General features: G+C 36.2%; 60 protein-coding genes and 1 tRNA gene (1 of these 61 running past the window's edge). 49 read left to right on the forward strand and 12 right to left on the reverse strand.

Annotation, left to right across the window (positions count from 1 at the left end):
• Window positions 1-22: 22 nt before the first annotated feature.
• Window positions 23-277 (reverse strand): hypothetical protein, encoded by a 255-nt coding sequence (locus MYP_RS05010; protein ID WP_156140332.1) that lies wholly within the window; start codon window positions 275-277, stop codon window positions 23-25.
• Between the two features lie 206 nt (window positions 278-483).
• On the opposite strand from MYP_RS05010, the gene MYP_RS05015 reads away from it, so the two are divergent.
• From MYP_RS05015 to MYP_RS05020, 3 genes are all read left to right on the forward strand, one after another.
• On the forward strand, window positions 484-693 hold the full coding sequence (locus tag MYP_RS05015; protein WP_045459483.1) for a helix-turn-helix transcriptional regulator: 210 nt from the start codon (window positions 484-486) through the stop codon (window positions 691-693).
• A gap of 408 nt (window positions 694-1,101) precedes the next feature.
• The gene (locus MYP_RS26005) at window positions 1,102-1,278 is read left to right on the forward strand and encodes a hypothetical protein (protein WP_156140335.1); all 177 of its coding nucleotides are present in this window, start codon (window positions 1,102-1,104) and stop codon (window positions 1,276-1,278) included.
• 540 nt (window positions 1,279-1,818) lie between these two features.
• Window positions 1,819-3,210, forward strand: a complete 1,392-nt coding sequence (locus MYP_RS05020) for a PQQ-dependent sugar dehydrogenase (RefSeq protein ID WP_081990403.1) — start codon at window positions 1,819-1,821, stop codon at window positions 3,208-3,210.
• 189 nt (window positions 3,211-3,399) lie between these two features.
• Here the strand turns inward: MYP_RS05020 and MYP_RS05025 are convergent, their stop codons facing one another.
• Window positions 3,400-5,433 carry a glycosyltransferase gene (locus tag MYP_RS05025; RefSeq protein WP_052429960.1) on the reverse strand — a complete coding sequence of 678 codons (2,034 nt, stop codon included), beginning with the start codon at window positions 5,431-5,433 and terminating at the stop codon, window positions 3,400-3,402.
• Window positions 5,434-5,805: 372 nt separating this feature from the next.
• Between MYP_RS05025 and MYP_RS05030 the strand changes: the two genes are divergently transcribed.
• The 13 genes from MYP_RS05030 to MYP_RS05085 all read left to right on the forward strand — a co-directional run bounded on the left by MYP_RS05030 (window position 5,806) and on the right by MYP_RS05085 (window position 17,404).
• Window positions 5,806-6,786 carry a glycosyltransferase family 2 protein gene (locus tag MYP_RS05030; protein WP_045459486.1) on the forward strand — a complete coding sequence of 327 codons (981 nt, stop codon included), beginning with the start codon at window positions 5,806-5,808 and terminating at the stop codon, window positions 6,784-6,786.
• Window positions 6,758-7,576, forward strand: coding sequence for a hypothetical protein (locus tag MYP_RS05035; RefSeq protein ID WP_052429961.1), 819 nt, complete (start codon window positions 6,758-6,760; stop codon window positions 7,574-7,576). Before MYP_RS05030 ends, MYP_RS05035 begins: the two co-directional genes overlap by 29 nt.
• 548 nt (window positions 7,577-8,124) lie before the next feature.
• Window positions 8,125-8,697 (forward strand): Crp/Fnr family transcriptional regulator, encoded by a 573-nt coding sequence (locus MYP_RS05040; protein ID WP_081990404.1) that lies wholly within the window; start codon window positions 8,125-8,127, stop codon window positions 8,695-8,697.
• A gap of 114 nt (window positions 8,698-8,811) precedes the next feature.
• Entirely contained in the window at window positions 8,812-9,237 is a 426-nt protein-coding gene (locus tag MYP_RS05045; protein WP_045459488.1) for an SRPBCC domain-containing protein, read from the forward strand.
• 483 nt (window positions 9,238-9,720) lie between these two features.
• Window positions 9,721-11,328, forward strand: a complete 1,608-nt coding sequence (locus MYP_RS05050; RefSeq protein WP_045459491.1) for a hypothetical protein — start codon at window positions 9,721-9,723, stop codon at window positions 11,326-11,328.
• Between the two features lie 172 nt (window positions 11,329-11,500).
• Complete coding sequence (locus MYP_RS05055; protein WP_045459493.1) at window positions 11,501-11,968, forward strand: hypothetical protein; 468 nt, start codon at window positions 11,501-11,503, stop codon at window positions 11,966-11,968.
• Window positions 11,961-12,395, forward strand: coding sequence for a hypothetical protein (locus MYP_RS05060; RefSeq protein WP_045459496.1), 435 nt, complete (start codon window positions 11,961-11,963; stop codon window positions 12,393-12,395). The genes MYP_RS05055 and MYP_RS05060 overlap by 8 nt, the downstream gene beginning before the upstream one ends.
• Before the next feature lie 6 nt (window positions 12,396-12,401).
• Window positions 12,402-12,557 carry a hypothetical protein gene (locus tag MYP_RS26010; protein ID WP_156140337.1) on the forward strand — a complete coding sequence of 52 codons (156 nt, stop codon included), beginning with the start codon at window positions 12,402-12,404 and terminating at the stop codon, window positions 12,555-12,557.
• 32 nt (window positions 12,558-12,589) lie between these two features.
• On the forward strand, window positions 12,590-13,348 hold the full coding sequence (locus tag MYP_RS05065) for a hypothetical protein (protein WP_045459499.1): 759 nt from the start codon (window positions 12,590-12,592) through the stop codon (window positions 13,346-13,348).
• A 191-nt stretch (window positions 13,349-13,539) separates the two neighbouring features.
• Window positions 13,540-14,106: a YdeI/OmpD-associated family protein gene (locus MYP_RS05070; RefSeq protein WP_052429962.1), complete on the forward strand. Its 567-nt coding sequence runs from the start codon at window positions 13,540-13,542 to the stop codon at window positions 14,104-14,106.
• Window positions 14,107-14,186: 80 nt separating this feature from the next.
• Window positions 14,187-15,065 (forward strand): DUF72 domain-containing protein, encoded by an 879-nt coding sequence (locus MYP_RS05075; RefSeq protein WP_045459502.1) that lies wholly within the window; start codon window positions 14,187-14,189, stop codon window positions 15,063-15,065.
• A 205-nt stretch (window positions 15,066-15,270) separates the two neighbouring features.
• Entirely contained in the window at window positions 15,271-16,185 is a 915-nt protein-coding gene (locus MYP_RS05080) for an ABC transporter ATP-binding protein (protein ID WP_045459506.1), read from the forward strand.
• A complete protein-coding gene (locus MYP_RS05085; RefSeq protein ID WP_045459509.1) occupies window positions 16,178-17,404 on the forward strand; it encodes an ABC transporter permease in 1,227 nt (408 codons plus the stop codon). Before MYP_RS05080 ends, MYP_RS05085 begins: the two co-directional genes overlap by 8 nt.
• Window positions 17,405-17,498: 94 nt before the next feature.
• On the opposite strand, the gene MYP_RS05090 is transcribed toward MYP_RS05085, so the two are convergent.
• Window positions 17,499-18,005: a phosphoribosyltransferase family protein gene (locus MYP_RS05090; protein ID WP_045459511.1), complete on the reverse strand. Its 507-nt coding sequence runs from the start codon at window positions 18,003-18,005 to the stop codon at window positions 17,499-17,501.
• A 166-nt stretch (window positions 18,006-18,171) separates the two neighbouring features.
• On the opposite strand from MYP_RS05090, the gene MYP_RS05095 reads away from it, so the two are divergent.
• From MYP_RS05095 to MYP_RS05160, 14 genes are all read left to right on the forward strand, one after another.
• Window positions 18,172-18,414, forward strand: coding sequence for a type B 50S ribosomal protein L31 (locus MYP_RS05095; RefSeq protein WP_045459513.1), 243 nt, complete (start codon window positions 18,172-18,174; stop codon window positions 18,412-18,414).
• Between the two features lie 79 nt (window positions 18,415-18,493).
• Window positions 18,494-19,654, forward strand: a complete 1,161-nt coding sequence (locus MYP_RS05100) for a GlmU family protein (protein WP_045459515.1) — start codon at window positions 18,494-18,496, stop codon at window positions 19,652-19,654.
• Window positions 19,655-19,734: 80 nt separating this feature from the next.
• Entirely contained in the window at window positions 19,735-20,859 is a 1,125-nt protein-coding gene (locus MYP_RS05105) for a DNA polymerase III subunit (protein WP_045459518.1), read from the forward strand.
• A gap of 11 nt (window positions 20,860-20,870) precedes the next feature.
• Entirely contained in the window at window positions 20,871-21,320 is a 450-nt protein-coding gene (locus MYP_RS05110; protein ID WP_045461000.1) for an ATP-dependent zinc protease family protein, read from the forward strand.
• A gap of 4 nt (window positions 21,321-21,324) precedes the next feature.
• A complete protein-coding gene (gene rimK / locus MYP_RS05115) occupies window positions 21,325-22,230 on the forward strand; it encodes a 30S ribosomal protein S6--L-glutamate ligase (protein WP_045461003.1) in 906 nt (301 codons plus the stop codon).
• Window positions 22,231-22,274: 44 nt separating this feature from the next.
• The gene (gene hemC, locus MYP_RS05120; RefSeq protein WP_045459520.1) at window positions 22,275-23,198 is read left to right on the forward strand and encodes a hydroxymethylbilane synthase; all 924 of its coding nucleotides are present in this window, start codon (window positions 22,275-22,277) and stop codon (window positions 23,196-23,198) included.
• A gap of 47 nt (window positions 23,199-23,245) precedes the next feature.
• Window positions 23,246-23,878 carry a peptidylprolyl isomerase gene (locus MYP_RS05125; RefSeq protein WP_045459522.1) on the forward strand — a complete coding sequence of 211 codons (633 nt, stop codon included), beginning with the start codon at window positions 23,246-23,248 and terminating at the stop codon, window positions 23,876-23,878.
• Window positions 23,875-24,786: an SDR family oxidoreductase gene (locus MYP_RS05130; protein WP_045459524.1), complete on the forward strand. Its 912-nt coding sequence runs from the start codon at window positions 23,875-23,877 to the stop codon at window positions 24,784-24,786. Before MYP_RS05125 ends, MYP_RS05130 begins: the two co-directional genes overlap by 4 nt.
• 344 nt (window positions 24,787-25,130) lie before the next feature.
• Window positions 25,131-26,024 carry a helix-hairpin-helix domain-containing protein gene (locus tag MYP_RS05135; protein ID WP_045459526.1) on the forward strand — a complete coding sequence of 298 codons (894 nt, stop codon included), beginning with the start codon at window positions 25,131-25,133 and terminating at the stop codon, window positions 26,022-26,024.
• 88 nt (window positions 26,025-26,112) lie between these two features.
• Window positions 26,113-27,414: a polysaccharide deacetylase family protein gene (locus MYP_RS05140; RefSeq protein ID WP_045459529.1), complete on the forward strand. Its 1,302-nt coding sequence runs from the start codon at window positions 26,113-26,115 to the stop codon at window positions 27,412-27,414.
• 49 nt (window positions 27,415-27,463) lie between these two features.
• Window positions 27,464-28,405 carry a GNAT family N-acetyltransferase gene (locus MYP_RS05145; protein ID WP_052429963.1) on the forward strand — a complete coding sequence of 314 codons (942 nt, stop codon included), beginning with the start codon at window positions 27,464-27,466 and terminating at the stop codon, window positions 28,403-28,405.
• Window positions 28,402-29,418, forward strand: a complete 1,017-nt coding sequence (locus MYP_RS05150; RefSeq protein ID WP_052429964.1) for a polysaccharide deacetylase family protein — start codon at window positions 28,402-28,404, stop codon at window positions 29,416-29,418. Before MYP_RS05145 ends, MYP_RS05150 begins: the two co-directional genes overlap by 4 nt.
• Window position 29,419: 1 nt before the next feature.
• Window positions 29,420-30,067: a uracil phosphoribosyltransferase gene (upp, locus tag MYP_RS05155; protein WP_045459532.1), complete on the forward strand. Its 648-nt coding sequence runs from the start codon at window positions 29,420-29,422 to the stop codon at window positions 30,065-30,067.
• Between the two features lie 130 nt (window positions 30,068-30,197).
• The gene (locus MYP_RS05160) at window positions 30,198-30,599 is read left to right on the forward strand and encodes a small multi-drug export protein (protein WP_231570009.1); all 402 of its coding nucleotides are present in this window, start codon (window positions 30,198-30,200) and stop codon (window positions 30,597-30,599) included.
• A gap of 71 nt (window positions 30,600-30,670) precedes the next feature.
• Here MYP_RS05160 and map read toward each other — a convergent pair whose 3' ends face one another.
• Together map and MYP_RS05170 are read right to left on the reverse strand one after the other, a co-directional pair.
• Window positions 30,671-31,435, reverse strand: coding sequence for a type I methionyl aminopeptidase (gene map, locus MYP_RS05165; protein ID WP_045459537.1), 765 nt, complete (start codon window positions 31,433-31,435; stop codon window positions 30,671-30,673).
• A 382-nt stretch (window positions 31,436-31,817) separates the two neighbouring features.
• Complete coding sequence (locus MYP_RS05170; protein WP_037576439.1) at window positions 31,818-32,201, reverse strand: VOC family protein; 384 nt, start codon at window positions 32,199-32,201, stop codon at window positions 31,818-31,820.
• A 444-nt stretch (window positions 32,202-32,645) separates the two neighbouring features.
• On the opposite strand from MYP_RS05170, the gene MYP_RS05175 reads away from it, so the two are divergent.
• The 5 genes from MYP_RS05175 (at window position 32,646) to MYP_RS05195 (ending at window position 37,245) form a co-directional block, all read left to right on the forward strand.
• Window positions 32,646-33,152, forward strand: coding sequence for an NADH-quinone oxidoreductase subunit A (locus MYP_RS05175; RefSeq protein ID WP_045459542.1), 507 nt, complete (start codon window positions 32,646-32,648; stop codon window positions 33,150-33,152).
• 4 nt (window positions 33,153-33,156) lie between these two features.
• On the forward strand, window positions 33,157-33,684 hold the full coding sequence (gene nuoB / locus MYP_RS05180; protein ID WP_045459545.1) for an NADH-quinone oxidoreductase subunit NuoB: 528 nt from the start codon (window positions 33,157-33,159) through the stop codon (window positions 33,682-33,684).
• Window positions 33,685-33,798: 114 nt separating this feature from the next.
• Complete coding sequence (locus MYP_RS05185; protein ID WP_045459547.1) at window positions 33,799-34,293, forward strand: NADH-quinone oxidoreductase subunit C; 495 nt, start codon at window positions 33,799-33,801, stop codon at window positions 34,291-34,293.
• A 2-nt stretch (window positions 34,294-34,295) separates the two neighbouring features.
• Window positions 34,296-35,516: an NADH-quinone oxidoreductase subunit D gene (locus tag MYP_RS05190; RefSeq protein ID WP_045459549.1), complete on the forward strand. Its 1,221-nt coding sequence runs from the start codon at window positions 34,296-34,298 to the stop codon at window positions 35,514-35,516.
• 196 nt (window positions 35,517-35,712) lie between these two features.
• Window positions 35,713-37,245, forward strand: a complete 1,533-nt coding sequence (locus MYP_RS05195; protein WP_231570010.1) for an NAD(P)H-hydrate dehydratase — start codon at window positions 35,713-35,715, stop codon at window positions 37,243-37,245.
• Here the strand turns inward: MYP_RS05195 and MYP_RS05200 are convergent.
• Window positions 37,240-37,479, reverse strand: a complete 240-nt coding sequence (locus MYP_RS05200) for a hypothetical protein (RefSeq protein WP_045459554.1) — start codon at window positions 37,477-37,479, stop codon at window positions 37,240-37,242. The genes MYP_RS05195 and MYP_RS05200 overlap by 6 nt on opposite strands.
• 294 nt (window positions 37,480-37,773) lie before the next feature.
• Here MYP_RS05200 and MYP_RS05205 point away from each other — a divergent pair, with 294 nt between their 5' ends.
• Complete coding sequence (locus MYP_RS05205) at window positions 37,774-38,217, forward strand: rhodanese-like domain-containing protein (RefSeq protein ID WP_045459556.1); 444 nt, start codon at window positions 37,774-37,776, stop codon at window positions 38,215-38,217.
• 315 nt (window positions 38,218-38,532) lie between these two features.
• Window positions 38,533-38,892, forward strand: a complete 360-nt coding sequence (locus tag MYP_RS05210; protein ID WP_045461012.1) for a DUF1622 domain-containing protein — start codon at window positions 38,533-38,535, stop codon at window positions 38,890-38,892.
• Between the two features lie 96 nt (window positions 38,893-38,988).
• On the opposite strand, the gene MYP_RS05215 is transcribed toward MYP_RS05210, so the two are convergent.
• Window positions 38,989-39,471 carry a lipocalin family protein gene (locus tag MYP_RS05215; protein WP_045459558.1) on the reverse strand — a complete coding sequence of 161 codons (483 nt, stop codon included), beginning with the start codon at window positions 39,469-39,471 and terminating at the stop codon, window positions 38,989-38,991.
• Window positions 39,472-39,841: 370 nt separating this feature from the next.
• On the opposite strand from MYP_RS05215, the gene MYP_RS05220 reads away from it, so the two are divergent.
• Together MYP_RS05220 and MYP_RS26015 are read left to right on the forward strand one after the other, a co-directional pair.
• Window positions 39,842-40,024, forward strand: coding sequence for a hypothetical protein (locus tag MYP_RS05220; RefSeq protein ID WP_045459561.1), 183 nt, complete (start codon window positions 39,842-39,844; stop codon window positions 40,022-40,024).
• 38 nt (window positions 40,025-40,062) lie between these two features.
• The gene (locus MYP_RS26015; RefSeq protein ID WP_156140339.1) at window positions 40,063-40,239 is read left to right on the forward strand and encodes a hypothetical protein; all 177 of its coding nucleotides are present in this window, start codon (window positions 40,063-40,065) and stop codon (window positions 40,237-40,239) included.
• A 16-nt stretch (window positions 40,240-40,255) separates the two neighbouring features.
• Here the strand turns inward: MYP_RS26015 and asnS are convergent, their stop codons facing one another.
• Window positions 40,256-41,644 (reverse strand): asparagine--tRNA ligase, encoded by a 1,389-nt coding sequence (gene asnS / locus MYP_RS05225; protein WP_045461015.1) that lies wholly within the window; start codon window positions 41,642-41,644, stop codon window positions 40,256-40,258.
• A gap of 170 nt (window positions 41,645-41,814) precedes the next feature.
• On the opposite strand from asnS, the gene rpoN reads away from it, so the two are divergent.
• From rpoN to MYP_RS05240, 3 genes are read left to right on the forward strand one after another with little or no spacing between them, the layout of a single operon-like run.
• The gene (rpoN, locus tag MYP_RS05230; RefSeq protein WP_045459563.1) at window positions 41,815-43,278 is read left to right on the forward strand and encodes an RNA polymerase factor sigma-54; all 1,464 of its coding nucleotides are present in this window, start codon (window positions 41,815-41,817) and stop codon (window positions 43,276-43,278) included.
• A gap of 3 nt (window positions 43,279-43,281) precedes the next feature.
• On the forward strand, window positions 43,282-43,959 hold the full coding sequence (locus MYP_RS05235; RefSeq protein ID WP_045459566.1) for a hypothetical protein: 678 nt from the start codon (window positions 43,282-43,284) through the stop codon (window positions 43,957-43,959).
• A gap of 7 nt (window positions 43,960-43,966) precedes the next feature.
• Entirely contained in the window at window positions 43,967-44,743 is a 777-nt protein-coding gene (locus tag MYP_RS05240; protein ID WP_045459568.1) for an enoyl-CoA hydratase/isomerase family protein, read from the forward strand.
• Between the two features lie 19 nt (window positions 44,744-44,762).
• Here MYP_RS05240 and MYP_RS24755 read toward each other — a convergent pair whose 3' ends face one another.
• Window positions 44,763-45,470 carry an outer membrane beta-barrel protein gene (locus tag MYP_RS24755; RefSeq protein ID WP_052429965.1) on the reverse strand — a complete coding sequence of 236 codons (708 nt, stop codon included), beginning with the start codon at window positions 45,468-45,470 and terminating at the stop codon, window positions 44,763-44,765.
• Between the two features lie 129 nt (window positions 45,471-45,599).
• Here MYP_RS24755 and MYP_RS05250 point away from each other — a divergent pair.
• The 7 genes from MYP_RS05250 to MYP_RS05280 all read left to right on the forward strand — a co-directional run bounded on the left by MYP_RS05250 (window position 45,600) and on the right by MYP_RS05280 (window position 56,055).
• Window positions 45,600-45,673, forward strand: a tRNA-Arg gene (locus MYP_RS05250).
• Window positions 45,674-45,921: 248 nt separating this feature from the next.
• A complete protein-coding gene (locus tag MYP_RS05255; RefSeq protein ID WP_045459570.1) occupies window positions 45,922-46,884 on the forward strand; it encodes an acyltransferase domain-containing protein in 963 nt (320 codons plus the stop codon).
• Between the two features lie 200 nt (window positions 46,885-47,084).
• Window positions 47,085-50,711 carry a gliding motility-associated C-terminal domain-containing protein gene (locus MYP_RS05260; protein ID WP_045459572.1) on the forward strand — a complete coding sequence of 1,209 codons (3,627 nt, stop codon included), beginning with the start codon at window positions 47,085-47,087 and terminating at the stop codon, window positions 50,709-50,711.
• Window positions 50,711-51,763, forward strand: coding sequence for a PorP/SprF family type IX secretion system membrane protein (locus tag MYP_RS05265; RefSeq protein ID WP_231570011.1), 1,053 nt, complete (start codon window positions 50,711-50,713; stop codon window positions 51,761-51,763). The genes MYP_RS05260 and MYP_RS05265 overlap by 1 nt, the downstream gene beginning before the upstream one ends.
• 258 nt (window positions 51,764-52,021) lie before the next feature.
• Entirely contained in the window at window positions 52,022-54,154 is a 2,133-nt protein-coding gene (locus tag MYP_RS05270; protein ID WP_045459575.1) for a cation:proton antiporter, read from the forward strand.
• Window positions 54,155-54,156: 2 nt separating this feature from the next.
• Window positions 54,157-54,564 (forward strand): ribosomal maturation YjgA family protein, encoded by a 408-nt coding sequence (locus MYP_RS05275; RefSeq protein WP_197060014.1) that lies wholly within the window; start codon window positions 54,157-54,159, stop codon window positions 54,562-54,564.
• 135 nt (window positions 54,565-54,699) lie between these two features.
• Complete coding sequence (locus MYP_RS05280) at window positions 54,700-56,055, forward strand: MATE family efflux transporter (RefSeq protein ID WP_045459579.1); 1,356 nt, start codon at window positions 54,700-54,702, stop codon at window positions 56,053-56,055.
• A 143-nt stretch (window positions 56,056-56,198) separates the two neighbouring features.
• On the opposite strand, the gene MYP_RS05285 is transcribed toward MYP_RS05280, so the two are convergent.
• From MYP_RS05285 to ileS, 3 genes are all read right to left on the reverse strand, one after another.
• Window positions 56,199-56,630: a hypothetical protein gene (locus tag MYP_RS05285; protein WP_045459582.1), complete on the reverse strand. Its 432-nt coding sequence runs from the start codon at window positions 56,628-56,630 to the stop codon at window positions 56,199-56,201.
• A 204-nt stretch (window positions 56,631-56,834) separates the two neighbouring features.
• Entirely contained in the window at window positions 56,835-57,464 is a 630-nt protein-coding gene (locus tag MYP_RS05290; protein WP_045459584.1) for a lipoprotein signal peptidase, read from the reverse strand.
• Window positions 57,465-57,479: 15 nt separating this feature from the next.
• On the reverse strand, window positions 57,480-57,671 hold the final stretch of the coding sequence (gene ileS, locus MYP_RS05295; RefSeq protein WP_045459587.1) for an isoleucine--tRNA ligase. 3,237 nt of this gene lie beyond the right edge of the window; 192 of the gene's 3,429 nt are visible here — the last part of the coding sequence; its start codon lies beyond the right edge, outside the window; its stop codon occupies window positions 57,480-57,482.

Genomic DNA, 57,671 nt, shown 5'->3' on the forward strand with positions numbered 1-57,671 from the left:
ATTTAAAGAAGCCTGGCCCCATTCATACTTTCTGCATACACTTCTTCAGATACATATAACAGGCCTCAGCAAGAGGTATTAGATTTTTACCATTGCCAGTTATTTCATATTGGTCTGCCATGCTTAAAAAATTCATGTAGCCGTCGAACCATTCTGAGTTTGATTTTAATTCGGGAGCACCCATTAATTCTGCCACAACACTTACTAGTTCCAGTCCATGAAGATCACTTTCAAAGCCCAAGTCCTTCAGGCCATTGAGGAGTTGTTCATGTTTCATGTCTTGGACAAGGATTTTGATAATAAGGCTTTTGTGTTTTTCCATAGCTGGTGAATTTTGACTGCCAATGTACTAGTAAATTGCATTATATGCAAATTAATATCTATACTGTATAATTTAAATTAGTTTTGTGCTCGTTTTTTAACTCTTTTTATGTCAGTTGATTTATTTACATTGCCAATTAAATTGCGTTTTGAAGAATTAAAATGACTGAAAGGCCTACTTTTAATAGAATAAAAGCTGTATTGGCAGAAAAGGGTAAAACAAATATCTGGCTGGCAGAAGCATTAGGAATGAATAGAAGTACTGTTTCAAAATGGTGTACAAATGATGTACAGCCTACAGTGGAGACATTATTTGCTATTGCAAAAGCACTGGATGTAAATGTGCGGGAGCTGCTGGTTTCCTCCAAATAGATTTCCGGGATAGGTATTTTATATCTCTCAAAGGCTACCCCGCTATGGGTATTATATAAAATCTTTGATAGTGGAAATATTAGATAGTTAAAACATATATCAGAGATAGCGCATTCGCATTTGTAATATGAATGATTGAGGATAGATTAAAGAAATAGCAGCTTAAATGCATCAGCCCACCTACCACTTTTCCTCCGCAACCACAGCCGCAATTTTACCCGCAATTATTCCTCAAAATAGGACTTTGAATTGTTATTTTACAAGTTTATTATTTGTTTAATGTGTTGTAAAATAGATGTTTAAATGTTGGTTTTTAAATGTTTGCGATTTTTTGTTTCTCCGTAAAATGACCCGCAAAAGTGAACCGCAAATTATTAGCTTGAAGTCATAATTTCAATCCAAATGCTAATGAGACTTTATACTCATGCTTATATGATGCGGGAACAACTTGATGGGGAAGGCTTGTGGTCTATTTCCCATGGATTTTCAAAAAGACAAGAAAGCTATAGAGGCGCTTTACATAATGCGGATCTGCATAGATATAATGATTATGATGGTAGAGGAAATCTATCTAATAAAGGATGACAAAATTCAAGATAGCCTCTTATCTTAACGACATTGAACGCGCGCCAGCCAGGGCAGTCAGGGCGTTCTAGAGTATAAAACAGTGGGCGTTTCAAAACGTTCGCCAACACGGGGTTCTGGCCAGGTGATGGAGTTTTGCCACTGAAAGATTGATGCCATCGCTTCAAGCGATGGCATCAATTGAATGTTTAGATGGTCCTTATCTAAATCGAATATTAGTTTCACAGGTCAATCAGATGTTTACCTTTTTGACGTTCTGTGTATATAATAAATAGTTGATAATTGAGGGATTATCATCTAGTTTAACAATGAATCGCAGGATGTTCAGAGTTCCCTGGCCTCCATTTAATACTCATAAGACCCAGCATCTCTTTATAATGTAAATGATTTTAGTCTAAAAGCTAAGACACTAAAATCATATGTCCGAGTGAGTAATCTCTTTTAAATCAGAGTTATATGCCATTGGGTTTTGTCAATATCCTCAAATTAACTTAATTTATACCAACTCTTAGTTTAATTAAACCTATTATTTAACTAACTATGAAAAAACAGTTCTACTTTACATTAGCCATTTTAATGTCTATTTCGGCATTAAAATCTTTGGCACAGGCTCCTACTCTTGAGCTGGATAAAGTTCTTCTGTCCTCTAATGAAATGTCACAACCCTGGGGTATGTGTTTTATTTCAGCAGATGAACTACTGTTTACAGAGAAAAGCGGTAAACTCTTCAGATATGTTGTCTCTACGGATACCAAGACTCAGATCAGTGGGACTCCTGCGGTTTCAACTGCTGGCCAGGGAGGCTTACTGGATGTTGCCATTCATCCAAATTTCACCACAAATAAGTACGTTTACCTTTCGTATTCCATTTCAGGACCTGGAGGTTCCACGCTTGCGATCGGAAGAGGTGTGCTAAACAATAATCAGCTAACAGGCTTTACTGAAATATTCAGAGCTTTGCCTTTTAAGAGTGGTACAAATCACTATGGTAGCCGCATCGCTTTTGACAAAGATAATCACCTTATTTTTTCCTCAAGTGAAAGGCAGGAACAGGATAATGCACAATTACTCGAAAATCATTTGGGAAAAATTATACGTCTGAATGATGATGGTTCCGTTCCAAGTGACAATCCATTTGTAGGAGTTAATGGTGCAAAGCCTGAAATATACAGCTATGGCCACAGGAATGTTCAAGGGCTGGTTATTCATCCGGAAACAAATAAGATCTATGCACATGAACATGGCCCGATGGGAGGAGATGAACTCAACTTGGTTGAGGCTGCTAACAACTATGGTTGGCCTAAAATAACATTTGGTAAGAACTATAACGGAACTACTATTACCACTGATACGGCAAAAGAAGGAATGGAACAACCCATCAGATATTGGGTTCCTTCAATAGCCCCTTGCGGTTTGGCCATTGTTAATCTGCAGAATCAGCAAGCCAATGAGGTGAATTTTGTTTTAGGAGCTCTTGCAGGAATGCAAATACAATGGGTGAAGATCAAGGATGATAAACATGTAGCTACTTATTCATTCATGAAGAATTATGCAAGATTCAGAGATGTTGAGGTATCTCCTGATGGCAAAATTTATGCACTGACAGAAAATCCGAACAGTCTGATTCTTTTAAAAACCAATCAGGTAGTAACAGGCCTGTTTGAAAGATCATCAGGTAATAGTGGCACCGTAAGTTTATATCCTAATCCTGTCACTGATATTTTTACAATTGATGCCAATGATATAAAAGGAAAGGATGAAATCGCCATTTGCAATCAGCAAGGTAAAGTGCTTCGTTCATTGAATGTGTCAGATAATTTATTTGATGAAGGTAAGATGAAAATAGATATCAGTGATCTGCCTTCAGGTATGTATCTTATCATACTAAGATCAAAAGAAAGTAGCACCACGTTAAAATGCCGTAAATTATAATAAATCCATATGTTGAAATAATAAGACTTTTGATTTCGATGGGTATTGAAGTCAAGAGTTTTTTTAGTATGTAGAATATTAAACACATCAGAAGCGAAATAAAACAGGCCGGCTAGTAATAGTCGGCCTGTCTTATTATACTTATGGCATGAAATAAATTTTCATTTAGAATTATGGCTTTTACCTGAGTTAAACAAGTTTTGAAAAGAACCTTTTAATCTTACTCTTGATTTTCTTAAGTCTTTTCTTCTTGGCTGAGCTATTAGTGACGGGTGATTCCAGCATTATAGCTAAAGATGTCAACTCTTTCCATCGTTTATTAAGTTTTTCAATCTGGATGGGTGTATTCAGAATTTGTTCTAAGAATTCTCCTGTTTCCTGAGCAACATCATTCCATGTTCTGAATTTGAAATCTCCACTATCCCATTTAGGGTCTGGCCTTGCTGATAGCAATTCCTTGAGATGTTTGAAGTCAGAGAAGAAGTGAAGGTATTGTTTGTATTCTTTTAGCAATCCATTTGAAAGCTCACGATTTACGCTGGTATCATTGATGAAAATATTTTTCCGTTCTTGTAATGCCTCTATAAGAGGCAAGCCGAATCCTTCATAGAAGCTTGGATAAATAATGTAATTACAGTTTTTATATAAAGATTTAAATTTTTCTTCACTTAGAGTTCCGCTCTTATATTCCGTAATAAAATTTCCATGCTGTTTATTGGCTCCTCCGATTGCGACAGCCTTGAAACCTTCCAGTTCTGACAATACTTTGATTGTTTCATTTACTGCTTTATGTTTAAAACTGTTCCCAACAATCAAGGCGTAGCTTTCACCAGCATTATTCTTCACCTCAGCAGATTGGTCAGATTTGTTTTTGGTCCCATGATATATAATTTTATTGGTGGGTAGCACAAAATTGTAAGGTGTACCAAAGAAAGCTTCTGTATCTGACTTTGTCGTTTCACTGATGAAAATTATTCCATCTGAATGTTTAAGGGATAATTCAAAAACGTTCTTGCTGAAAAAATCCTTATGCACTATATAGTTACAACGTGTAGCTATTATATCCTGAAAGGTAATTACCATTCGTAATGCTACCTTGTTAATCAGATTTAAAAGGTGAAAATTGAAAATCTGTGAAGGCATTATTGCCAGGTCATATTTGTCCTGAACAGTGTCTGGAAATACAACATCCGGATATTTCTTACCCAATCCATATATCTCGGAAAGCTGAGGTAAAGTAAGAACGTGTATTTCAAATTTGTGAGAGAAGAGATTATAAAAATTTTCCAGCAGGTTCAATGCATAGTTGACCGTCCCGTTAACACTTTTGTTTAGGTGGGGTACACAGAATAAGATTTTTGACTTGTTGTGCAATTTACTGCTGAATAATGCAGAAAAATTATCAGCCACATGAATTTCGTGTTTAAAGTATTGATCAACGATACTGGAGTAGTAAGGGTATCTATTCTTTAGTATTTTATAGTTTGTTTTGTCAAGGCTCTCTCTCTGTGATTTCCCAAAGCTTTTGGATTCGTGATGGTAAACGAATGCATGGTTCGCCATTACCGTAGTAAATCCATATTCGTTAATTCTCATGCAGAAGTCATTTTCCTCATTGTAGCCTTTGCCATAGATCTCGTCAAAAAGGCCGAAGTTATTGATGATACTTCGCTTGATAAGCATGCAGAAGCCAACACCGGTTGGAATAATAGAGAATTTTGGAAGCATTGTTTTAAGTTTTGAAAATAGTTCAAAACTCTCATCGGCAATTGCGCTTCTGTCACCTTTAAAAAATAAAGGAATGCTCAGTAAACTGGCATTATTACTTCTTGGGCAACATGCAGCATGTTTTTCATTCAGGTATAATACAGATCTTAATTCTTCCAGAAAGCCCTCTGTAACTTCTGTATCACTGTTCAATAAAAGGATATCGTTTGCGGTATTATCCAGTTCAAAAACCGCCCTGTTACAGGTTTTTATGAAGCCCAGATTTTGCTCATTTCTATAGTACTTGAAATTGAGTTTATCTTTGATCTTGTTTTTGATCTTTTCCTCAAGGGAATCGGCTTCAGGACCATTATCATTAATTAGGTATACATTTTCATCACCTGCAAAAAGAATAAGTGAATCAATACATTTGGACAAACTATTCCAGTCTGCATATACAGGAACGACAATAGAAGTTTTTCCTTTAGTGCCTTCTATGAAATTTTCAGATTGCATTTTTATTCAAAACATTTTGCTTTGCAATGCGCAGAGGTTATTACAAAGCTATTTTTAATGGATACTGACTATTTTTTTATTTCAGCAGTAATTAAACAGGCTGAAAGCAAAAGTCTAAATAATTTATAATAGAAATATTTTACAAAGATGGCTAACAAAATTCAAACAACTGATCTTAAATTATTCAATTGTTAAATTAAGAGGACTCAGCTCTTCATTAGTCAAAGTTTTTCTTTCCGGATAGTAAATTTATCGATAATATTTCATTATTACTCTGATTTACTTCAAAGTGGTTTTATCAATTAGTATTAATTTTGCATTTTGCCATATTATATTTATCGATAATTATTCATTTCTTCCTGAATTGCCTTAATGTTTAGATATTTAAGCGTTATTATTCCCAATTATTATGGTGCAGAATTGCTTCAGCAATTTTTGCCATCTGTTCTTCATGCCTTAGAGAATTATCAGGGGCAATGGGAGCTGGTAATTGTAGACGATAAGTCTAAAGATGCAAGTATTGAGGTTATTAAAATGTTTTGCCAGAGAGATGAGCGTATTTCTCTTATTGTCCATGAGGTCAACAAGGGGTTTTCTGCTACCTGTAATTCCGGCGCTGCTGCTGCAAGAGGAGAAATAATCTTTTTCCTCAACAATGATGTAGAGCTTAGAGAAGATTTCTTTTCGGGGTTTAATAAATATTTTGACAAACCGGAAACGTTTGCAGTGACGGTTGGCGGGTATAGTTTTATTGACCGCAAACCTCTTGATGGGCTTAAGCTAATTAATTGGAAGAGAGGGTTTCCCAGGGTGACGGAAAATATTTTCCGCGAACAGTTGGATCCTGAAAAAACTGATATGTTTGAATCGGGAGGTGTGCAAGGAGCTTATTTTTTTGCAGATGCAAATAAATTCAGACAGCTCAAAGGTTTTGATGAATTGTTTTCGCCTTATTTATTTGAGGAAACGGACCTTGGATACAGAGCATTAAAACGAGGCTGGAAGATTTACTTTGACCCTGACAGTATTGCTTTTCATAATGTCAGCTCTACGCTCACTAAACAGAGCAGTGATTTTAAACGTACAGTCGACATAAGAAATAAAGTTATTTTTATCTGGAAAAATATAAACACTCCCGGACTTCTGTTTGGAAATGTTATATTCCTGATCATAAAGTTAATCTCTCTTAACCGATTTTACTGGAAAGCTATAATTAAAGTGTTCAGGCTGAAAGATCAGATCCTGGAAAAAAGAAAAGAAGAAGCTAAATATTTTAAAGTCTCAGACAGGACCATTCTTCAAAAATTCTCATCCAAAAATAAAAATGCAGAGTACTCCAAAAGAAATTTCTGAAGTTCCATTCCAGCACCCGATAAAGTTCACTGTAGGTACATTGGTTACAAACAAGCAAGAGTATCAGGTTATGCTTGATTCGTTTGCGAGAGCAGGATTTAATGGGTCAAATACAGAATTTCTTTTCTGTGATAATTCTTCTTCAAACAGATTTGACGCCTATTCCGGTTATAATGAAATCCTAAGTAAAGCAAGAGGACAATATATCATTCTTTGTCACCAGGATATTGAACTTAATTATGATAATATTTCGATACTCGAAGAAAGGATATGTGCTGTTGAATTGCTTGACAAAAACTGGGCCGTACTGGGTAATGCCGGAGGGTTGCATCTTAAAATGGTATTCGAAAGAGTTACTTATCCGGACAAAGAGATCATCAGGGGACCATTTCCATCCAAGGTAAATACATTAGATGAAAACTTCCTGCTGATCAATGCGAGGTCAAGAATTTCATTCAGTGTGGACTTAAAAGGCTATCACTTTTATGGCACTGATATATGTCTTATAGCTCAGGCCATGGGATACTCATGCTGGGTTATAGATTTTAACCTTCTGCACAAGAGCAGCGGTAATATGAATGAAGATTTTTTTGAGAAGAGAACGGCATTTATAGAGAAGTATGCAAAGGCATATCGATGGAGGTATTTAAGAACGACCTGCACAACCTTTTATATCGCTTCGAATGTTGTAGTTGCAAAAATGATCAGCACTTCTTTTTTTAAGTTCCTTTTTAAACTTCCACTTAAAATAAGAAGGAAATTTAAAGGCGATTATCTCTTTGATGAGTAAAACAAAATCTTTCATTATAACAAGCTTCTATTATTTGTGAAAGTGTTAATACCTGTATTTAAGCTATCATAAGTACTGATAAATTCCGCTTGTATTGTAATAATAAGAATGAATTTTTAATCTGATGAGAATATTCTGAAGCCTTATATCTATCAAAACCATCATTCTGTGAATTCCATCAAAATGGACAATATCTTTTAAAGGATGAGGTAAAAGAGATAGAATGATTCTTTATTCTCTATATTTTTGGTATCTGTATAAAAAGGTACAAATGAGTGAAGAGCAGATAGACGGATGTTACTCCTCGAGAATTCTGAATCATTGTAGACTGCAAAGCGTTAATAAGAAATATTGTTCAAGTGCTGGAGATCAATACTACAATAGATATGATAAATACGCATGAACACTGATCTATGAGTATTATGAAGCGTATTCAGCGGAAAGGAGAACTAAAAGCTTAATTCAAAAAATGAATCATGGAATATAGTATCCTTCTGGAGGTAAGCAGAGACAGCGTTAGGATATATTTAAGAATTAATTGATCCCTCATGACAAACCTGGAAAATAGTATCACATCATATTTTGGAGTTATAGCTCCGGAAGATTTAAAAACAATAGTTTCGTTTTTCAAACCGGAGACGATAAAAAAAAATGACTACTTCCTCAAAAGCGGGAAGAGTTGTGATAAGTTGAGTTTTGTACAATCAGGTTTTTTAAGAATTTTTGTTGAAACCGAAAAAAGGGATGTAACACAATGGATTACCACCCAAGGCTATTTTGTAACAGATTTATCTTCATTCGTTTTGGGCTCTCCTTCACGCTGGACAATCCAGGCACTAACAGATACGAAGGTACAATCGATCTACAAGGAGGATTACCAAAACCTTAATATGCTGGTGTCTCAGTGGCCTGTACTTGAAAAACTATTTATTGTACATTGTTTTACCATCATGGAAGATAGGATATTCAGTCACCTTTCTATGACGGCTGAAGAGCGGTACCAGTTTTTCTTTGAGCATAACAGGGAGCTCTTTAATCAGGTTCCTTTGCAGTACATTGCTTCTATGCTTGGTATGACTCCCGAAACGTTTAGCCGGATCCGAAAAAAAATGCAATCCTGATTTTCTTGATATTTATCAAGCCTGAAGTCATGCGAAAACCAGACCTTTGTAGTGTCAGGTTGAACAATATGTTCGGCGCTGTCAATCACAATTGTACATGAAAATTTGAAACATATGGCAAAGGAAATCACAACAGAAATTATTATCAGGTCTACTCCTGATAAGGTATGGTCTATTCTTACCGATTTTGAAAAGTATCCAACCTGGAATCCTTTTATTACATCTTTAACTGGTAAGATTGAAACAGGAAAAAAAATCAAGGTAAATATTGTCCCTCCCGGTGGTCCTGCTATGACTTTTAAGCCCACCATACTTAAGAATGTTCCAAGGAAAGAATTAGCCTGGCTGGGAAGTGTGTTCGTAAAAGGATTGTTTGATGGGGAGCATCGTTTTGAATTGACCGATAATGAAGATGGTACAGTAAGATTTGTACAAAGAGAGCGATTCGAGGGTGTCTTTGTATGGATGTTTAATCCTCAAAAAACGAAAGATGGTTTTGAATTAATGAATCGGAAGTTAAAGGCCCTGGCAGAGAAGTAGGACAACATAAATAATGCAGGTTATGGACGGAAATTTTAATAGATTTTGAATAAAATAGCCCAAAATATACAATGCTTGAATAGAGTTTTTAAAAGCCAGTTGATTTAGAAACTGGCTTTTTCGATTCTTTTTTTTTGAAATTAAATCATGCTCACATAAGTCCAACAATAATGTCACTTTTTGTCTTTTTATCTGACTAATTTTTTAATTCGACTATTTATTAATTCTCCCTTACTTTAATAATACATGGAGGTGCATGATAAATAACAAATATTAATACACTTCGTAAATGTAGGTTCACAATATTGTTAATCTGAAATTCTGTGTATTGTAAAATATTATTATAAAGTCGGGATAAAGTTTCCCAAATTAGTTCTGGTTTAGCTGGGAAAAATCATAAAACTGTAATTTATATTAGTTTTTATATAGTTGCTACTCAATAATTGTATTAAATTTATCCTTTAAAACTATAACCTTTTTTATATGAATAAACTAAAGCTTTTAGTAGTATTTTTACTAACAATTCAATTGACATCTTTTGGACAAGTTAATTTATCAAAAGATTTTAAGGTAACTGTCAGTCAGCCTTTCCCAGTGATCGATGGGGCAAGTAAGGAATATTTTTCCGACGGAAAAGGCAATGCAATTTCTGTGAAAACAGACGGAGAAAAGGTGTTCATTCAACGTTTTAATGCTAGTACTATGAAAGAAGTAAGCAGAAAAACTTACGAAGATTTTCCTCCATACAATAAAGTACAAAAGGTGATGAAGGTCGGTGATAAATTATTTTATGTATTTAGTTCATTCAACAAAAAAGCCAAGGTAGAAGACCTTTATGCAAGAGAAATAAATATGGCGGAGGGGACTTTTCTTAGTCCTAAATTACTCTTTTCTACCAGCTCGGAAGTAACTGTTAGTTCGTACGTAGATGGTATGCCTGGTTTGTTTGGTGCAGGTGCTATCAGATTTGAAGTGTTAACTTCTTTTGACAATTCAAAAATAATGCTTAGATACAGAACGAAACCTGAAACCAAAAAGGATTCAAAAAGCTATGATATTATCGGGTTTTACGTATTTGACGCAGCTTTTAATAAACAATGGGGTGGTGAAGCCAAAATGCCTTATACAGAAAAGCAAATGAATAACCTTGCTTATGCTGTAAGTAAAGAAGGTAAAGCATTTATGCTTGCAGCAATAAATGAGACAAAGGAATTTCAATTGTTGGCGATCAATAAAGATCTTTCTGTGACACCTCACAAAATAGATATTGACGGTAAGTTATTTTTCCAGGAATTTAAACTTCGTGAAGCTGCTGATGGCAATATAACATGCACTGGCTTCTATGCAAATGGAATGGATGTAACCGTAAACTGGACGGGCTCAGGAGCACTAAGCTTCAATACAAATGGTATTCTGCACTTTAAGATGGACCAGAATGGAAAAGTTCTCGAAAAACATGATTATGAATTCCCGTTAGCTTTGATCAATCAGTTTGAGTCAGGAAGAGCACAGGCTAAAAACGCTAAAAGAGAAGGCGAAGGAAAAGCGGGTATCAATGATGTTAAGATGACGAATCTTGTGCAGGCAGAAGATGGAAGCACAATCATTGTTGGAGAACAACAGTATATCAGGAATGAGTTTGTGGGTACCAAGCAGACAACTGTATACTATTATGCAGATGTTATTGTAACAAAAATCGATGCAAAAGGAAATCTTGTGTGGATGAAAAAGTTACCTAAAACACAGGTAGGAACAGTAGGTAAAGGGGGCATGGGTATCCGTTTCATTAAATCTAAAGATGCTGAATATGTATTATTCCTTGATAATATCAAGAATGCCAACATCGGAAAAGATGATGCTCCTGCTAAACATCAGGATGGAAGAGGCGGATACCTGACAGCATTCAAGATCAATGATGCGACTGGTAACTATGAAAGACACGCTCTTTTCAATATTGAAGACATTAATGGTGTAGAAGCTTATCAATTCAAGACACCTAGAATATTCGATTCTGCTGATAAGACATTTCTTCTGGAAATTTACTTGAAAGGCAAACAGGACGGAATGGTTAAAATGGAATTGTTGAAATAGATATTTGTCATTAAAATGGAAGAAAGGGCAGCTCTGAATCAGTGCTGCCCTTTCTTTTTAAATAGAAATAAAGTTATTCGAAGACTTTGGCTTAGACAATGACTTGAAAACGGATTGAGTAAATTTAGGTGAATAGTAATTAGACAAACTTATTCTAATAAAATGTCGTATTTTGCTTCCATTGGTTTGCTTTGCTCAGAGTGGATTTTATTATCAGGGAGTTGCAAAAATGGCGAGCGGTGCTCCGATTGCTGATCAGACTATTTCAATTTATATATCTATTTTGAGTACTTCTCCTGATGAATTGTTTTACAAAGAAAGTCATTCAATAAAAACAGATGATGATGGACGTTTCTCTCTTGTGGTTGGTGAAGGTACTGGATTACAGGGAACGTTCAATGAGATTAATTGGAGAAGCAAGGAAATATGGATACAGACTGAAATGGACGCTGGACAAGGGCTTGAGGATATGGGTAAGTCAAGGATCCTACCAGTTCCTGTTGCTACCTATGCTTTAAAAGTGGCTTATGATCATAGGATTGGTTTTGCTTTCCAGGATAATTTTGACGATATTTTTCCGGTCAAACAGGATCAAACCATCCAAAGGATTATATATCAACATTTCTTCTTACATGTATGATCATGAGCCTGTGCAGATAACGATTTCAAATAATCTTCAAGGGTTTACAATTGAGCCGAATAGCTTTACTCAGAAAGCTGGTGATAAATCCAGAGAACTAACCTTAGTCGTTAATAAAGATTTTGAACCAGGAGTTTATACCATTCCAATGATTGGTAAATCTGTTTCCGGAAGGGTTGTAACTTCAGAGTTAAAGGTAAGAGTTTTGTCAAGTTCTCCAAGTAATTATTTTGTTGGAAAATATAACGTTAAAGACGTAATAATTGGTAGCACAGATACTCTTTTTTATGAAGAAAATATTGAAGCAGTTGGCAGTGATTCGATAAGATTTACTAATAATGAAGTATTATATAAAGGACACCCTTTGCTTTACAATGTCTTAGCTGGTATAAGCAGTTATGGTCCAGACTTAAGACTTAGCATTTAAGATCAAGTGTCGGGAGGAGAAGGTGAATCATGGGTAAATGGTGGTTGCTGCCCACAGCATATTAGAAATCTGGATGAATTTACTATATTCTATTTTGTTACTTTAAGCATAGCTCCAGGAGTAACTCAGAGCAGACAAGCGACTTTTAGAAGAGTTAAGTAATTTGAACCATTATGAGATAATGCGAATTTTTTATGTCAACCTTAAGAGACAAAGCAAAGAAGAGCAACGCCAGCAAGTCAGACAGGCCTGTACTGATATACCTTGCCATCGGAATAGCAGCTGCTATTTCAATAGCATTGCGCTGGGTTGATGAAGATCTTTCTGCAAACGTGTTGTCAGAAATCATAGGTGCGGCATTTACACTTTTTGTTATTGATGTGTTGCTTGTGAAGTCTAAAGCCAAAAGATGGCTTATAGTACAGGAGCATATCGATTACCTGATTGGCAGAACAATCAACAGAGTAAGGGATGGTGTTGCAACGAGAGTGTTTGGTTTCAAACCTGAGTTTAATCACAGGATGAAAGAGGAAGAAGTGATACTACAAATAAGAAAGCAAAGAGAAAAATTTTTGAATGAACTGGAACCTCTTTCTGCAGAGAAATTGATCGAGAGGATTGACCTTACATTCTTTAACGCAGATAGCTATCATTACTTTGATGAAAAGGCAGAAGATATCTGGATGCTGATCAACATGAAGTATTCGGAATATCTTGCTCCTGAACTTGTATCTCTCCTGATAGATCTACATACAAACCTTGTGGATGTTGGTGCTCATATTCGAATGTATGGTAAAGCAGAGAGATTTCCAGCTGAAAAAGATCATTATCACAATGTTGCATTACTAGGGACTGCAAGAAATTTGAAAGAGATTATTCGTATTGTAATCAGATTGAAGGAAGAAGGTTATTCGGATGCTGCGAAGATATTAGGAACCAGGGAAGAAATTTAAAACTAATGTTGAATAAAAAAGAGAAGTCTGCAGTTGACAACAAAATGCAGAACTTCTCTTTTTTAAGTTTGTTGTAAAAAGATGATTTTTAATTTGCTGTAAAACAGTACTTTGTGGAGTATGTCCTATGCTAGAAACTCATCATGCCTGAATTCTTGTTGTAATCAAGAATAGGTGGAAATGAGAAAATTATGGGAAATATAGGACCAATTTTTTTTGCTGAGGAACAAGAACTTCGGAACTGGTTTGAGAAAAATTTCAAGAAAAAGAAGGAGCTTTTAATAGGTTATTATAAAGAGGATTCGGAGAAAAAAGGAATCAACATATCTCAATCGATTGATCAGGCATTGTGTTTCGGCTGGACTGAGGGAGTGCGTAAATCGCTTGATAAGGAGGAGTATGTAATCCGGTTTACACCAAGGAAACCTAAAAGTATGTGGAGCCCTGTTCATATCCACAAAGTAGAGGAACTTTTGAAAAAGGGGTTAATGAAGTTTGAGGGAATTGAAGTATTCAATAAGAGACAAGGATGCGATTCTGGAGTATTTCCCTTTGAAAAGGCTGAGACGATATTGGATGATTTTTTAGAAGAAAAATTTAAGGCAAATAACAAAGCCTGGAGTTTTTTTAATGCGACTGCTCCTTCCTATAAACGCAAAGTAATTAACTGGATCATGAACGCAGATCAAAGAAGTATTAGAGAAGAAAGATTGGATACTTTGATAAGGGAATGTGAAGCTGAAAAAATGTTATGCTAAGTATTGTTCAATTCTAGTCCATTTCGTTTAAATATTTATATTGCCAGAATAAATGCAATTACTATTTAACAACAAACTCCATGAAATTTGGCCAGGTAGATAATCCCGAAGAAATCGATTTTAGGTTGCCAGCAGACCATAAAGATACTACGAAGATGCTTTCGGAAAATAAAAAGGACAAGCCTTTCAAAGTGTATGTAGGATGTGCAAAATGGAATAAAACTGACTTAAAGAATTTTTATCCTAAAGGAACTAAAGACGAGCTGACATATTATTCATCTCAATTTAATAGTATAGAGCTTAATGCGACATTTTATAATGCACCTTCCAGAGAGCAGGTATTAATATGGAAGGACAAGACTCCTGCTGATTTTAAATTTTTTCCTAAGCTTACTAACAGCATCAGCCATTTTAAAAGACTGATAGATGTGCAACCTGCTGTAGAGGAGTTTTGTGATGCAGTATCTCAATTTGACAAAAAACTGGGTATGGTGTTTTTACAGATGCATGATAATTTTGGTCCAAAGAATTTTGATAGGGTAGAGAAATTTATTAATGATTTTCCTAAAGCTGTTCCTCTTGCTATAGAACTTAGAAATAAAGACTGGTTTCAAGATACCAAAGAGGCGGAGCGACTTTACAAGTTAATGGAAGCCAAGAAAAAGACCAACATAATTGTTGATACTGCCGGCAGAAGAGATATGTTGCATATGAGACTTACTACTCCCAAGGCATTTATAAGATATGTAGGAGCCAATCATGAGAGTGATTATTCCCGACTTGATGATTGGTTGAAGAGGATTAAGAAATGGAGGGAAGGGGGGCTTCAGGAGTTGTATTTTTTTGTGCATCAGAATGTAGAGAAGGAGTCACCTCTACTTTCAGCTTATTTTATTAAGAAATTAAACAAGGCTTTTGAGCTGGAAATACCGATTCCGAAAACATTGGATGGGAAGTAGGATATATGTTTGAATCGGGATGAACCGGATTAAAGGATTAGTGGGATTTTGATTTTTAAACTCTATTTAATATTGAAGTCTAATTCTGTAAACTTATTTTAAAGTATGCAATAAAAATAATCCTGTTAATCTTTAAATCCGATTCATCCCGAAACAGTAATCTCAATTCTCCTTATTAATTTTACCCCAACACTGCAGAAATCTTTTGGAAATAGTAAAAACAGAAAATCTTTCTAAATCCTATGGAGCGTTTCAAGCTCTAAGTGATGTATCATTAGGGATAAAGGAAGGAAGCATCTATGGTATCCTTGGTCCAAACGGGGCAGGGAAGACGACCTTGCTGAGAATCCTTACTGGAATCTTAGGTCCTGATAAAGGACAGTATTTCTTTCAGAGTAATATATTTACTTCTGATTATCAGAAGAGAATAGGTTATCTTCCTGAAGAAAGAGGCCTGTACAAAAAGATGAAGGTAGAAGAGCAGCTCGTTTATTTTGCAAGGTTGAAGGGGGTTGCTGCTTCAGAAGCTAAGACAAGAACTACCTCTTTTCTTGAAGAAACAGGTCTTGCGGAGTGGAAGAATCATACTGTTGATGCACTCTCGAAAGGAATGCAGCAAAAAGTGCAATTCATTGCCAGCATTATTCATAATCCTGACCTGATCATACTAGATGAGCCGTTTTCTGGCTTCGATCCTGTAAATGCTGAATTACTTAAAAATTATATTTTCAGATTCAGAAAAGAAGGAAAGACCATCCTCCTTTCAACCCACCGAATGGAGAATGCAGAAGAGCTGTGTGATAAAATTGTGCTTATCAACAAAGGAAAAAATGTTCTTGAAGGAGAGGTGAAAAAGATCAAAGAAGGTGTGAAGAAGAACAGACTTATAATTGAAGGAGAAGGTATTTTGCCTGAAAATAAACTCTTGTATGAGGTGGTAGATTCGGAAACTTTCGCAGGGAACCAGTTTATTGCTACATTGATTCCGGCACCGGGTATTGTTCTCAATAAAATCATTGAAGTCTTAATGCCGCATATTAACTTTAAAAGCTTTAAAGAGGAATTGCCCTCATTGCATGAAATATTTATTGATAAGATAAAGGGAGAAAGTGATGAATAAGGTTTGGTTGATTCTCCAAAGGGAGTACATTACAAGAGTCAGAAAAAAAGCTTTTCTTATCCTTTCTTTTCTTGGACCATTGATTTTTCTTGTCCTGATGATTGTTCCCGCATGGCTTACAGTGCCACAGGCTAAGCAGAAGGAGGTGGTTGTTATAGACCAGCATCACATCTTAAAAGAACAACTTGAAGCCCCTTTTATTATTTTTTCTGATCAGGAGAAGCTAAATAAAAACAAAGCTTCCCATCTAATTATTCTTCCACCTGATACATCCGGAGCAATAAATGCAAATCTTATCAATGCTTCAAATATATCTTCAGAAGAAAGGCAGGGAATAGAACAGGCTTTAAAACTCGCTGTTGCCAAAACTAAACTCAATGCATCTTTGCCTGAAATAAATTTAACAGAGACTAGGCTTCTAGAAAAGAATGCTGGTGAAGCTGCAGCTTCGATAGCCTTATTTTCTGCAATTCTGGTATACTTTTTTATATTCTTGTATGGTGTCCAGGTGATGAAGAGTATTATTGAAGAAAAGGCCAACAGAATACTTGAAGTGGTCGTCTCTTCAGTAACACCCTTTCAGCTCATGGTTGGAAAGATACTGGGAGTGGCCCTGGTAAGCCTTACTCAGTTTTTAATATGGGTAATCACTACATTTACTTTATCCCGTTTGATTTTTGATAAATTCAAGCTCGAACGCTTTTCTGACGAGAACATCAGTCAGACTTTGACAACTAGTCACGACGCGGCTCAGGCAATGGAAGTTAATGAAATGCTTAACTTTGTAGGACAGATCAATTTTGGTTTGATCATTCCGGTATTTATTTTCTTTTTCCTTGTAGGATATCTTTTTTATAGTTCACTGTTTGCCGCTATCGGGGCAGCTTCTGATGCAGAGACGGATACCCAGCAATTTATGCTGCCGATAACATTGCCTCTGATTTTTTCATTTATCATGGCTCCAAGGATATTGGAAATGCCTGACAGCACACTGGCCCAAATTCTTTCCTATATACCTTTTACAAGTCCTGTAGTCATGATGTTGCGAATACCATTTGGCATCCCATTCTGGGAAATTGCATTATCAATGATTGTACTATTCTCTTTTTTCCTGCTGGCGACTTTGCTTGCCGCAAAAATATATAGAGTGGGAATTTTAATGTATGGGAAAAACGCCACCTGGAAGGAAGTGTTCAGATGGCTTTCCTATAAAGACTAACTTGACTTAAGGATTGAAAAAAAGTCTATCAAATCTTTGAAAGTTACAATCAATTGATTTAACAGGATTTTAAAGAGGTCAAAGATTAATTGGATTAATGAAGATAAACCCCGTATTCGTTTTCATCCAGAACCACATCAATCCTTTCTCTTAGTGTTGTAGCGAGTGAATAGCCAACATAGTCGGCTGCAATAGGAAATAATTGATGACTTCTGTCTACGATAACGGCAGTTTGCAATTTTTTTAATTCAATATTCAGAAAAGGTTTAAGCGCATAGGCTAAAGTACGACCTGTATTTAAAACATCATCTGCGAGGATAACAGTTTTGTTTTTAATCTGCTCAATATCAATATCGAGATGCACTTCACTTTGTACATTGGCTAATTTATCCAGCTGAATTTTAACAAGCATGACCTTTAAAGGGGAGATCCCCTCAATATCGTTTTTGAGAAGGTTGGCAAAAATGTATCCTTTTTCATCGATCCCCGCCAGCACAATTTCTTCTTCAGAAAAATTATTTTCATAGATTTCAAAAGATATCCTCTTGATTTTCTGTAGTATTTGTTGTTTGTCAAGGATTAAATTTTTCTCACCTGCCATATTATTTTCCGGTTTAAAATGGAACTTTTTAAAGATCCAATGCTTTTTAAATATAATAGAGGCAATTTAATGAAAAGGGTAATTTCTAAAAAATTAATCCTGAGTTTGGTTGATAAATTCTATTTTACTAAATTTGTTACCCTTTTACAATAGATAGTTAGCGATTATGAAAAAAGATATTCACCCGGATTACAGAGCAGTTGTTTTTCAAGATTCTTCTAGTGATTTTAAATTTCTTACAAAATCAACTATAAAGACTTCAGAAACAATTAAATGGGAAGATGGAAATACCTATCCTCTCGTTAAAGTTGAGGTTAGCTCAGCTTCTCACCCATTCTACACTGGCAAGAAAATATTTGTTGATGCTGCAGGTAGAGTTGAGAAATTCAAGAAAAAATACCAGAAGTAAAAAAACATTCTGAATAAAGTTTTCTTTAATAAGTATAAAAGTCTTCATGATTCCATGAAGACTTTTTTATTTTTGTAATATGAATTTCATTTTATTCGACGAACCTTCAATAAGGCAGGGGCTTCTTCCTTTTACCTTTACCAGGCCTGTTGCTGAGGTAAGGATAGGTATATTAACCATAACGGAAAAATGGAAGTTAAGATCCGGATTGGATGTATCTTACATTACAGAAGAATATCTAAGTGATCGTTTCATTCTAAATCCTGGAAAGGAAAATGTATTTATTAACGGAGGAGTTTGTCCCACAGATGAACTTGTAGCTGCGATAAAAAGTCTCAAGGACGGGGAAGTTATTGTTAAGGATGGTGTTATCATTGCCTATAAAAAGGTAGCAGAAGGGAAACAGATTGAGTTTAAAGGTGCTTTAATCATCATAAAAAGACCCTGGGATATTTTTTTGAATAACGGTAAAGAAATAACAGAAGATTTCGATCTGATAACCAAAGGAAGAATCTCTGCTCCATTCTCAGATCCATATACCAGGATTTACAATCAGGATAAAGTATTTATAGAAGAGGGGGTATCAATAAAAGCTGCTATCCTAAATGCCGAAAATGGCCCCATCTATCTGGGAAAGAACTCTGAAATCATGGAAGGTGCAATTATTCGTGGACCTTTCGCTCTTGGCGAAGGGGCATCTGTAAGTATGGGAGCAAAATTCAGAGGAGATACAACTGTCGGTCCTTATTCTAAAATAGGTGGTGAAGTAAGTAATTCTGTAATATTCGGATATACCAACAAAGCTCATGATGGTTTTCTTGGTAATTCTGTAATCGGAGAATGGTGTAATTTGGGTGCAGATACAAATACTTCAAATCTTAAAAACACTTATTCAGAAGTTCAGGTATATAGCTATAAGGAGCAAGACTTTGTAAATACCGGAAAAATGTTTTGTGGTCTGTTGATGGCAGACCACTCTAAATGCGGAATCAATACTATGTTCAATACTGGCACTGTTGTGGGAGTAAATGCAAACATTTTCGGTGAAGGTTATCCTGCTAAATTTGTGCCTTCATTTGCCTGGGGAGGAGATAAAAATTATTCCAGATATAACTTTGAGAAAGTAATCCAGGTAGCCGAAAGGGTTATGGCACGGAGAAATATACAGCTATCCAAGGAAGAGATTAATATTCTGAAATACGTGTTTGAAATTGAAGATCAGCAGGTGAGAAATTTCTAATTTCTGCTTAACAATTTTATAACGTATTCCCTTATTAAGGCTACCTAAAAATTCATAACTAGTACTTAAATTTAATAATTGTGTTATTTTCTCAGATTAAGGGTCTTGAAGAAACTAAGGCCAGCCTTATTGCTTCTGTAAAAAACAGACATGTTGCACATGCTCAGCTTTTTGCCGGACCAGAAGGAAGCGGCAGCCTTGCAATGGCACTAGCTTATGCGACTTATATCAACTGCGAGGAGAAAGGTGAAACAGATTCTTGTGGCACTTGTGCTTCCTGTAATAAATTCAATAAGCTTATCCACCCGGATCTGCATTTTGTGTTTCCAGTGAGCACCACAAAAAGTGTTTCGAAAGACGCATCAAGTGCATTGTTCATGAAAGAGTGGAGGAATTTCATTGCAGAAAATCCTTATGGAGGACTTATAGAATGGGGGAACTTTATAGGAGCAGAAAATAAACAACTGAATATATCAGTAGACGAAAGCAGAAATATAATAAAGACAGTGACCATGAAATCTTTCGAGGCAGAATATAAAATAATGGTCATCTGGCTTCCGGAACAAATGAATTCGTCTTCAGCCAATGCTATTCTTAAAGTCCTTGAAGAACCTCCGGTAAAAACAATATTTCTGCTTGTTACTCAGAACCCTGACAAGATCATAACAACGGTACTTTCCCGTACTCAAAGAGTGAAGATAAGACCTTTCACGGATGAAGAAGTAACTAAATTCTTAATGGAGGATAAGCATCTTGATGAAAAAAAAGCAAGACAAGTTGCTTATCTGGCAGATGGGAATCTGAATGAGGGATTAAGGTTGCTGCAGCAGGCAGAAGAAGACAACCATCAAATGTTCAGAGAATGGATGAGGCTTTGTTATAAAAAGGTCAATATCCTGGAACTTGTAGACTGGTCAGAAGCCTTCCAGAAACTTGGAAGAGAAGGTCAGAAAAATCTTTTCCAATATGGATTGAATATTCTTAGAGAAACCCTTATCTGTCGCCTCAATAGCAAAGAGCTTTTAAGACTTAATGAAGAAGATCTGAAGTTTGTAGATGGCTTTTCAAAAGCTTTAAACGAAGTTAAAATAGAAAATATTAGTAAGAGCCTGAATGAGGCATATTATCATATAGAGAGAAACGCTAATGCAAAAATTGTATTTCTTGATCTCTCTCTGCAAATATCCGGGATGATGAAGTCTTGACAGGACTGCTCATGAAAAAAGAGAAGCTAACTATAGGCCGCAGTGATATTATAGATCTTCCGGATCTTAAAATATTCAAGGTAAAAGCAAAAATTGATACCGGTGCTTATAGTTGTTCCATCCATTGCAATAATCCGAAGGTTACTGGCAATGTAAAGAAAAAACTGAGCTTCACCTTACCTTATTTTAATGGTAAGGAAAAGGAAAAAATTGTTTTTCAAACGAATAATTTTTCGGAAAGAATAGTGAAAAGTTCATTCGGGCAAATTGAAAAGCGTTTTGTGATAAAGACGAAAGTCCTCATTTTTAACAAACTTATTGAAACAGAGTTTACCCTTTCAGACAGATCTAACATGAAACATCCCATATTACTGGGAAGAAAATTTTTGAAAAATGGTTTCCTGGTAGATGTTTCCAAATTCAATTTATCCTACAAACAAAAGAAAAGCTTAAATAAGTAAGATGATGCGTATTGCGATTCTTTCAAGAAATGCAAGCCTTTATTCCACAAAAAGACTTGTGGAGGCTGCTAAAGAGCGTGGTCACGATGTTAGGGTTCTGGATCATTTAAAATGTTATGTCGGGATAGAGGCAGGAAATCCAACGCTTTATTATAATAAAGAAAAGATAACTGATTATGATGCTGTAATTCCGAGAATAGGGGCTTCCGTTACATTTTATGGTGCTGCAATAGTGCGCCAGTTTGAAATGATGAACGTGTTCAGCTCAACGAAATCCCAGGCTATCACCAGATCAAGAGATAAGCTTAGAACACTTCAGGTTTTGAGCGAAGCTGGTATTGGAGTTCCGAAGACAGCATTTGCAAGCCAGTCAAAAGATGTAGATAACCTTATAAGCCATGTAGGTGGTGCGCCGGTAATTATTAAATTATTGGAAGGTACCCAGGGGATAGGGGTTGTACTTGCAGAATCTAAAAAAGCCGCTAAATCAGTAATTGAAGCATTTTATGGGCTCAAAGCTGATATCCTCATTCAGGAATTTATAAAAGAAGCCAACGGCTCTGATATACGCGCATTTGTGGTAGACAATGAAGTAGTGGGGGCTATGAAAAGGCAAGGTAAAGAAGGCGAATTCCGCTCTAACCTCCATCGTGGAGGGGAAGGCGAAATGATTGAACTTACACATGAAGAAAGGGACGCTGCATTATGTGCGTCAAAAGCCTTGGGCTTATCTATTTCCGGGGTGGATATGTTACGAAGCTCCAGAGGCCCTTTAATCATTGAAGTCAATTCTTCGCCGGGGTTGCAGGGAATTGAAACTGTAACTCAGATAGATGTGGCAGGCAAAATCATTGATTTTGTAGAACGCAATAAAAAGAAAAAGGCAGAACGGGATTTGATTGGAGTTTAGCCTAAAAATTTCTAAGTTGCTTCTTAGAACGCTTGATTATATTGATGGAGAGTAAAATCAGAATTGGAACCAGAGCCAGCAAACTGGCAATGTGGCAAACAGAATATGTCGCCGGAGTTTTGAATAACGCCGGGTATGAAACAGAGATTTTAAAGATTGAAACAAAAGGAGATAAGCAACTCGCTTCTGCCTTTTCCGAAATTGGAACCAAAGGAATTTTTACAGAAGAGATTGAGGTGCAATTGAAGGATGGGTCCCTGGATATTGCGGTTCATAGCGCAAAAGACATGCAGACGGATCTTGGACCTGAGCTGGAAATCATAGCATTCACTGAAAGAGAAAAACCAAACGACGTACTGGTTAGTTTTGACAAAAGCTTTGCTCTGGAAGACCTTTCAAGAGTATTGGTTGGTACTTCGTCCACAAGAAGAAAAGCTTTGCTAAAGCATTATTTTCCCCATCTTTCAACCACTGATGCAAGAGGAAACCTCCAGACAAGACTTAAGAAAATGGAAGACGGCCTTTTTCCTGCAATGATTCTTGCTTTTGCAGGCATGCATAGAATGGGCTATAATGAATTTATAGTAAAGGAACTTCCGGTGGATATTTTCACACCGGCTGTAGGACAGGGAAGTATTGCCATAGAAGCAGCCTCTTCTCTTTCTTCTGATAAAAAGGATATCATTAGGAAATTGCTAAACCATATTCCAACAGAAACTTGTCTGATTGCGGAGAGAGCTTTCCTTAATAAATTAGAAGGTGGTTGTAGCATTCCGGTTTTTGGCCTTGGAACGATAGAAGGAGATCTACTCAAATTAAGAGGAGGAGTTGTGAGTCCGGACGGTTCAGAAATTGTCAGGAAAGAGATAGTTGGAACCCAAACCGACGCGCGAAAATTAGGTTTGCAATTAGCTGAAGAGGTCCTAAACTCAGGAGGTAAAGAAATATTAAAAGCCTTAAAGAAATAACTTTTAGAAATTATCCATGTTAAAAAAGTCTTAAATATTAGTGTTATATGAAAATTAAATTTTTTGCGATTGTATTGATTTTTATTTCCCTTACAGCTTATGGTCAAACTACAAAACCTTCCAAAAAGGATTACGTGGTGACAATAAAAACAGAATTTGGCGACATGGTATTGCTCCTTTCTGATCTTACTCCAAAGCATAAGGAAAACTTTCTAAAGCTTGCTCAGGAAGGGTTTTACAATGGAACTACCTTTCACAGAATTATTGATGAATTCATGATTCAGGGAGGAGATCCTAATTCTAAGGATGCCGATCCGAATAATGACGGAATGGGTGGGCCGGGCTATACTGTACCAGCAGAGTTTAATGAAAAACTGAAGCACAATAAAGGTGCTGTTGCAGCAGCAAGAATGGGCGACCAGGTGAATCCTAAAAGAGAATCCAGCGGATCGCAATTTTATATAGTAGAAAATCAGGATGGAGCACACTTCCTTGATAATCAATACACCGTTTTTGGTCAGGTGGTCCAGGGGCTCGATGTGATCGATAAAATTGCTACTCAGCCAAAGGATTACCGTGACAGACCTTCTAAAAATATTACAATGGAGGTTTCCATTAAAAAACTAAAAAAGAAAAAAATCATAAAACTATATCACTGCGAAAACTTTTATAAAGCATGAAAAAGAAAGTTTTAATTACAGGTTCAAATGGCCTTTTGGGACAAAAACTTGTAGGTCTTATAGCTGATGACGAAAACTATGACCTGATCGCTACAGCAAGAGGTGAAAACAGACTTCCTATGGAGCCAGGAGCATATGTGTATAAGTCAATGGACATCACCAACCGAAACCAGGTGATGGATATAGTTTCTGAAACCAAACCTGACTTTATCATTCACACTGCAGCTATGACCAATGTAGACCAATGTGAGTCGGAGAGGGAAGCTTGCTGGGCACAGAATGTTGATGCAGTTAAATACCTTATTGAAGCATCTGAAAAGATAAAATCACATCTGATCCACTTATCTACAGATTTTATTTTTGATGGAAAGAATGGTCCTTATGATGAAAATGCTAAGGCCAACCCTTTGAGTTATTATGGAGAGAGTAAGCTGGCAGCAGAAAAACTTGTATTGAAAAGCAAAGCTAAATGGGCTATTGCAAGAACTGTACTTGTCTATGGTATTGCATGCGATATGAGTAGATCCAATATCATTCTTTGGGTTAAAAAAAGTCTGGAAGAAGGAAAGAAAATTCAGGTGGTAACAGATCAGTGGAGAACACCTACACTGGCTGAAGACCTAGCTATGGGCTGTTATCTTATGATGGAAAATCAGGCTACCGGTATCTATAACATAAGCGGAAAAGATTTCCTTACACCATATGAAATGGCTATTAAAACTGCCGATTTCTTTAAACTTGATAAGTCCCTTATTTCAAAAGCTGATAGTACAATTTTCAAACAACCAGCTGTAAGACCTCCGAAAACGGGCTTTATTCTTGATAAGGCAATGAATGATCTTGGTTATGACCCTCATTCTTTTGAAGAAGGTATTAAATTATTGGCTGAACAAATAGCTGAAGTTTAACTCTTTATATTTATAATTAATTTTAATTGTACACTTTAAGAAAATTCCTTGAGCATATAGGGGTTTTCCCTTATTTACATGCGTTCATTATTGAAGTATTTTTAAAGTATAATTAAAATTTGAGTAAAACGGCAGTTTTCAAATTGGAATTTTATGTTGGTAGTGGGTTGAAAAGCTGTATTTGATGATTTGGCTTATTAGTACGCTTTTGTTTAATAAGTTAGTAAATAATTTAGTAAAGGTTAATGAGCCCTTCGGGAGTGGAGGGCTTTTTTTATTTTCCTCATTTTTATACCTTTAACATAAATTGATCAGCTAACGACTACTGCACTTTACCAGCTTTTATGAATCTTATCGAAAGGTGTAAATCCTATTTTGGCATTTCAAAAAAGGAAGCTCACGGTTTCATTGTCCTCCAGGCAATTCTGTGTCTTGTATTAACAATTCCTTTTTTAACTGAATATTTTATTTTTCCTCAGAAAAGAATGGATAGAACTGAAAACGGTGCCGCTCTAGACAGTCTGTTAGAATTATTTGAAGCTCAATCAGAATCGTTTACGGATAAAAATGAATCTATAACTAATCCTTCTGACAAGTTCCCGGAAAGTTTTGATCCCAATATTGCTTCAAAAGAGCTTTTCCTAATGACTGGTTTAAAATCAACGCTGGTAGAAAGAATAATAAAATTCCGGGAAAAAGGAGGAAAGTTTTTTGCCAAGGAAGATTTGCTTAAAATTTATGGAATGGATAAAACTGAATTTGAAAAAATTGCCCCATGCTTAACTTTCCGAACACATTCCAAGCCTAAACTAATTGAGCAAAAAGCGCCTGATATTTTTGATATTAACAAAGCAGATTCCGTTAGTCTGGAACAGCTGAATGGTATTGGGCCAACACTTGCCCGAAGGATTCTTAAATATAAAAATGCCCTCGGAGGTTTTGTCAGCAAAGACCAGTATTTGGAAATTTATGGATTAACGGAATATGCCCTGACTCAATTAAATAGATATACCTTCATAAACAGAGCATTCGAACCTGAAAGAATCCACCTTTATAATTCTGAATTTAAAAAGATTGCAGGTCATCCTTATATTGGATATAAGGCTGCACAATACATTTCAAAATTGAAAAAAACAGGCTTTTCTGAAGATGCCATTCATTCAATAATTCGGACTGATACAGTTTTTAAATGTAAAAAACCAGAACTGATTTACAGATATATTGAAATTGGTCAATAAAAAATTAGAATTTTCGGTGAAAATTGAGGAAAACAAATACTATTTTTAGGTAAAATAGTATTTAACTCTTTAATTTTTTCCGCAGGGAATGATATTGGTATTAGTGCCTCAGATTACAAACAGGCTTACATATATTTTTGATTTTTATTTTAAAGAAATATTCAAATCGGATTATGAGTTTACCACTGATCCTGAGAAATTCCAAGCCTTTAGCGAAGCAAAGTTTTCTTATGGATTCAGACAGATAAATGATGAATTATATCTGGAAGCAGATCCTATTTTATTTGAATCGACTGTTTCTATAAGACAAATTTCTATCGGTACATTTAATAATATAAAAACTTTATTTTCCGTAAAATCAGGATCTCTGCCATTTGATCCATTCGCTGCCGGTTTTTATATGATTACAAGGTATGAAGAGTATCTTCCTCATAAAAAAGACAGGCACAACAGGTATAAACCAGAAAGCAGTATCGCAATTTCCGCAGGCTTTCTTGAAAAACCTATAGTCAATTTCTGGGCTTTAGTGATTAAGGATATTATTAATAAGAAGTATCCTCAGGCTATTAATTATACCGCTACTTACAGTTTTCAGCCTACTCTTGATATTGATAATGCTTATGCTTATAAATATAAAGGAGTATTAAGAACAAGTTTGTCACTTACTCAAAGACTTATAAAGCTTGATTTTAATAAATTGGTTAAACGTCTTAAAGTGCATTTGGGCAAACAGCAAGACCCCTATGATACTTATGATAAACAAAGAAGAATTCACCGGATTTATAAAATAACTCCTAATTACTTTTTCCTTTTAGGAGATTATGGAAAGTATGACAAAAACCTTCCATATGATAATGAGCATTTGGTAAAGCTTGTCAGGAGCCTTGATGAAGAAGCTACTATTGGTTTGCATCCTTCCTATGGCTCAAATACTTCTGAAAATAAACTTGTAATGGAAAAGAAAAGGCTGGAAGAAATTCTTTCCCGACAGGTTACAAAAAGCAGACAGCACTATATAAAACTTACCCTGCCGGAAACATACCGAAAACTATTGAATGCAGGGATCAAAGAGGATTATTCAATGGGCTATACAACTAAGATCGGCTTCAGAGCCGGAACTTGCAGCTCCTTCCTGTTCTTTGATCTGGAAAAAAATGTTACGACGGATCTTAGAATCTATCCCTTTGCGTTTATGGATAGCACACTGAAGTTTTTCCTGAAAGTACGCTCAAAGGAAGTGATCAACTATATTACTCCCATTGTCAATGATGTAAAACAGGTTGGAGGACAACTTATATTCATTTTCCATAATGAATCTTTAGGAAATGAAAGACAATGGAAAAACTGGGGAGAAGTTTATGAAAAAGTAATTCGATTGGCAAAAGAGTGACATTCTGAGTAATTTCAAAAATTATTATTTTTAAATCCCCGACTCCTTAATGAATAAAAAGGATTATTTCAGAAGCTACTGTGCAAGACAAAAAGACATACCTCTTTTTCTTACACCTGAATGGATGGATCTGATCTGCGAAGATAGTTGGGATGTTATAATAGAAGCCAAGGGGGACAATATTCATGGCTTTTTAATCTTCCCTCTTAATCATAAACTGGGATTTAAAAGAATCCTGCAACCTCAGTTTACTCCTTACTCTGGTGTCTGGATTAACTACCCTGATGGACAAAAAGATCTGACAAAAATTGCTTACGAAAAAAAAGTACTGTCATCTTTAATTGACCGTTTACCGGAGTTCGATGAGTTGATTCTTAACCTTTATCCAACCTTTACAAACTGGCTTCCATTCTACTGGAAGAAATTTAAACAAACTACCAGATACACTTATAAGATTTTTAAAGGTCAAAATCCTGAAGCTCTCAAGTTGCAAGTAAAAGATTCTGTTAGAAGGGAACTAGCTAAAGCTGAACGTTCCTTGCAAGTGTTTAATTCAAAGGATGTTAAGGATTTGTTCGATTTCAAAGTAAGATCATTTAATGAACAGAATCTTAGGTTCAATTTGAGTTATTCCTTCATTAATAGATGTATTCAATGGTGTATCAATGAAGAAAGAGGGCAGATTCTATATGCAAAAGATGAAGAAGGTTCGATACATGCCGGTGTGTTTTTCGTTTGGGATGAGAATTGTATTTATTACTTGTTCGGTGCAGCTGATCCTGAGTATAAAAATTCTGGTGCTTTGACCCTTCTGCTTTGGAAAGGAATTGAAATGGCTCAATCTCAAGGTAAAGATTTTGATTTTGAGGGTAGCATGCTGGAACCTGTGGAACAATTTTTTAGAAATTTTGGAGCAACCCAACTTCCTTACCTCCAGATAATAAAGAGGAATTCACTTTTATTAAAGCTTAAAAATATTCTAGGGGAATGAACATTAAAGACAGTTTATTAACCCCGATTCTGAACGCTTGCGCATCTGTTTTACCTTTCGCTGCTCTTCAGAAAATAACAGGACAAAAGGTTATATTTCCTACCTACCATCTCGTCTCTGATCAGAATGTTCCACATGTTGATAATCTTTATAAGATCAGAAACGAAAAGTTATTTCTTGATGACCTTGAATTTATGCTGAGGCATTTTAACCCGATAACTATTGATGAACTCTTAAAATGGAGAAATGGTCAATTAAGACTTGATAGACCCTCATTTTTTTTATCGTTTGATGACGGTTTAAGAGAGGTAAAAGATGTTATTGCTCCAATACTTTTAAAAAAGGGAATACCTGCAGCATTTTTTATAAATCCAGCTTTTACTGACAACAGAGAAATGATGTACCGGAACAAAGCAAGCCTGCTTATAGATTTGTTCAAAAAGAAAAAAATCAATTTTAAAAGAACTTTTGATACAACCAGAATAGAGAAAGAAAATTTTATTCAAAAAGTAAAGTCCATAAAGTATAAGGAAAGAGATATCCTTGATAAATTAGCCCTTGCTTCAGAATTTTCATTTTCAGATTATTTGAAAGAAAAGAGGCCGTATCTGGAATCAGAAGAAGTAATGGAATTAAAAAAGCTTGGCTTCCATATTGGAGCTCATAGTTTAGACCATCCCTTATATGAGCAAATTTCTCTGGAACAGCAAGAGTTGCAAACATTAGAAAGCATCGATTTTGTAATTAATAATGATTTTTCCAGACTGAGAACTTTTGCTTTTCCTTTCACTGATTATGGAGTTTCTGCTGCTCTATTCAATAAAATGTATAAAGAAATGAGACTAGATTGTTCTTTTGGAGTCGCGGGAATAAAACATGAAAATTATATCTTCCATTTTCAAAGAATACCAATGGAAAAAAGTCTTGATTCTGCCCGTCAAATTTTTGCTGCAGAATACATATATTATATCCTGAAAAGTCCTTTAGGGAAAAACCACATAAAAAGAAAGTAACGTGTTTGTGCTCACTCAATCCCCATCTGTTGCAGATCGCTTTTTAGCTGAACTAAGGTCTGTTGAAATTCAGAAAGACAGCATGCGTTTCAGACGTAATATGGAGCGGCTTGGAGCTCTGATTGCCTATGAAATTTCAAAAGAATTAGATTATAAAAAGGAAGAAGTACAAAGTCCTTTGGAAAAAGCATCTACATATGTGCTTGAGAGAAAGATTGTAATCGGTGCAATTTTAAGAGCTGGTATTCCATTTTTTCAGGGGTTCCTGAATATCTTTGACCAGTCAGAATCAGCTTTTATTGCTGCTTATAGAAGTAACAAGTCTGAGGAAACCGGTAATGTCGAAATAAACATGGACTATGTAGCTTCTCCTGATTTAACAGGTAAAGTGTTGATACTTACTGATCCTATGCTTGCGACCGGTAAATCCCTTGTCGTAGCTTACCGAACTTTATTGAAATATGGAAAACCTTCAGAAGTGCATTTGGCTGCTGTTTTATCTAGCAGGGAGGGAATCGAATACGTAAAAAATGAAATTCCTGAAGCAAAACTTTGGACTGTTGCTATAGACGAAAAAATGAATGAAAAATTTTTTATCGTTCCAGGGTTAGGAGATGCAGGGGATTTAGCTTTCGGTCCAAAAAAGTAATACTAAGGCGATTAAAAATAAAGCAAACTAAAGAAGGGCGAATTCCGTTATTTTTTTAAACCACACAAGTACACTGTTCAATTTTATGATTAGTTTAATTCTAAAATACCTCATGGTCTTCCTTACAAGTATGTTAAAATTTATCGGAGGACCACTGCTGGGAGTTGCCTCAGGATTAAGCATATTTGAAACAGCTTTACTTACCATACTCGGTATGATGACTACAGTTTTTCTCATGGTTAGCTTTATAGGAAAACCATTTAAAAACTGGATAATGAAAACGTTTTATAAAAATAGAAAACTGTTTTGCGATAAAAACAGAAGAATGGTCAGGATCTGGAGGAATTACGGATTAAAAGGTGTTGCATTTTTGACTCCTGTTCTCTTTAGTCCAATAGGAGGAGCATTACTCGCCAGCTCGTTCGGCGAATCTGCTAAAAGGATTTTCCTTTACATGCTTGTTAGTTCAATTTTCTGGTCTATAATTTTTACAAGTGTAATATTCCTGATTAAGAAAGTTCCTATTGTTTAATCGGATTGGGGAATGGGATCCTAAATGAGTTTGTCTAATTCTGTTGATATCAGAATTTGATCAATCCCGATCTAATCCCAGATCTTATTCGCCTCAGTAAGAATTATCGGTTTACTATCAGTAATGATAATGGTATGTTCATGTTGTGCAACATAGCTTCCATCTTTGGTAATGTAAGTCCAGCCATCTCCCTTGTCATGGGCATAATTAGCCTTAGTAGAAATAAATGTTTCTACTGCTACCACAGAATCTTTTTTAAACCTTTGTTTATTGTTCTTATCATTGAAGCAAGGGATCTCTTCCGGAGCCTCATGAAGGCTTCTCCCTACCCCATGTCCGACGAGGTTTTTAATGACTTTGAACCCTGCTTTCTTAGCTTCAGTCTCGATCAATAAACCTATGTCAGCTATTTTAACACCGCCTTTAATTTGATGTATAGCTTTATATAAGATATTTCTGGAAGCTTCTACCAATGGCTTATGTTTATGAATGTCTTTCCCCAGAACAAAAGAACCTCCATTGTCTGACCAGTATCCATCAAGTTCTGCAGATACATCTATATTTATAAGATCTCCTTCTTTAAGAATTCTTTTTTCGGAAGGAACACCATGAGCAATTTCATCATTCAGGCTGATGCAACTCCAGCCTGGAAAGCCGTACGTAAGTTTGGGTGCAGACTTTGCTCCGAATTTTTTTAATATCTCTCCGCCAAATTCATCCAGCTCTTTTGTACTCATGCCTGGTTTGGCATATTCACGCATTTGTTTTAATGTCAAAGCAACCGCATCGCTGATTCTTTGAAGTCCCTCTATATCTGCCTGTGATGAAATCGACATACCCTCAATTTATAATAATTACCTTTTATAATGGATTAAAGTTTAATCCTGTTCCCAATGCAAACCTAAGTATTTTTTAGAAAAGTTATGATTCTGTTTCTATCCTGGATAGGATGCAATAGATGAAGTGGTATTATTTACTTGTTTTAAAGGAGGTTCTTTAGTTCTGTCTGACTTTTTAGGCCCGTTGTTGTTCTGAACCTCTGGTTAAATTTTGCATAAAAGGGAATAAGATAAATTTTAAGTCGCGGATTTGATTGTCCCACTTGTGATGGATAAAAATTAAAGATTACAATTGTTATTAAATAAAAAATCAAATCCTTCACGAATGAGGAAGAATTTGATTTAAACCAGATGTGTATAAGATTTTAATTTTATTTAGTTACTTCTTCTGCACTACAGTCAGTCTATTGCCATAAAGATCCAGGCAATGAAAAAATTTACTGTCCTGAGTTGAAACCAATGGTTCTGCGATCTTTACTCCGTTTTTCTTTACATGAGAATAAAATTGTTCTATGGCATCTGTATATATCACCAATGTTGGTGCGCCTCCTGTTTGTTTTCCTATTGGAAGCTTTGAAGGATCTGCCTTCATAAACCATATTCCAAAATCGTCATCATCGGAAAATGCTATATGCAGATATCTTTGTCCGTCCGGAGTTTCGCTGTCGTGAAGTATTTTACACAGAAAATTTTTTTGATAAAAATCCCAGGCTTTATCATAATCTTCAACAAGGATCACAGCCCGTCCTAGTTTGGTATTCATAGTTTTGTTCTTTTATTGCTATTCCTTTTTAATTGTCCAAGTCAGGATATTTTGTCGGTTTCATTTTAGTGTTATTTGCCGTAATGTTCTCCTATAGTAGGACATTTCTGCAAACGGCAATATAGTAAGAACAACAAAGTAAAGGATAGGTTAATATTTTTTTGAAATTTTTTATTTAATACTACTCCTCATGAGGAGAAATAGAACTACATGGCAAATTTAAAATAAAATTTGGGAGCAAATGAAAACTATATCTTCAAAGAGAAAGACGAGATTTTAATACTTTGAAATATAAGCGGATATAAATTTGTTCGATTAAAATTTAATCCGAACCTTATTAAGGTGTAGATTTGTATTTATCGTAAATCAGGAATAGAAAAAGAGAGAGGCAGTCGCTTAAAATTTTATTTCTAAGACCTTGATTATAAAATCAATTTCTCAACAATGAATCAGGTTAAAAATAGTCAGCTATCAGAATTTGGAATCATTTTCCTTTTTATTATCAGCGGAATATTATTTGCAGGACTGGTTATGGTTACCTCAAAAATACTAAGACCTCACCGCCCGAATGAAGAAAAATTAACGAGTTATGAATGTGGAGAAGACCCTGTAGGAAATGCCTGGGGGCAATTTAACATGAGATTTTACATCATAGCGTTGATTTTTATTCTCTTTGAAGTAGAAGTGGTTTTCTTATTTCCCTGGGCTACGGTTTTCGCAAATAAAAAACTTATAGCTGCAACTGATGGTCTATGGGCTTGGTTTTCAATTACGGAGATGTTCATTTTTATAGCAATCCTTGCTTTGGGCCTTGCATATGCATGGGCAAGGGGATACCTGAACTGGGTGAAACCGGATCAGGAGATTGCTCCATTTAAATCTCCGGTTCCGAAGAAATTATATGAAGATATTAATACCAAATATTCCGGGAAGACAGCTTTAGAAAGGTAAATAAGTGGGACTATTAGATCATAAATACGGACAAGGTGGCATTATTCTCACAAAAGCAGATGATGTTATCAACTGGGCAAGGTTGTCTTCTATCTGGCCAATGGGATTTGGAATTGCATGCTGTGCCATTGAAATGATGTCTACATTTGCCTCGGGTTACGATCTGGAGCGCTTTGGAATATTTCCCAGACCTTCCCCTCGTCAATCAGATGTTATGATAGTTGCCGGTACAGTGACCTTCAAAATGGCTGATCGTATCAGAAGGTTATATGAACAAATGCCGGAACCGAGATATGTCATCTCCATGGGATCCTGTTCCAATTGTGGGGGCCCTTATTGGGAACATGGATACCACGTTGTAAAGGGTGTAGACAGAATCGTTCCTGTTGATGTTTATGTGCCAGGTTGCCCTCCAAGGCCGGAGATGCTCATTGGTGGCTTTATGAAACTTCAGGAAAAAATCAGGACCGAAAGTATAAAAGAACCGAAGCTTATTAATAAGGTTCTTGAGAAGAAAAAAGCTTTGAGCTGAAAGCTTAAAGCGAAAAGTTTTTCAGGCACAAGCTTTGAAAGTAGTACTACATTGAAGTCCTTGTCCTTCAGGAAAAGGATTTAGGATGAGGTGAATTTTTAAATCATTTAATTTATGACCTTTCAGGAAATTAAAGAACTGATTATACAGGAATTTGGAGCAGAAGTGGTGGAAGCTGAGAATATATCAGGTCTTCAGCCTGTACTCACTATTGTAAAGGACAAACTACCACAGATTGCAAAATTTCTATGGAGTAATGATAAGACCTATTTTGATTATTTGTCCTGCATCACCGCAATTGATAATTTGAAAGCGGGCATAATTGAAATCATTTATAATTTCTATTCGATACCATATAACCATCATTTTACTCTCAGAGTAGAAACTTTACGAGGAGATGAAAATAATCATCCTAAGATCCCAACTCTGAGTGAAATATATAAAACAGCCAACTGGCACGAACGTGAAGCTTTTGATCTTTTCGGAATTATTTTTGAAGGGCACCCTGACCTCAGAAGAATTCTTCTTCCTGCAGACTGGGAAGGATATCCTTTAAGAAAAGATTATAAAGAACAGGAATATTATCACGGTATAAAAGTAGCTTATTAAAGATGCCAACTGACAGGATTCAATACATTTACCATAAAGACAATCTCCAGAAGTCTGAGCCTACCCGCACAAAGCCTGAAGATCTTAAAACCGAGGAGATGATTATCAACCTCGGTCCCCAGCACCCATCTACTCATGGTGTATTGAGACTTGAGGTAATTACAGATGGGGAGTTTGTAAGAGAGGTCATTCCTCATATGGGGTATTTACACAGATGTTTTGAAAAGCATGCAGAAAACCTTCCTTACAATCAGATTATTCCTTTCGTTGATCGCATGGATTACCTGGCTTCAATGAACTCAGAACATGTATATGTGATGGGTTTAGAGAAGATGCTGGGTATTGAAAATACATTACCTAAAAGAATAGAGTATATCAGAGTTCTTGTAGCAGAGCTGAACAGGCTTGCTTCACATTTCGTAGCAATCGGAACTTACGGTATAGATATTGGAGCGTTTACTCCATTCCTCTGGCTGATGCGAGATAGAGAGCATATCCAGCGTCTTCTGGAATGGGTATGCGGTGCGAGAATGCTATACAATTACATTTGGGTAGGTGGATTGTTTTATGATCTTCCCGTTGGTTTTGAAGATCGTTGTGCAGACTTCATAAAATACCTTAAGCCAAAAATGAAGGAATTGGAAGCGCTGGTAATCAACAATAAAATTTTTATTCAGCGTACAGCCAATATCGGAATACTGCCTCTGGATCTGGCTATCAATTATGGTTGCTCGGGGCCAATGCTGAGAGCATCAGGCTTGAAATATGATCTGAGAAAGGTAGATGCCTATTCTGTCTATCCAGAACTGGATTTTGATATACCTGTGGGCAAGGGTGATATGGGAACCGTTGGAGATTGCTGGGATAGGAACTATGTGAGAGTTTTAGAATGCTACGAGTCCATAAAAATTATTGAACAATGCCTTGTGCAACTTACAGGAACTCACAAGAGGACCAGGGAGTTTGATCCGCAGGCCATGGTCCCTAAAAAGATCAGACCTAAAGCAATGGATTTTTATGTGAGAGGTGAAACACCCAAAGGGGAGCTAGGTTTTTATTTCAGGTCAACTGGAAATACAGATATTCCTTACAGATGTAAAGGACGCTCTCCATGTTTTGTAAACCTTTCTGTCATTAATGAATTATCAAAAAATACGATGCTTGCAGACTTAATAGCGATCATTGGCTCTATAGATGTGGTAATGGGAGAAGTGGACAGGTAAGTAATAAGTTGTAAGTAATAAGTTTTAAGTTGAAAGCACAAAGCTGAAAGTATTATTAGCTTGATTAAAATCTTAAATATTAATACATTCAAGTCCTTCTCCTTTAGGACACAGTCCTCAACTTAACGAATCTTTGATTGTGGTTTAATAAACAATGTTAAGTTGACAACCAAGTCCTTTAGGAACAGGATCTAAGATGAGGTCTTTTAGCCTTATGAAAATCCTCTCCGCTGACCAGATAAGGGCACTTGATGCCTATACAATTAAGAACGAGCCAATTACATCCATCGACCTAATGGAGAGGGCTTCAGTAACTTTTGTTAATTGGTTTATAAAACGATTTAAGCCGCATAGAGAAGTTTATATTTTTTGTGGTCCGGGAAACAATGGTGGCGACGGACTCGCAGTTGGCCGTTTATTGACCCATGTACAATATTCTGTTAAGGTCTTTATTTTTTCTTCCGACAGATATAGCAAAGACTTTGACATTAATTTAAAAAGACTTGAAAAGCTTGTAACTATTACCAAGATCAATTCAAAGGAAGATATCCCAATTTTATCTATAGGAGGAATTGTTATTGATGCAATCTTTGGCTCCGGATTGTCAAGACCTGTTGGTGGCTTATATGCAGATATTATAAAATCTATTAATGATTCGAAAGTTACTAGAGTTGCAATAGATATAGCTTCAGGACTTTTCTGCGATGCAAATAATGAAGATCCAGTTAAGCTGAAGGTTGATTATACCTTTACATTTCAATTACCGAAACTTTCATTTCTGTTTCCTCAGAATGAAGATTACACTGGTTGCTGGGTTATAGGAGATATCGGACTAAATAAATCTTTTATTGAAAGTCAAAGTTCGGCGTTTACTTATGTTGAAGAAGAAGAAGCTTTTTCTGTCGTAAAACCAAGAAGTAAGTTTAGCCACAAGGGGGACTATGGAAAAGTATTGATTATGGCAGGCAGCTACGGAATGATGGGGGCGGCAGTTTTAAGTGGAAAGTCTTGTTACAGAGCAGGAGCAGGATTAGTAAAATTCCATTCGCCTAGGTGTGGTGTTCAAATATTGCAGTCTTCCTTGCCAGAGGCTATTCTCAGTGTTGATCCGGAAGAAAATTTTATCTCAAGCCTTCCTGACATTTCAGGTTTTAATACAGTAGCTGCAGGACCCGGATGGTATGAAGGGGCTGAATCGGCATTTCTTCTACAGCAGATTTTTGAAAATAAGAATATTAATCTTGTGCTTGATGCGGGGGCTTTAAATGTATTAAGTAAAAACAAGGAACTATTGAATGCACTCCCACAAAATACGATCCTTACTCCACATCCTGGTGAATTCAAAAGACTCGCTGGAGAGTTTTCAAATGATTATTCAAGATTAGAGGGACTCAGAAAGTTTTCACAAAGATACAAATGCATCATGGTATTAAAGGGCGCAAACACTATGGTTGCATTACCGGATGGAAATGTAAGCTTCAACAGTACAGGTAATCCGGGAATGGCTACTGCGGGGAGTGGAGATGTATTGACAGGCATTATAGCCGCTCTTCTGGCACAGGGATACAGTCCAGCAATGGCCTCTAAATTAGGGGTTTATTTACATGGATATGCAGGAGATCGTGCAGCATCCAAATCGGGAACAGCATCAATCATCGCAGAAGATATTATTGATGGTGTTAAAGATTTTTACCTGGAATTCGACAAGAAATATAGTGCCTCATTATGAGTCTACTTTCACAACAGTCCCTGAAGAGTCGTAAAGCACTTCTCTCAGTTGGCCTCTATATTCGAAGTTGGCTTCATATTGCTTGTTTTTCTTTTCTTCCCATTTAACTTTCACATCAGTAGGAAAGTCACTGTAAAAGGCATTGATAACAGGGTCAGGAACCTGTGCAGGATCCAGGTTTTTATTGCAGGCAAATGCAGTCATTACCAGGGCACAAATGATGATTTTCTTCATTTTTTATCCTCTTTAAAAATTAAACCTCAGAAAAATGGATATTGTTGGAAACAAATTCTTCTTATCTCATTTGGCCTGATGTTTGTTAAGTTTAAAAAGCCATTGGCAGTTCAAAAAACCAATAAATCATTATGGTCAATTGTTTTATTACAGACTATAATGATTTGATAAACAGTGATAAAATTTTAATAATTAATCCTGGTTAAAATTTAAAAATGTTTTATTCGTTTCATAATTTCTTGCAGACCTTACGAATAAAATTTAATTTTAACTTTAGATGCTGATTTAGAATATATGAAACTAACTTCGAAACTAACTGTAATCTTCATAATGCTAATTTCTGTTGGCATTCTTTCATTTACATTAAATAAAAATGACAATCCATTTACCGAGGAATATCTGATTGAGCCCTCAGAACTAGCCAGAATTCTGAATAGTTCCACGGCCAAACAACCAGTCATTTTTAATATGGGACCTATGCAACCTATTAAAGGATCTGTAAATGTGGGTATTGGAAACAGTACTTCTGGAATGAATCAACTTCAGACTAAAGTGAGCAAGCTAAATAAAAATCAGTTTATTGTTATTTACTGTGGGTGCTGTGCAATGCAAAATTGTCCTAATGTAAAGCAGCCTTACGATTTCCTTAAAAATGCTGGTTTTGAAAATTTTAAAATTCTTAATATTAAAAGTAGTTTGAGTGAAGATTGGGTAAACAAAGGATATCCAATGAATTAATTAATCTAATGGTAATAGATTTCAAGAAAGGGCCTTTTAAAAGGCCCTTTTTTTGTTTTATCGAAATCTTTTAAATATTTATCGAAGAGGTGGCTTTTTTTGCGAAACGTTTTTAAAACATGAAGTCTAATAGATATAAATATTAAAAGTTTTACCCCAAGGGAATATATTTTTTAAACTTATTGTCCGAAATATTCCCTTAGGTTTTTTTATTTTTTTAGCTATTATTTTTACCTGGGGGCTGAAGTGATATTCAGCCTTCTTTCTTTTTATATAATAACCAAACAATTACATTCTCTTGATGTTCCTTTATTTATGGAAGAAATAGTAAAGTCAATAACCACTGCATTGGCAAGAGGGGCGGAAATTGCGGCAGCGTTAGTTATTGGCATTGCTTCTGTCAGGGCAATTGCAATGTTTTTAGGTAATTATTTTAAAAAGTTAGCACCCCAAAAAATATCCATTGAAGACATCCGCCTTTCCTTAGGACGTTCTCTGGCATTGGCTCTGGAATTTCTTTTAGGTGCAGACATTCTTAAAACTGCCGTAGCTCCGACGTGGAATGAAATTGGTCAGCTTGCAGCAATAGCGGTATTACGAACAGCCCTTAACTTTTTTCTGGACCGGGAACTTAGAAATAATGAGATTAGCAGGTCTGGTGAGTCTGCAAGCTGAAAAGCTATTGGTAAATAGGTAAAAATCAGAAAGTATAAAAGCAAAAAGGCAACTAGTTAACCAGCTGCCTTTTTGTGTAATTTTAAGTTTAAATTTTTATTGAGCAGTGAAGGTGCCCTTTGCTTGTACTGGTCCAAAATCGGTATCAAAGGCAGTATTTGCAATTAAAGTAGTGCTTGTAATTGAAGTAATATTAAAAGTTCTTTCACTTTCTGTTCCTTTGTCCATAAACAAAGTTTTTTGATCAGCTGAAAGTTCCCATGTGCCGGAAGTTTGAAGAGCTGGCGAACAAGTCTTATCTCCATCGTTTAAGGCGTATGTACCCTGTTCGCTGTATGTAATGATATCATCTTTATAGCAATCCACATAAGTTGCATATAACGGATTATTGTAAACATCTATGGAATCACCCAGAAAAGCCTTTGCACCTGTTAATTTCCAGTTTTTCCCAACGAGAAGCTCTTTAGTATTAGTATTTTGAGGCGGATTACTTGGAGTGGCATCATCATCCTTGTCTTTTTTGCAACCGGCGAAAACCAATAGGCCTGAAAGAGCCAATAGTGTCAGTTTTAATTTCATAATCTTTAAGTATGGATTGTTTATAATTCGTTAATGATAAATATTTCAGATAGCTAAAAAGTAAACAGGAAAATCAAAACATCTTAAGTTCATTTCTATTTTCGATAACTTTTAAGCTAAATTTAGTATTAAAGTTTGAGCTAAACGAAATTATTTTTCTAAAATAAATATTGACAAATTCCCGTTTTTAAAATTGCCAAGAATTTTAAATTATCTGTATGGTTCATATTATTTCGCTCCTTTTTATGATATTAGTGATGGGGTGCGCCTCTAATACTTCAGAGGCCTGTTTTACAGATAAAAAGAGACCAAAGAAAAACAGGAAAAAAGAGGTAATTATAATATATGAACGTCAAAAACCAAGTTTCCAATGAATAGAAAAATACAGATATTATCTCTGACATTATTTGTACTCATATTATCTGCCTGTGCCGCAGGTAAGAAGGGTTGCAATACCTGTCCTGATTTTGACAAAAAAGGGAAAAAATACCCTAAGGCTAAAAGTAAAAAAAGGGCTTCTGTGTCATTTGAAACAGTTCATTTTTTTGTTTAAAACACCTTCTATCTATTTTTTACTAATTTTTTAATTCTATGAAAAAAGTAATACTGTTTGTGTTCGCAATACAGATGGTCCTTGTGCCTGCTTGTACAGTGTTTAAAAAGTCCTGTGCAACCTGTCCATCTTATCCTAAAAAACCGAAAAAGCCAAAAAACAAAAAGAGGATATCTTATTCCAATCCGGGAAAAGATATCCTCTTTATTATTTAAAACTAGATTTGTGCTATTAAAACTCTGCGCTTTGCGGAGTTCTTGGGAAAGGAATAACATCTCTGATATTACCCATTCCTGTTACGAACAACATTAATCTTTCAAAGCCAAGTCCGAAGCCAGAGTGAGGTGCCGTTCCGAATTTTCTTGTTTCAAGGTACCACCAGATATCCTGCTCATGAATCCCCACCTCTTTAACCCTGCGAAGCAGTTTTTCATAGTTTTCTTCTCTCTGAGATCCACCAATGATTTCTCCGATACCAGGGAAAAGCACGTCCATTGCTCTTACAGTTTTTCCATCCTCATTTTGCTTCATGTAAAAAGCTTTAATCTTTTCAGGATAATCTGTCAGAATTACAGGTTTTTTAAAGTGTTTTTCAACAAGATAACGCTCATGCTCTGACTGAAGGTCAGTTCCCCAGTCGACTTTGTACTCGAATTTTTGTCCGCTTTTTTGGAGTATTTCAACCGCAGTGGTATAAGACACTCTTTCAAAAGGTGTATTGACAACAGATTTTAACCTGTCGATCAATTCCTTATCATACATTTTATTCAGGAATTCAAGATCGTCAGAGCAGTTGTCAAGTGCATATTGCACCAAGTATTTTAGGAATTCTTCAGCCAGATCCATGTTGTCATGGATGTCATAAAATGCCATTTCAGGCTCAATCATCCAGAACTCAGCAAGGTGTCTTGCAGTATTGGAGTTTTCAGCTCTGAAGGTAGGTCCGAAGGTGTAAATTTCACCAAGTGCCATTGCTCCCAACTCACCTTCCAGCTGACCGGATACTGTCAGATTGGTTTCTTTTCCGAAGAAATCTTCTTTATAGTTAACAGATCCGTCAGGATTTTTAGGAGGGTTTGCAGCATCCAGAGTTGTTACCCTAAACATCGCTCCCGCACCTTCAGCATCAGAACCGGTAATGATCGGTGTATGCAGATATACAAATCCTTTGTCATTGAAGAATTTATTTACCGCAAAAGCCATGTGGTGTCTGATTCTCAAGACAGCTCCAAAGGTATTCGTACGGGGACGTAAATGAGCGATTTCTCTTAAAAATTCCAGAGTATGTCCTTTTTTCTGCAACTGGAAAGTTTGAGGATCAGCAGTTCCCAGAACTTCGATTTCTATTGCCTGCAGTTCAACAGGTTGTCCCTGTGCAGGAGACTCAACAAGCTTTCCTGTGACAGAAATGCAGGCTCCTGTAGTGACATCTTTAAGATTTTCTTCACTGAAAGAAGAAGCTTCTGCTACGATTTGTATATTATTTATAGTAGAGCCGTCATTAAGCGCTATAAAGGAGACATTCTTATTTCCTCTTTTCGTCCTTACCCAACCTTTTACATTGAATGATTTTCCAAACTCCTTGGAATTCAGGAGGTGTGTTATTTTTGTTCTTTTCACAGTCAAAAAAGAATTAAAACTAAAATTGAAACATTAAAATCTGATAATCTGTTAGCAAAAAAAGGATATTTTACCTTTTTAGGCAAAGTTTTATCAAAATATAATAATTTTGTCGGGGTCGGCATGGTTTTTGGCTTCCCAGAATTTTCAAATTTTTAATGTCGGTTTTTATGCAAAAATTAGGATTAAACCAGACTTTACAACAAAAACTTTCACCTCAGCAGATTCAATTTATAAAACTGCTGCAGATCCCTACTGCCGAGCTGGAGAGCAGAATTGAGGAAGAGCTTGAAATAAACCCGGCACTGGAAGAAGGTAAAGAGGATTATTCTTCGGAGGAAAGTCAGTCTGAAAGTGAATATGATCAGGAGGAAGGTGAAGGAGATGGCGATAATTATAACGATGACGAATTAAGTGTTGAAGACTATATCCGTGATGATGATATCAGTGGATATAAAATGGTCGGAGATGGTCCTAGTGAAGATGAAGACAAAGAAATGCCCATAGCCAGCGGTTCTACACTGGCCGATTCACTTATCAGTCAGTTAGGATTCCTGAAGCTGGATGAACGTCAGACGAATATTGGAAAACAACTCATCGGAAGCATTGACAGTGATGGCTATATTCGAAGAGAATTAGAGCAAATTGTAGATGATCTGGCTTTTGGTCAGAATATCGAAACCAATGCAGAGGAAATAGAAAAAATACTTTTCAGAATTCAGCAATTTGATCCTGCAGGTATAGGTGCTCGATCTCTTCAAGAATGTCTTATTCTTCAGCTTGAAAGAAAAGACGATACTGATCCTGCAGTTGAAGTTGCGCTTAAAATTGTTGAAGAAAACTTCGAAGAATTTACTAAAAAACATTACGATAAAATCCAGAAAAGACTGGATATCGATGATGACCTTATGAAACAGGCCATACATCTGATTACCAAACTGAATCCTAAACCTGGAGGAGGTGCTGTTGATGACGTCAAAACTCAATACATTATTCCTGATTTTATTTTAGTCAATAATCATGGAAAACTTGAGCTTTCTCTGAACTCCAGAAATGCTCCAGAGTTAAGAATCAGCAGATCGTATACTGAAATGTTTGATACTTATGACAAAAGTGCCAAGAAAGATAAAAAACTTAAGGAGGCAGTGTCGTTTGTCAAACAAAAACTTGATGCAGCCAAGTGGTTTATTGATGCTATCAAGCAGAGACAGCTGACGCTTATGCGAACCATGGAAGCCATTGTAAAATATCAGTATGACTTTTTTCTGGAAGGAGATGAAGCCAAACTGAAACCAATGATATTAAAAGATATCGCAACGGAGATTAATATGGATATTTCAACAGTATCCAGAGTGGCAAATAGTAAATCTGTTCAGACAGAATTTGGAATTTACCCATTAAAGTATTTCTTTTCAGAAGGAATTTCCACAGAATCAGGGGAGGATGTCAGCAGTAGAGAAGTGAAACATATTCTTAAGGAAATTATTGATGCAGAAGATAAGAGGAAGCCTTGTTCAGATGAAAAACTTGAAAAACTTCTGAAAGAAAGAGGCTATCCGATTGCAAGAAGGACAGTCGCAAAATACAGGGAACAATTGAATATCCCTGTTGCCAGATTAAGAAAGGAATTATAAAGAGTGGTAACAAGATACAAGCAAGCAAAAAGAAAATTCAAAATTTTAAAAAGTACAGCGACAATACTCTCTGTACTTTTTCATCCTGTAATACTGCCAACATATGTGTTCGCTTGTTTGATCTTTTTTGCTCCTGCTACTTTCAGCACGCTTAGTGAACAAGGCAAATACTATCTCTTGCTGCTTATATTCATTACAACTTGTATTTTACCTATTTTCCTCATGACCATCTTCCTGCAACTCACCAACAGGACGATGAATCTCAAGGCTTTTTTTATGGGAAACAGAAGGGAAAGGATCGTTCCTTACCTGATTACTGCAATATTTTATAGCAGTCTGGCATATTTCTTTGATGCTTATCTGCACATGAGTGGATTGATAATATATCTGGTCGCAGCGATAGGAGTAACAATTCTGGTGCTTTCCCTAATTACGCTTTTTTATAAGGTTAGTGCTCATGCAACCGGCCTTTCAGGATCTGTTGTAATATTGGTAATGCTTTCAATGAGGTTTGCGGATAATGATTTGTTTTACCCTATATTAACCTTTATTCTAATATCCGGTTTTGTCATGAGTTCCAGATTATTTCTTAAAGCCCATACAGGAATGGAAATCATTACTGGAGTCTTAACAGGATTTATTGTTAACTTTTGCATATTTTATTTTGTTTTAAACGGATAACAAGATCATGTACCAGCATATTTTATTGGAAAAAAAAGGCGGAACTGCAAGATTAACTCTGAACAGACCGGAAGTGTATAATGCTCTTAATGAAACCCTTTGCAGAGAAATTCAGCAGGCTTTAAAAGAAGTTAATGATGACAAAACGATAAAAGTCTTAATTCTAACCGGAGCTGGAAAGGGCTTTTGCAGTGGTCTTGATCTGAAGTCAATCAATATTAAAGATTCCAGTGTATCTGATGTCGTTAAGGCTTTGTTCAACCCTATGGTAACATGGATAAGAACACTCAATATCCCTGTAATTGCTTTGGTAAACGGACCTGCAGTAGGAGCTGGATGTTCACTGGCATTAGCAGCTGATATGGTGATTGCAGAAGAAAATGCATCTTTTGGGTTTTCATTTGTAAAAATAGGTTTGATTCCGGATACTGGAATATCTTATTTTTTACCGCGATTGGCTGGAAGTCTCAAAGCATTCGAACTTTTCGCTTTGGGAAAAACAATTACTGCTACGGAGGCTGTGCACTATGGCCTAATAAACACTGCTATAAAACAAGAAGAGCTGGAAGATACAATAGAAAAATTAGCGGCTTATTTTGTAGCTGCTCCGACCAAAGCCATCGGTTTTATAAAAAAACTGGTTACGGAATCCAGCGAAAACTCTTTATCTTTAATGCTGGATAAGGAAGCTGTCTTCCAGGAAAAAGCAGCTCACACAAATGACTTTAAAGAGGGAGTTGCAGCATTCATAACTAAAAGGAGACCTGATTTTAAAGGAGAATAGATATTCATTCTAAGCTTCTTTAAAAGGAGGAAAATGTTAAGCCTACAAGAAATGGAGTTGCATCCGGTCCTTTGTTATCATTAAAAAGCTTGTTTAAGCTGTAATATCCATATAAACTCATTCCTCCAATACCTATCCGGGCTGTAAGTCCATAACGAAACCTGTTAACGTTAAAGTCTCTTATTTCTTTTTCCTTAACTGTTTCGTCATTTTCCTTGAATTTTACTTTTGTCATTGACTTTAAAAGGACGCCGGCTTTAAATCCTACAGCCACTTTGACAGCCCTTGGCCAGTAACGTTTAGATTGAAATCTTAATTCAAGCGGAACATCCAGATAAGTCAGACTTAATTTTGACTTTTTATATGTTTTTTCAGGATCCATATCTGCAAAGACGACTAAAGAGTCCTGAGACATAAATAGATTGGTGTTTTTTGCTGAAAAGGAATAATTGTCAAAAGCCAGACTGATCCCTGGGGTGAAATAGAGTTTTTTGACAATTTTTACATGAAAATAGTGGCCAAAAGCTGCCCCTCTTGATCCCCAAGCGCTTAAATCTAATTCCCCCGGATGATCAGCCAGTTGATTCAGGTACAGATCCAGTCTGAAAGCCCTTATGAGGTGCCTGCCCTTATATTCGTCATGACTGGAAGTAGAATCCGAACTTGTTTTTGCACTGGTATTAAAGGCAATAAGAAGAAATGAAAGGTAAAAAAAGATATTTCTCATGGAGCACGTTTTTACTTATCGTAAACTTAGGTAAAAAAGGAATTGTTTCAGGAATTGTTTGAAGTAATTTGAAATCTATTTTAAAAAAGCAGATTTATTTTATAGATTTGCACTCCTTAATTGGAAAATGCACTCGTAGCTCAATTGGATAGAGCATCTGACTACGGATCAGAAGGTTTGGGGTTCGACTCCCTACGAGTGCACAAAATTAGATGGTAATCTGCTTATAAATAGTCGGTTACCATTATTTTTTTATAGACAGTTTGAGTGAGTGGTTGAGATTTTGCTAATTTTTATAACAATTGTTTTTTCACTTAACTCAATATTATTCAAATTTAGAAATTGACTGTAAATTGGTTTTCGTATCCTGTTTTAAGACTTTACAGCAATCAATCAGCAAGTACACACAGTTTTGAGTGAAAATAATTTCATACACACCAAGAAGATTTTTATGAATAAAGAAATCATTTTTATGTTCTCAGGCCAGGGTTCTCAATACTATCAAATGGGAAGGGAATTATATGAAAATAATACCGTATTCAGCTATTGGATGGACCATTGTAATGAAATCGTTGCTCCATTAATTCAAAACTCATTAGTTGAAATTCTTTATGGGCAGGAGGGGAAGAGCCAACCATTTGATCGCTTGCTTTATACTAACCCTGCTTTATTGTGTGTGGAGTACTGCCAGTTCAAAGTACTTAAAGAGATGGGTATTCAGCCAGATTACCTTATTGGTTATAGCCTTGGTGAATTAATAGCTACTATAGCTTCCGGTGCTGTATCTCTGGAAGATGGGATTCGCTTAGTTATAAATTTAGCCAGACTTGCCGAAGAAAAGACACAGCCTGCATCGATGTTGGCAATCATGGAATCAGAAAGTATTATAAACAAATTTCCAGAACTGTTTGCCGATTGCAGATGCACCGGAACAAATTTTCAGGAGAATTTTGTAGTAGGTGGTTTGCCTCATGCAATTCAGAATTTGCATCTTAATTTAAATAAGTTCAATATAATCTCTCAGGTACTGCCAGTTAAACAAGGATTTCACACAGAATTTATTGATCCGATTGAAGCGGAAGTGAAGCAATTGGTGAGGAGTATTAATCTATCAGAAATGAAAATACCAATTATATCATCAGCAAAATCTGAGGTTGTTAAAGTACTGAATGAAGATTATTTCTGGGAAGTAATTCGCTTACCTGTTAATTTTGAATTTACCATTAAGAGAATTCTTGAGGTAGGCGATTATATTTTTATAGATGCGGGGCCGAGCGGGACTCTGTCTACTTTTGTCAAATATATTCTTTCTTCTAATGCCTGTTCCGTTTCTCTGCCAATGATCAATCAATTCGGAAGCGATTTGAGTGCTATTGAAAAATTGAAAACTTCTTTTTTCTCGAACGTAAGCTGAAAATTTGTCAGGTGAAGAGCTCATTAAAATGAAAACTATTTTTTTTCATCTTGCCTATCAATCCTGTTACGGATTGATACCAGGCGTTTATTGCTTTGTAATATACGTAAGCTTATCATAAGCCTGTTGGTAACTCAGAAACCATAAATAAATTGTTGGCAATAATATTTTGCCAGAATAGTTTTTATAGTCTCTTTGTTATGAGAAAACTAAAAAGCAAATATCCATTTTATCTTTCAGGTCATACCTTGTGGGTATATGCATTTATTTTAATGCTTTCGTTTTTGTCGAGTAAGGTTATAGCGGAAGGCACTAAGGAGTTAATGCCCAGATCCACTGATCATGGCGTCGTTCAGATATTCGACCGTTCCAGATTATTTATGACCTATGATGCCCCTAAAGAAAACCGACTCAATATTCATATCTGCAAAGCTGGTGAAGTTATTTATTTCGGCTTTAATCAACCGGATGAAGATGTTTACTTCAGGCTTAAAAGTCCTGATGGGTCTGTAGTAATAGGACCTACCTTATTGCCTTCCTCCGGTGCTGGTTTTATTACGAACTTCAGTCAGGCAGTAGCAGGTCCTGTACAATTATCTCCTGGTGGCTATGATGCCCTTTCATATACTTCTCTTACAGATGGAGATTATTATATTGAGTTTAATCCGGTTTCTCCAACAACAATAACAAATTCAAAGAGATACTTTGATCTGTTTGATATAACTGTTGCTGACGGAAATACAGCTAGGCCCGGACGGTTATGGTCTTACACATGGGATATCAATACTACCAATGCTGATTATTCTTTCAATGGGAAGATGTATGTGCTGTCAACGGATAGTATTGTTACTTCAATTGACTTTAACGGGATTCAGCCTTTTGGTGCTACCATCAGCGCCAACTCAAAAGGATGTACAAATACGGGAATGGCCATTAACGACAGAATCAGTAGGGTTGGCAATGTAACTTATCCTGAATATAAAATCTTTCTTAATGACCCTGATCCACATTGTTATCCTACAGGTACCTTCGGTAATTTCTTACAAAAACCATTTATAAGCGGATGTGATCCTGATAACAGGTGTATAAACATTTCTGTAGATAAGCCAGGGAAGATAGAAGTACTTTTGGATATAAATGACCAGGATGGTTATCAGGCTAATACTACAGATAGAATCCTATCAGCTTCTGTTACGAAGGGACAGAACTGTATCAAGTGGAATACAAGAGATGGTAAAGGGAATATAGTGCTCCCCGGAACATCGGTTGAAATAGAGATAAGTTATGGAAATGGAATCACGCATCTTCCGCTTTATGATGTTGAGCATCATAAAAACGGATATATCGTAGATTTGGTAAGGCCGACAGGCTCTAAGCCCCAGCTGTTCTGGGACGATAATCAACTCAAAGCGGGAACTGCTATTGATGGACTTGCCAATCTTATCGGATGCTCCAATGCAGGAGGTTGTCATCAATGGAAAGACAGAGGTACTGACGATTGCAAGATAGAGTGTCCCGAAACAATAAATACCTGGTGGTATGCCAGAATGGTAAAAGAGAAAGTTGAATATCTGGTGTCACATCCCGGGGTAGATGCAGAATCAAGAAACAGACCCGGCGAAATTAATGACACACTTGTTTGTGTTAATGTTTCTAACTTCCGTCTGAGTGGTAGTTTAACAAATGCTTCAAGTGTTCAATGGGTTGGAGGTGCTGGAGTTTTTAATTCTTCACGTGTTGGACTTAGCCCTGAATATAAGCCGACTGAAGAGGAGAGAGAATCGGGATTGGTTAAGTTATATCTGAAATCAGATGCACAGGAGAATTGCCCTTCGGCTACAGATTCCATACTGATCCGTTTTAAGAAACTTCCGAAAGCAGAAGCCGGTGACTCTCTTATCTTATGCGAAACAACAAAAGTGATTAATCTGAATGGTATTGTCAAAAATGCTACAGGTGGTATCTGGTCAGGAGGCAATGGTATTTTTGGTGATAATAATAAACTCATTACAACATACACACCTTCTGCTGCTGAGTTAAAATCAAATTCATTTCGGTTAAGACTAACTTCAGTAAATGCATCTCCATGTCCGGATGTATTTGATGAGGTTAAGATTATATATAACCAAGCACCTTCCGTAGAAGCCGGTTTACCAATCAGTGTATGCACAGATAAAGATTCAGTTTTGATATCAGGAAGCAGTAAGAATGCTACTGACATAAAATGGAGCGGTGGAATGGGAAGCTTTTCTTCCAATTCAAAAGCGCAAACTTATTACAGATTTATTCCGGTTGAAAAAACAGGACTTGTTACACTTACCTTAAAGGCAGAGGGAGTAGCCCCATGTGGTCCTGTTTCTGATGAATTGAAAGTTTTATTTAATCCATTACCCTTTGTAGATGCTGGTATTGATCTGAATAAATGTACAGGTGACATGGCTATTTTCGAAGTGAAATCTTCTCTTTCATATTCTTATGAATGGATAGATGAGTCAGGTATTGTTGTGGGTAAAGAGACTACACTGAAAGTTATTTCCTCTGCTGATCGAACTTTTATTCTTAAGGGGAAAGATATCAATGGATGTGTATTTTCAGATACGGTACAACTTATAACAAAATCAACTCCAGTATTAAGCCTTCCAAAAGATGTTTGTCTCAATGATTCTTTGAGGATCAATGCTGTCTCTCAACCGTATTCTTTGGCTGGTACCTACACATGGAAAAAAGATGGAGTGATAATGCCTGATAAAACTACCTCCGTTATTGATATAATTGAATCAGGTATTTATGAGGTAGATTTTAAGAACGGGAACTGCAAAGCTTCCGGAAAAACTGTAGTGTGGCCTTCTCCGGCTTTAGCTCTGTCAGATTCAATTATTGAATGTGAAAATACAAAAGTTGTTTTATCTGCTAATAATATTGAGAATGTTTCTTATACTTGGTTTATCAATCATTCTCAATTACATTTTAATACAACATCTATAGAAGCAATTTCTTCTGATTCAATTCAAAAGTATTTTGTTGAAGTAAAAGACAGTAATGGCTGTAAGGATAAAGACAGTATTGTTCTGATAGGAATTCCTGTGCCAAAGATTGTTGCAGCAGATACTGGAGTTTGTGCTGGAAAAGAAGTTGTACTAAAGCCTATCATTACTAATACGTTTAATGCAATCGGACTTTCACTCGAATATAGCTGGTCGATTGATGGAAGACCTACTGATATTCATGATGACATTTATCATGCCTCTTCAGCAGGGGAATATAGAATTTCAGTGAAAGTTGGAAGTTGCAATTCCGATAAATCATTTATTGTACAAAGTTATCCTGCACCTCCCAGGTCGCTTCCTGAATTAGTAAAGTTTTGCAGGGAAGAGATACCCTTCTATGAACTTTCAGCAGGAATCGGAAAAAGATATCTATGGTATCAGACTGGGGATACGACTCAGTCAATAAGCATTGCATTGCCAGGAAGATATTCTGTTTGGATTACTAATGAATATGGTTGTACTATTGAAGACGCTACTGAACTAAGAGAGGTATGTCCTCCGAGATTGTATATCTCTAACTCATTTTCTCCAAATAAGGATGGAAAGAATGACACCTACGAAGTCTTTGGTTCAAACTTTACAAATTTTAGAATGCTGATTTTTAACCGATGGGGAGAAATAATTTTTGAAAGCAAGGACAGGAATGATGTATGGGATGGTCAATACAAAGGAGAATCCATGCCTATAGGTGTATATCCATGGGTAATCACTTATGAAGGCGATTCGGAAGAATATAAAGGTCCATATAAAATGGAAGGTAGTGTTACAATTGTAAGATAATGGTAGTAGGCAAAATGAAGTTGGGCTTAAGATATTGGAATCTGAAATTAGTAATAATGGTTTTGATAGCAGGTCTGTTTGTTACCATTAATAAGGTAAAGGCACAGGACATTCAGTTTTCGCAGTTTTATGCTAATACTTTATATTTAAATCCGGCATTTGCAGGAAGCACACATGACCTGAGAGGTGTGCTGCATCAACGTCTTCAGTGGCCTAAGCTTGAAGCGAAATATATAACATCCTCAGCAAGTCTTGATACTTATATCAAGAAAACAAAAGGAGGCGTTGGATTAATTTTAATGAAGGATTGGCAGGGAGCAAATACAATAAGCTCAACAGATATCGCTCTTCAATATGCTCAGGAAGTTAATTTTTCCTCGAAATTTTCAATGAGGTTTGGCTTGCAGGGAGCTTATGTCTCAAGAAATATTAGTTACGCACAATTAACATTTCCTGATCAGTATACGGACGGTGGGTATTCTGGCGTTCCTACCTCGGAATATTTTGGGGTGAACAGAAAAAACTTCTTTGATCTTTCTGCAGGAACATTATTTTATACAGATAATCTATGGCTCGGAATTTCTGCCCATCATATTAATATGCCTAACCAGTCTTTTTACAATGAGGTAAACAGACTGCCAATGAAAATAGGTGTTGTAGGAGGTTACAAAATAAAATTGGATGGGGGAGAGGCAAATAGTCCTGATAAGACCAGCAGATATTCCCTTACTCCTACTTTTTATTATAAAATGCAAGGTAAATCAGATCAGCTGGACGTGGGCATATACGGGATGCATGATGATCTGATGTTAGGGTTTTGGTATAGAGGGCTGCCTATAAAACGTTATGAAAGAAATCAGAATAATGAATCTATGATCGTCCTGTTGGGATATAGAATAAAAAGATTGGTTATCTCTTATAGCTATGACTTTACAATTTCAAAACTGAATACTGCTCGCACCGGTGGTTCTCATGAATTTAATCTTACGTACATTTATCCATTGCCATTGAAAAGGAAAATGTATAAAAGACTTCCATGTCCTAAGTTTTAGTTAGTTTCATAGTCATAAGTAGATATTTTTTAGTTTTTTATAGATTTTTTCAACTAATAAAACTATTTTATCCACTTATGCTTTAGTAGAGCAATGTGAGATGTGATTATTCTAATCAAATTTTAATTTCATTGTTATCCAATTTGTTCTGTTTGGCATGATGTCTGTTATAGGTTTCCCTCTTATTTTATGAGGTTTTGTAGGGATGAAGATAGAATTATAGTAGTAAGTAGTAAATTAAATTTTAAGTAAAAAGTCATGATGTTTTTGTTTGATATTTCATTGCCATTTAAAGATCCTGTATTAGTATTTTCAGTGGTATTGTTTATCATATTCTTTGCACCTATTGTGTTAAAGAAGTTCAGGATACCAGGAATTATAGGTCTTATTATATCAGGGGTGATTGTTGGTCCTAATGGTTTTAATCTTTTATTGAGAAATTCCGGGATCGTTCTTTTCGGTACAGTTGGTCTTTTATATATCATGTTTCTTGCGGGGCTTGAAATTGACCTCAATGATTTTAAAAAGAACAGAAATAAAAGCCTGATATTCGGGGCACTTACCTTTTTTATACCTCTAACATTAGGATCTCTTGTTTCTTATTACGTCCTACATCTAAGTATTCAGGGCTCGGTTTTACTCGCTAGTATGTTTGCTTCTCATACTTTAGTTTCCTATCCGATAGCAAGTAAACTTGGACTTACAAAAAAGCAAGCGGTAACCCTTGCCATTGGAGGTACTATCATTACGGACACAGCGGTGCTCTTATTGCTGGCTGTTATTACTGGTTCTGTAAGTGGTAACCTTGATTCAGCCTTCTGGGTGAAATTAGCCATTTCCCTTGCAATATTCGGGTTTATAGTACTCTTTATCTTTCCAAAAGTTACCAGGTGGTTTTTTAAGAACGTCGAAGGAGATGGAGGTGCACAATACATTTTTGTGTTAGGAATGGTATTCGCGGCAGCTTTTTTATCTGAGGTTGCTGGAGTAGAGCCTATTATCGGAGCCTTCCTGGCAGGCCTCTCGCTCAACAGACTTATACCTCATACTTCACCATTAATGAATAGAATAGAATTCATTGGCAACACATTGTTTATCCCGTTTTTCCTTATCAGTGTGGGAATGATAGTAGATATAAAAGTTTTATTTAATGGTTATCAAGCGCTTTTTGTCGCAGGAGTATTGATTGTTCTTGCATTGTCCACTAAATGGGTGGCGGCTTTTATCACACAGAAGATATTTAAATTTTCTTCTATAGAGAGAAATTTAATATTTGGATTAAGCAGTTCGCACGCAGCAGCCACGCTTGCGGTAATACTCGTAGGTTTTGACCTGAAGCTTTTTGATGAAGCTATACTTAATGGAACCATACTCCTTATTCTGGTTACCTGCATGGTGAGCTCTTTTGTGACAGAGAGCGCCGGAAGAAAGTTGGCTATAGCAGAATCAAAGGGTGGGGCAGAATATCATGAAATAGAAGAAAGAATTTTAATTGCCATAACTAATCCTGCAAGTATAGAGTCTAAGATCGATATGGCTGCAATGTTAAAGGAATCGGATAAGTCCCAGCCAATCTATGCTGTTTCAGTTGTAAATGATGATGAAGAAGCAAGAGACAAACTCATTCAAAATAAGAAGATGGTGGAGAGGGCTATCAAGCATGCAGCTTCTTCAGAGAATAAACTTGAGGTTGTATCAAGGATCGATCTGAATATTGCCAATGGAATTGCCCGTGCTGTAAAAGAGCTGATGATTACTGAGATCATTATCGGTTGGCATGAGAAGAATACAACTACTGAGAAGTTGTTTGGTACTGTGCTTGAAAACCTTGTCTATCGCACTGACCAGATGATCGTGGTAACGCATACTCATCAACCATTGAATACCATCAAAAAAATTATAGTCATGGTTCCTCCAAATGCAGAACTGGAGATTGGTTTTAAAAGATGGATCCACATGGTGAAGAAATTATCCAAACAGATTAATAGCCAGGTAATCTTCTTTGGTGTATCTGAGTCCCTGCAACATTTAAAAAAAGCAGTAAATGAAAGTAAGCCGGGAATTGATGCTGATTACAAAGGTTTTTCCGATTGGGATGACTTTCCGTTTTTTTCCGGTCAGCTCAAAGGAGATGATCTCTTCATTGCTATTTCTGCAAGGAGGTCAACATTATCTCACACCATATTTATGGATTCTATACCAAAATTATTGCAGAAATATTTTGATAAGAATAACTTCATGCTTGTTTATCCTGAGCAATTCAGTGAAGATCCGGAAAATAGAAATCTTCAGCTGGATGGAATGACTACATCCATGATAAGAGAAGATTTACAGAGATTCAATAAAATTGGTAAGATATTGAAAGGGGTTATAAAATGGCATAGGAAATAAATATGAAAAGGAATAGAGTATTATATTTCTTTATTATTATAGGCCTTATCGGTATTGGTTTAGCTGCTCGGAAATGGAAGATTTTTCTCCCTGATTTAATCAATGTTTATCTCGGCGATGCTATCTGGGCAGCGATGATCTATTTCGGCATAGCCTTTATTTTTAACAGGAAAAGTTTATCATTCATTGGAGTACTTTCTCTAACATTCTGCTATTGTATTGAAGTCAGTCAGTTTTATCATGCACCATGGATTGATGCAATAAGAAATACCAGAATCGGTGCTCTTATTCTTGGTTTTGCATTTTTGTGGAGCGATATTCTCGCTTACACATTAGGAATTGGGTTCTCATTCCTGGGGGAATATTTCTTTTTTAAGGGAAAACCAAAGGAAGTAGATGCTGTAGCTTAGTATTAGTCAATGCTTTAATTCTGTTCTACATGTTTTTTTAAGACTTTTTTGATTCATTATTGCTATAAACTTTAATGGTTTTTTAGACGTTTCTTTATATGCAAATCTTAATTTTGCAGCCTTTCAGAAATAGATATGATTTTCAGCAGTTGGTTTAGGGATAACCTAAAGGAATATAAAGAAACATTAAGAATAGCTTATCCTGTAGTTCTTAGTCAATTCGGACATATATCAGTGGGAGTGGCAGATAGCATTATGGTTGGAGGGTTAGGAAGTATTCCGCTTGCATCGGCCACATTTGCCTTTAGTGTGTTTGTTCCATTTATGATGTTTGCCATTGGCCTTACCTATGGAATTTCTCCCTTAGTTGCCAAGGCAGACGGTGAACAGAACCACCTGGAAATAAGAAAGATTCTGAAGCACAGTATTGTATTGAATGTAATAGCCGCAATAGTGCTCTCCGGAGGACTGTTATTTGCTGCTCCGCTTCTGCAATATTTTCAACAGCCCCAAGAGGTACTGGCACTGGCTATTCCTTTCTTTAAAATTCTGGTATGGTCATTAGTGCCTTTAATTTTATTTCAGATCTGGAAACAGTTTGCTGAAGGTCTTGCCATTACCAGACAGGCAATGTATATCACTGTAATTGCTAATGTACTGAATCTGTTGCTTAACTATCTCCTGATTTATGGCCACTATGGCTTTCCAAAGCTTGGCACAAGTGGTGCTGCAGTGGCCACCCTCATCGCAAGGATCTTTATGGCTATTTCAATTTTTATATTTGTTATCAAATATTCCCGGACCAATATTTTCATAAAAGGAATGCAAAAAATTAGCTATTCTTTTAGGGAGTTTAAAAGATTGTTTAGGGTGAGTATTGCCGTGGGTTCTCAGCTTGCTTTTGAAACAGGGGCATTTGGAATGGCAGCTATAATGATTGGCTGGCTGGGTGCTTCGGAAATGGCAGCACATCATATTGCCTTAAACATGGCCGCGGTAAGTTATATGGGCGCAACGGGAATAGGTGCAGCAGCAACAGTTCGTGTTGGAAATGAATTAGGGAGAAAGGATTATGCAGCAGTTCGCAATGCAGGAAAAGCTGCTTTTCACCTTGTTGTTTTATATATGAGTTTCTGTGCCCTGGTGTTTATATTGTTCAGACATGATTTGCCCTGGTTTTATATCAATGAAGAATCTATCTGTAAAATGGCCGCCTCCCTTTTATTAATCAGTGCTTTTTTTCAATTGTCTGACGGTATTCAGGTTGTTTACCTTGGAGCACTCCGCGGACTGGAAGATGTAAAGATGCCTACAGCTATTGCTTTGCTGGCTTATTGGGTAATAGCATTGCCACTAGGATATGTGTTCGCATTTGTGCTGAAGATGGGCGTTGAAGGCGTTTGGTACGGATTATTGATAGGGCTTACCATTGCCGCATTGTTGCTTTATTACAGGTTTGAGAAGAAGTCGAAGGAGTTGGGGTGGTCTTGAAAGGGATTTGAAATCAATCTCCTGTAGTAGTCATATAATTAGCGTTTTAATTAATTTCTGATATCCAAGTGCCTAGTGGTAATCTTTTTGGAAGAAAACCTTTATTCCACATATAGTATTTTCATCAGACAATCTGATTTATTTTAGTTGCCTTTAGATTGTTTTTCTTTGTCATTTTTATAAATCATTACTATAAGTATTCCAATTCCTGCCCCGAATCCAACTAATCTATCAATATTTGTATAATAACCAAGCATTCCTGCTGGAATTCCAAAGACAATTGCCCCTATCAAAGCCCATCCAACTAGTCTAAAACTATTGCTTTTCGTATTTTTTAATGCCTGCTTATTGTTTTGTGTCATATCCTTTTCTGTCCGGATAGTGACTTCAAAATTTGAAATAAAAGTGTCCCAAAGTTGCTCCTCCTTCAAAGTCGGTGTCTGACCAATGGTATTTATATTGATGGTTAAATAAATTGTCGAATCATTATATGTTATTTTGATTTCGCTCTTCCATTTTAATGGATTAAAAGTGACGAAATTTTGGAACAAAGAACCCTCTTGTAAATCATACAAACATCAGATTCGTATTTTAGAATAAAGCCGTTCTTAGAGAAATATTTCTTTGTTAAATCTTTATTAACGTATAAACTATTATTGGTTAAAATGGTAATTTCTTTTTCAATTCTAAAATATTCAAAGGGTTCCATATTGTCCGGGTATTAAAAAAGCCCCGAAGTCAATTTCCTTCAGGGCTTTTTATTATACAAAATTCTGTTATTAATTATTCTCCGCTTTCTCCGTCACAGATTCTTCCTTATCAGCATCTTTAAAGAATCTTTTCTGCCAGATGAGGATAACACATACCCCAATAAAAATAGCAGCATCAGCGATATTGAAAATCGGCCAGAAGGCATAATGTTCTCCGCCGAATATCGGAATCCACTCCGGTAGTCTGCCTTCCCAGATATCTATATAAAACATATCTATTACCTGTCCGTGAAACCATGGTGTGCTTGAGCCGTCAGGAGCGTTGTTCAGTAATACACCGTAAAAGGTACTGTCTATTACATTGCCTATTGCACCTCCAAGTATCAAAGCAATACACCAAAGCATACCGGGAGCCATGTCTTTTTTTGCAAGTCGATATAAATACACTGAAATAGCAACCATTGCGATGATTCTAAACAGGCTTAGAATAAGCTTTCCATAAGGTATACCTAATTCAAAACCGAAAGCCATACCAGGATTGGTTGTATAGTAAAGCTTAAACCAGTCGTCAAAGATTCTGATCTGGCCAGGATAACCAAAGTCCATTTTAAAATGAACCAGAAGCTTTACAATCTGATCAAGAACAATTACTCCAAGAGTAAGGAAGTAGTACTTATAGTATTTATATTGAAGGGCCATGCCTCTTTATAGTTTTTAAAGTTCAATTTTCATTACAAGCTGATGCTCGTCCATATCAACAAGCTTGCCATCTTTTAGATTTTCTGTGAGAACAAGGGATAATGCTTGGGTTTCACTGCAGATATATTCTTTATTTGCAAGCAAGGCATTGTCTATCAGCTCATCTTTTTTCTGAATGGTGATTTTGATTTTGTCTTGAACTTCGAG

Source organism: Sporocytophaga myxococcoides (assembly GCF_000775915.1).
In the GTDB taxonomy this organism is placed as follows: domain Bacteria; phylum Bacteroidota; class Bacteroidia; order Cytophagales; family Cytophagaceae; genus Sporocytophaga; species Sporocytophaga myxococcoides_A.

Excerpts from the sequence above, each read along its gene's own strand:
- MYP_RS05095 (WP_045459513.1), top strand. The coding sequence starts at position 18,172 with ATGAAAAAAGATATTCACCCGGATTACAGAGCAGTTGTTTTTCAAGAT.
- MYP_RS05200 (WP_045459554.1), bottom strand. The coding sequence starts at position 37,479 with ATGAAGAAAATCATCATTTGTGCCCTGGTAATGACTGCATTTGCCTGC.
- MYP_RS05090 (WP_045459511.1), bottom strand. The coding sequence starts at position 18,005 with ATGGCAGGTGAGAAAAATTTAATCCTTGACAAACAACAAATACTACAG.
- MYP_RS05020 (WP_081990403.1), top strand. The coding sequence starts at position 1,819 with ATGAAAAAACAGTTCTACTTTACATTAGCCATTTTAATGTCTATTTCG.
- MYP_RS05175 (WP_045459542.1), top strand. The coding sequence starts at position 32,646 with ATGAATCAGGTTAAAAATAGTCAGCTATCAGAATTTGGAATCATTTTC.
- MYP_RS05195 (WP_231570010.1), top strand. The coding sequence starts at position 35,713 with ATGAGGTCTTTTAGCCTTATGAAAATCCTCTCCGCTGACCAGATAAGG.
- MYP_RS05130 (WP_045459524.1), top strand. The coding sequence starts at position 23,875 with ATGAAAAAGAAAGTTTTAATTACAGGTTCAAATGGCCTTTTGGGACAA.
- MYP_RS05210 (WP_045461012.1), top strand. The coding sequence starts at position 38,533 with ATGGAAGAAATAGTAAAGTCAATAACCACTGCATTGGCAAGAGGGGCG.
- MYP_RS05170 (WP_037576439.1), bottom strand. The coding sequence starts at position 32,201 with ATGAATACCAAACTAGGACGGGCTGTGATCCTTGTTGAAGATTATGAT.
- MYP_RS05150 (WP_052429964.1), top strand. The coding sequence starts at position 28,402 with ATGAACATTAAAGACAGTTTATTAACCCCGATTCTGAACGCTTGCGCA.
- MYP_RS05185 (WP_045459547.1), top strand. The coding sequence starts at position 33,799 with ATGACCTTTCAGGAAATTAAAGAACTGATTATACAGGAATTTGGAGCA.
- MYP_RS26005 (WP_156140335.1), top strand. The coding sequence starts at position 1,102 with ATGAGACTTTATACTCATGCTTATATGATGCGGGAACAACTTGATGGG.
- MYP_RS05075 (WP_045459502.1), top strand. The coding sequence starts at position 14,187 with ATGAAATTTGGCCAGGTAGATAATCCCGAAGAAATCGATTTTAGGTTG.
- map (WP_045459537.1), bottom strand. The coding sequence starts at position 31,435 with ATGTCGATTTCATCACAGGCAGATATAGAGGGACTTCAAAGAATCAGC.
- MYP_RS05270 (WP_045459575.1), top strand. The coding sequence starts at position 52,022 with ATGATGTTTTTGTTTGATATTTCATTGCCATTTAAAGATCCTGTATTA.
- MYP_RS26015 (WP_156140339.1), top strand. The coding sequence starts at position 40,063 with ATGAAAAAAGTAATACTGTTTGTGTTCGCAATACAGATGGTCCTTGTG.
- MYP_RS05065 (WP_045459499.1), top strand. The coding sequence starts at position 12,590 with ATGTCAACCTTAAGAGACAAAGCAAAGAAGAGCAACGCCAGCAAGTCA.
- MYP_RS05215 (WP_045459558.1), bottom strand. The coding sequence starts at position 39,471 with ATGAAATTAAAACTGACACTATTGGCTCTTTCAGGCCTATTGGTTTTC.
- MYP_RS05110 (WP_045461000.1), top strand. The coding sequence starts at position 20,871 with ATGAAAAAAGAGAAGCTAACTATAGGCCGCAGTGATATTATAGATCTT.
- MYP_RS05050 (WP_045459491.1), top strand. The coding sequence starts at position 9,721 with ATGAATAAACTAAAGCTTTTAGTAGTATTTTTACTAACAATTCAATTG.
- MYP_RS05255 (WP_045459570.1), top strand. The coding sequence starts at position 45,922 with ATGAATAAAGAAATCATTTTTATGTTCTCAGGCCAGGGTTCTCAATAC.
- MYP_RS05205 (WP_045459556.1), top strand. The coding sequence starts at position 37,774 with ATGAAACTAACTTCGAAACTAACTGTAATCTTCATAATGCTAATTTCT.
- MYP_RS05290 (WP_045459584.1), bottom strand. The coding sequence starts at position 57,464 with ATGGCCCTTCAATATAAATACTATAAGTACTACTTCCTTACTCTTGGA.
- MYP_RS05015 (WP_045459483.1), top strand. The coding sequence starts at position 484 with ATGACTGAAAGGCCTACTTTTAATAGAATAAAAGCTGTATTGGCAGAA.
- MYP_RS05025 (WP_052429960.1), bottom strand. The coding sequence starts at position 5,433 with ATGCAATCTGAAAATTTCATAGAAGGCACTAAAGGAAAAACTTCTATT.
- hemC (WP_045459520.1), top strand. The coding sequence starts at position 22,275 with ATGGAGAGTAAAATCAGAATTGGAACCAGAGCCAGCAAACTGGCAATG.
- MYP_RS05260 (WP_045459572.1), top strand. The coding sequence starts at position 47,085 with ATGAGAAAACTAAAAAGCAAATATCCATTTTATCTTTCAGGTCATACC.
- MYP_RS05135 (WP_045459526.1), top strand. The coding sequence starts at position 25,131 with ATGAATCTTATCGAAAGGTGTAAATCCTATTTTGGCATTTCAAAAAAG.
- MYP_RS05265 (WP_231570011.1), top strand. The coding sequence starts at position 50,711 with ATGGTAGTAGGCAAAATGAAGTTGGGCTTAAGATATTGGAATCTGAAA.
- MYP_RS05240 (WP_045459568.1), top strand. The coding sequence starts at position 43,967 with ATGTACCAGCATATTTTATTGGAAAAAAAAGGCGGAACTGCAAGATTA.
- MYP_RS05160 (WP_231570009.1), top strand. The coding sequence starts at position 30,198 with ATGTTAAAATTTATCGGAGGACCACTGCTGGGAGTTGCCTCAGGATTA.
- MYP_RS05220 (WP_045459561.1), top strand. The coding sequence starts at position 39,842 with ATGAATAGAAAAATACAGATATTATCTCTGACATTATTTGTACTCATA.
- MYP_RS05045 (WP_045459488.1), top strand. The coding sequence starts at position 8,812 with ATGGCAAAGGAAATCACAACAGAAATTATTATCAGGTCTACTCCTGAT.
- MYP_RS05145 (WP_052429963.1), top strand. The coding sequence starts at position 27,464 with ATGAATAAAAAGGATTATTTCAGAAGCTACTGTGCAAGACAAAAAGAC.
- MYP_RS05100 (WP_045459515.1), top strand. The coding sequence starts at position 18,494 with ATGAATTTCATTTTATTCGACGAACCTTCAATAAGGCAGGGGCTTCTT.
- MYP_RS05280 (WP_045459579.1), top strand. The coding sequence starts at position 54,700 with ATGATTTTCAGCAGTTGGTTTAGGGATAACCTAAAGGAATATAAAGAA.
- MYP_RS05140 (WP_045459529.1), top strand. The coding sequence starts at position 26,113 with ATGATATTGGTATTAGTGCCTCAGATTACAAACAGGCTTACATATATT.
- MYP_RS05010 (WP_156140332.1), bottom strand. The coding sequence starts at position 277 with ATGAAACATGAACAACTCCTCAATGGCCTGAAGGACTTGGGCTTTGAA.
- MYP_RS05070 (WP_052429962.1), top strand. The coding sequence starts at position 13,540 with ATGGGAAATATAGGACCAATTTTTTTTGCTGAGGAACAAGAACTTCGG.
- MYP_RS05040 (WP_081990404.1), top strand. The coding sequence starts at position 8,125 with ATGACAAACCTGGAAAATAGTATCACATCATATTTTGGAGTTATAGCT.
- rpoN (WP_045459563.1), top strand. The coding sequence starts at position 41,815 with ATGCAAAAATTAGGATTAAACCAGACTTTACAACAAAAACTTTCACCT.
- MYP_RS05030 (WP_045459486.1), top strand. The coding sequence starts at position 5,806 with ATGTTTAGATATTTAAGCGTTATTATTCCCAATTATTATGGTGCAGAA.
- MYP_RS05190 (WP_045459549.1), top strand. The coding sequence starts at position 34,296 with ATGCCAACTGACAGGATTCAATACATTTACCATAAAGACAATCTCCAG.
- MYP_RS24755 (WP_052429965.1), bottom strand. The coding sequence starts at position 45,470 with ATGAGAAATATCTTTTTTTACCTTTCATTTCTTCTTATTGCCTTTAAT.
- MYP_RS05085 (WP_045459509.1), top strand. The coding sequence starts at position 16,178 with ATGAATAAGGTTTGGTTGATTCTCCAAAGGGAGTACATTACAAGAGTC.
- MYP_RS05035 (WP_052429961.1), top strand. The coding sequence starts at position 6,758 with ATGCAGAGTACTCCAAAAGAAATTTCTGAAGTTCCATTCCAGCACCCG.
- MYP_RS05060 (WP_045459496.1), top strand. The coding sequence starts at position 11,961 with ATGTATGATCATGAGCCTGTGCAGATAACGATTTCAAATAATCTTCAA.
- MYP_RS05275 (WP_197060014.1), top strand. The coding sequence starts at position 54,157 with ATGAAAAGGAATAGAGTATTATATTTCTTTATTATTATAGGCCTTATC.
- MYP_RS05125 (WP_045459522.1), top strand. The coding sequence starts at position 23,246 with ATGAAAATTAAATTTTTTGCGATTGTATTGATTTTTATTTCCCTTACA.
- rimK (WP_045461003.1), top strand. The coding sequence starts at position 21,325 with ATGCGTATTGCGATTCTTTCAAGAAATGCAAGCCTTTATTCCACAAAA.